Raw genomic sequence first — 51,771 nt, forward strand, 5'->3', positions numbered from 1 at the left:
CGACCCCCGATCCGCCAAAGCCCCAACGCCGGCTTGACATCCATAGGGGCATCAGTCCCGCTCATACACCACCCGCGTGGACGTGACCCTGGCCGGCTAACTGGCTTGTCTCGTCAAGACAACCGAAAGTCTCGGCATTGGGTGTCGGCGACACGCATGTAGGGCGAGCGTCTGGTGGCGACCGAGTTCTGTAGGTCGTGAAGCCGCTCAAGCGCGGCTCCGTAGTACTCGGGCGGACTCGGGCGCGGGTCGCGGACGTGACCGCGGCATTCTCTTCGACCGCTTTACACGTGTACGGGCCACCCGGCTGCCGGGCGGCCCGTACGTTCTCACTGGTAGCGGGTCAGAACTTGCCGGCCTTGATGTCGGCGAGCCTCACCCGGGAGGTGTGGTAGTACGTCGCGTTCAGCGGCTTGCCCGGCTCCCTGTTGAACAGGGCGACGGGAGAGCCTGTCTTGGCGTTGATGACCAGCGACTCGACGAGCCCCGAGTGGTCCAAGTTGGGCCAACTGTCCGCCAGCGTGAGCGTGGGCTGGCCGGCGGTGGTGGTCTTCGTGACCTTGACGTGCGGCATCGACGCCAGGATTCGGAGCACGCCGGCCCGAACCTGGGGGTTCTCCGGTGCCGCGACGAGCGCGTCGAGAGAGTTCGTCCAGATGAAGTTCTCGGTCTGATCCTTCTTCTGCGCAGGGGTCAGCGGCTTCAAGGGCACATACTTCTTGCCCTTCGCCTTGGCGATGGCCTTGAGCTTCTCGTTCGCGGCCTGGGTCGGGTCCGGGTGGGGCTTGCCCGGGACGAGGTTGGCAACGGCCATCCGTGCGCGCGCGGTGCCGATATCGCCCTTCACGGCGTAGAGCGCCGCCGCGATGTCACGTTTGAACTGCCCCTCATCCTCATGATGGGGATCCTTGACCGCCTTCACCAGGGACTTCTTGCTCACCGCCCAGTAGTAGGTGCCGTCGTCGCTGAACAGGTCGACGCCGTTACCGCCCACCGCGTCACTGGTCGGTGACTGGTTACGGATTTCCAGCGTCGCGTCGCCCGACAGTTCGGCTCGCAGCGGCGTGATGTCCGCGGCCAGCTTGGCAAGGATCGGGTTCGCCGCTGCCGACGTCGCGCCCGCGGAAGGACCACCGTTCGCCGATGTCTTGTGGCTCGACGCCGATGTGGACGTGACGACCAGCGCCACCGCCGCGGCCGCGGCCAGTCCGACGGCGCCGAAGCCCGCCGTACGGCGCGCGCCCCGCCGAGTCCGCCTGCGAGATGCCGCCTTGATCTCCGTCACGCCTTCGACCTCCGTCGTCCCTTTGTTCTCCGATACCTCTTCCACGGCCATCGCCGCCTGCAGCACGGCCCTCGCCTTGTCAAAGGCGGCCGGCCGCACCGCCTCGGCGCCCTCCAGGCGCCTCAGCAGGTCCATCTCGTCAACCATCAGTTGGCCCCCTTCACCGCGTTCTGATCGGTCAACAGCGCGACCATTCCTGGCGCGTTTCGCAGCGCCATGCGTGCCTCGTGCAGGCGACGGCGCGCTGTTCCCGGCGGCATGCCGAGGACCCGCCCCGCGTCGGCGACGGTCAGGTCCTCCCAGGCGACCAGGGTCAAGATCTCCCGCTGCTGCGGCCCGAGCAGCGCCAGAGCGCGCCGCAGCACCGACTCGCCGTCGACACGGTTGTCCACGGCGGCCCACGGATCCCACCCGGACGCCACAACGCTCATGTCCGCCACCGGCTCCTCCGCCGGGCGGGATCGCCAGTACCGCCGGAGCGTGTTGTGCGCCACGCCGATCAGCCACGGGCCGGCGTCGGGGAACGCGCGGTCGTACTTCGCCCGGGACTTGAACGCCGCCACCCACACCTCACCGAGCAGGTCCTCGGCAGACTCCCGGCCGGCCCGTCGCGTGAGGTAGGCACCCACCGCTGCCTCGTGACGCCGGACGACCTCGACGAAGGCATCCTGATCGCCGTCGAGCGACCTGGCGATCAACTCCGCATCATCCGGATCAGATGTCATGACTCTCCTCGCAGCCGGATTGCCCCACATCCAGGGATTGCCAACCGATACGGCAAAACGTTCAGCGCTGGTCAGCGCCTTGGCTCTCGAAGCTGCCACCTTCCTGGAGCAGGGTGCGGATCGGCAGGTCCGAATGCTGCCGGGCCGAGGGCCGGTCGACCCGGCCGACCACCGTGGCCTGATCCAGAGGCTGCGCGTCGGCTCCATCCAGATCTCGCGGTCGACGACCTCGACCAGGCCGAGAAGTAACCTCAGCCACTGACCGACCTTGCGCCAAGCGTGGTGTCGGGCACGCGCGAGTGCATGGCGATTCATCCAGCGTTTCGCTCAGGAATGGGGAAGGTGGCCGCTCGGCGAGGACGATGGGTTCATGACGACCGCGATGGCCCGGCCGCGCACCTCCGGCCGCGTCAGCTGGACCGCCAGCGAGATGGCGACGCCGAAGAACGCCTGGGACGCGACGCCGGTGACGATGCGCGCCACCAGCATGACCGGGTACGCGGTCGCGACGGCGGCCAGCAGGTTGCCCGCGAGGAAGATCCCGAACAGCATCATGAGCGCCGCTCTCGGGCGCAGTCTGAGCATCGCGACGCTGAGGACGGGCCCGCCGGCGGCCATGGCCACGGCGAGGTGATGAGGTAGCCGATCTGCGGAATCGTGGCGTTCAGCCCGTGGGCGAGCTGCGGCATGAGCCCGGCGACGGCGAACTCACTGGTCACCATGGCGAAGATGCCGAGGGCCAGCACGTAGATGCACGGGGCATGGGCGGATCGACCTTCGGTCGAGTTCTGCACCGATCGATGCAAAACATGGGTACGCGAATGCGGGAATGCGGTCGGTCGCGGATCAGCGGGGGACGGGCAGCAGGGCGTCCAGCGCCGTCGCCGCGATCGCCGCCAGGACGGGGCGGTCGGCCCCGCCCTGGGCGGCCACCCGGATGCCGGCGATCACGGCGTTGAGGAATCGGGCCAGGTCGTCGGCGTCCCGCGCGGACGTGACGTCTCCGGTACGCCGCCCCACCGCGAGGACGTTCCGAAGCGCCGCCAGCCGCCGGGCCAGGTCGCGCTCCAGCAGTCGGTCGATCTCCGGGTCGCGCCCGGCGAGCTCCACCGTGGTGTTGACCGTCAGGCAGCCGGGGTGGCCGTCGCGCCGGTTCTCCGACTCGCCGTCGATGATCAGGTCGAACAGGGCGCGGATCCGCTCGGCCGCCGACCGCTCCTCGTCCTCCAGGATCTCGAGCTGAGGGCCGGTCATCGCCTCGATGTAACGGGTCAGCACGCGCTTGAACAGCTCACGCTTGCTGGTGAAGGCGTTGTAGACGCTGCTGCGGTCCAGGCCGACGGCCTCGCAGAGGTCCCGTGTCGAGGTGGCCTCATAGCCGTTCGCCCAGAAGGCGTGCATCGCCGCGTCGAGGACCCGGTCCTCGTCGAACGTCCTCGGTCGCGCCATGCCCGGGACGCTACCGGTTTTACACCGACCGATGCAATATCGGGCCGATCAGCGGTCGAGGCCGGCGGCGAACTCCTCCAGCCGCGAGGCGACCACGTCGGGCGCCTCGAGCGGCAGCAGGTGCCCGGCCTTCGGGACGACCTCGAGCCGGGAGTGGGGGATCACGGGCAGCAGGTGCTCGCGCAGGACGGACGGCGGTTCGACCCGGTCCTGCTCGCCCGCCAGCACGAGAACGGGCACGTCGATCCCTTCGACGGCCTCCGAGACGTCCGCCGCGATGCCCCTGAGCGGCCACTCCCGACGCGCGTCGGCGTCACTCGCGAGACTGTCGCGCACGACGGCGTCCCGGACGGCCGCGTCCAGCGGAGTGGCCGTCAGGACCTGGTCGAGCGCCTGCTCCACGCTCTCCGGCGAGTCGTACGCCTGGGCGAGAACCCGCTGATACTCGGGCGTCACCATGGCGGGCGGCCGCGGCGGCGCCGGCGCCACCAGCACGACCCCCGCCGCCCCGAAGGGGCGCCGCCCGGCGACGAGCTGGCTCACCTTCCCGCCCATCGAGTGCCCGACCAGGACGTACCGCTCCAGACCGAGGCCGGCCACGACCTCGAGGACGTCGTCGGCGAGCCGGTCGAGGTCGTACGGGCCGGGCAGCCGCCGTGACGAACCCCAGCCGCGCTGGTCGAACCGGACGACGTCGCGCCCGGCGGGCAGCCGCTCCACGACCGCGTCCCAGGTCCGCGCGGACCCGCCCCAGTAGTGCAGCAGGACCAGCGTCGGCCCGACTCCGTTCCGCCGCCGCACCTCGATCGCGCCACCGTTTGTGGTTTCCGTTCGCACCGTGATCTCCTCCGCCAACGTCCGACCGCCCGTACGGGACCGCCGGAACCAGGTGTTCACCCGTCGCTTCCTGCACAGATACGGGATCAACGCTAGGGTCGCGGTCGGCGGGGCACACGGTGGAAAGGTACGTCGTCATTGTGGAAAACGGTCAGCTCCCCGGAGTCCGGCAACTGCGTTACTCCCCGGCGCCCGGAGCGGGCTTCGGGGTCGAGGTGCTGAGCTTCGAAGGGCTGCGGCGCATGGACCCCGGCCGCCGGCGCGTCCGGCCGCAGCGCCCGGACTTCCACGTCCTCGCCCTCGTACGGTCGGGCACCGGACGGCACACGGCCGACTTCGTCGACCAAGACCTGCGCGAGCGCGGCGTCGTGTGGATCCGGCCCGGCGTCGTCCACCGCTGGACCGACGTGGACGACCTCGACGGCCCGCTGATCCTGTTCGAGCAGGGCTTCGTGCCCGCCGGCCCCGCCGCCCGGGCGGCCGCGGACGCCTTCGCGCCGGCCGGCCGGCGCCTCGACGAGCGCGCCTGGGAGCTGAGCGTACGAGCGGCGGACCACCTGGCCCAGGAGCACGCGGCGGCCGTCGCCGACCCGCGCCTGGCCTCGCCCGCCGTCCTCGCCCACCTGCTCGCGGCCCTCGTACTGCGGGTGCACCCCGCCGAGCCGCCCGCCCCGGCCGCGCCCGCGGACCAGACCGTCTTCCGCCGCTACCGCGCCGCCGTGGAGGAGCACTTCACCCGGTGGCACCACGTCGGCGACTACGCCCGCGCCCTCGGCCACGGCCCGCGCACCCTGACCCGGGCGACCCGGGCGACCGCCGGCGTGGGCGCCAAGCGGTTCCTCGACCAGCGGATCCTGCTGGAGGCCAAACGCCTCCTCGCCCACACCGACCTGCCCGTCGCCCGCTGCGCCGAACGCCTGGGCTTCGACGACGCCGCGAACTTCACCACGTTCTTCCAGCGCCAGGAGGGCCTGTCACCCGGCCGCTGGCGCACCGCCCACAGCGGCCGCTGACCTCCCCGCGCCCTCTCGGGCTCAGAGGACGCTGTCCACCGCCTGCACGTAGGCGTAGAAGGCCTTCGTACGGTGGGCGGGGTTCGCGATCCAGTCCAGGTCCAGCCGTCCGCCCGCGAAGAACGCCTTCCGCTGCGCCGTGCTGATCTCCAACTGCACGCCCTTCCCACGCTGATTCCGGTTGCAGATGTTCTTCGGGTCCTGGCCCTCGATCTTCGACGCCGGCACCGCCGTCTTGAACCCCTTGGCGTTCAGCGCCTTGATGATCTTCTTGACGAGCACGGTGTCCCGGCCGCCGACGTACGTCACCGGGCGGTCCCCCTTGGCCCCGTGCCAGGAGACGGTGTACTTCGAGGCCTTGACGAGCTTCAACGCCCGGGGCTCGTCGAAGTGGGTGGCGGTGAGGTGCAGTTTCTGGTTGCCGGACTTCTTGATCCCCATGAACGAGTAGTAGGCGTCGTGCCCATGGCTCGCGGCGTAGTCGGCCAGCTGTGACGTCGGCGACTCGATCAGGCCGCCGTGGATCGCGATCTGCGCCACGTTCGCGCCGCGCGGCGTCCTCTGCACACGTTTGTAGTCCAGGCCCTCCTTCTCGTGCCGCGCCAGGTCGGCGTAGTTCCGGTAGGTATCACCTGCCGTGACCTGGACGCCCCGCGCGACCGGAGCCGCCTGCGCGGTCTTCCGCCCCGCCGGTCCCGAGCCGCAGGCCGTCAGCGCCAGTAGTCCGGCGGTGCCCAGAACGAGTTGCTTCTTCACTGCCACCTCATCCAGTCAGGGGACGAGCCAGCCAAGCCTAGAAAATGATCTTGCGTCAACCGGTCAGGTCGCACCCGTCGCACGTTGCGTCCTGCGGAACCGATGTTTGCCAACCGATCGGCTCGCGCTCGGATTAGGGATGATCACGTTCGGTTACGTCTCTGTCTGATCTTGTGGCGGGGCGGCCTGGCGGGGGCGACGTGCGGATTATCCGGTCGATGGGTGTGGGCGCGGTCGCGATGCTGCTCGGCGGCGTCGTCGGCTGCGGCCATCCGACGAGAGAGGCTCCTCCGTCGGCGAACGGGAGGAACGCGGCGGAGGCGGGCGCTCCACCGCTGGGTCTGCCGGGCCCGGCCCCACAGGCCAAGGGGCTGACCGTCCTCGTGGTGGGCGACTCGTGGGCGCGCAACCTCGGCGTCGGCATGGCGGACGCGGGTAAGGCGCGCGGATACACCGTGGTCAACGCGGCTCAGGGCGGCTGCGGCATCATGCTGCCGACCGGGGAGGCGCCCGGCGGCCGGCTCACGGCGACGAGGCCGGCCTGCCGGACCTGGCCCGAACAGTGGCCCCGGCTGGTCGAGCGGTACCGGCCGCAGGCCGTCGTGCTGTACACCGCGTACTGGGACCAGACGCCCCAGGTGATCGACGGCGGTCGACCGCGTGACCTCGGCGACCCGGTGTTCCGGCAGCGGTACCAGGCGAACATGGACCGGGCCATCGGTCTGCTGCGCGCCCAGGGCGCCGCCGTCTACGTCGGCACCGCCGTGATCGGCAAGGGCACCGAAGGCCGTACGGCCCGAGAGATGAACCGGCAGGTGGAGACCGTCGTCCGGCGGAACGCCCGTCGCGATGTCCATCTGCTCGACGTACGGCGCCAACTGTGCGCGCACGACGACTGCCCGGCCCGCGTCCACGGCATGGACGTCTACGACGAGACCGGCCACCCGACCGCTCCGGCTCACGACCGGCTCGGCACCTGGATCCTCAGCACCCTGTGGACGGCCGCCGGCCACCGAACCGGATGACACGCGCTCACTCGAGGAGGAGAGAGCCAGTGATCGGCATCACGAGGCGGGCGACTCTGCGCGCGGCGGCGGTCGGCTGCTGCGCGGTCGGCCTGTTGCCGGGAGGCGGCACCGGCTGCCGGGCGGCGACGCGACCACCCGTACGGCCGGCGGCGAACCCGGTGGTCCCGCCGCTGGGCGACGCGGCGCTGCGTCCCGACGTCCGAGACCTGAGCGTTCTCGTGGTCGGGGACTCCTGGGGCCGTTCCCTCGGCATCGGAATGGAGAAGGTCGCCGACGCGGACCGGGACCGGCACAACGCCGTGACCCCGGCGGCCCGGGGCGGTTGTGGGATCATGCAGCCCGCCAAGGTCCTGGAGTCGGGACGGCTCTTCCCCAAACCGGCGTGCAACGACTGGCCGGAGTCCTGGCGGACCCTGGTCGCCCGGGTCCGCCCGAGGGCGGTGCTGCTGGAATCCGGGATCTACGACACCCACAACCCGCAGCAGCTTCCCGGGCAGGACCACCCGACGTCCATCACCGATCCGGTGTTCCGGACGCGGTTCGACGCACAGCTCGACCGCGCCGTCCGTGTACTCGGGGCGGGCGGGGCCCGCGTGTTCCTGACGACCGTCACCGACTACGCGAAGCCGTACTGGAACGAGACCAACGGGCGCTGGTCGAACGCGATGAACGCCGCGCTGCGAGCCGGCGCGAAACGAAACCCGGGCCTTCGACTGCTCGACCTGCACGGCCAGATGTGCGCCGACGACAAGGACTGCCCAGCGGTGATCTCCGGCATCCCCGTCTACGACGAGACCGGTCACCCCGCCCCGGTCGCGCGCGACCGGCTGGCCGCGTGGATCCTCAACTCGATCCACGCCGATCTGCACGCCCATGCGTCCTGACCACCCGCGCCGCCGGAACCCGGTGCCGGACCTGGTCCCGTCACGACCGGCCCGCCTCTCGGGGGCGCCCGGTGCCGGCGTCCCCCGGTCCCGAGGCCGCCTGACCACAAAACCGGAACCCATCGCCGACGGCCGGAGACGCGTCGCCCGCGTGTCGCACATCCCCGCGGTGGACGGACTGCGCGCGCTCGCGGTGCTCGCCGTGATCGCCTACCACTTCGGTCTCCCGCTGCACGGCGGCTTCCTGGGCGTCGACCTGTTCTTCGTCATCTCGGGCTATGTGATCACCCGGCTCCTGCTCGCGGAACGCGCTCGGACCGGGACGACCCGGCTGGCGGTGTTCTGGGGTCGCCGGGCCCGTCGCCTGTTCCCGGCCGTGCTGGCGGTGCTGGTGGCGGTCCAGGTCTGGATGCATCTGGGCGCCGGAACGCCGATGCGCCACACCGTCAACTCCCAGACCCTCGCCGCGCTGGTGTACGGCTCCAACTGGTACTCGATCTTCGCCGAGGTCGGCTACTGGGGCATGCCCGTCGACCGGGCACCGCTCAACCACTTGTGGTCGCTGGCGGTCGAGGAGCAGTACTACCTGGTGTGGCCGCTGGTCTTCGTCGTGCTGATGGGTACGGTCGGCTCGCGCCGGGTGCTGGCCTGCGCCGCCCTGCTGTGCGCCGGATGCGCGTACACGGCGATGCACCTGCTGTTCCTGCCCGGCGCGCCGGATCGCGCCTATCTCGGCACCGACTGCCGTGCCGGTGGACTGGCGCTGGGCGCGCTGCTCGCCGTGCTCTCCACTTCACCGGCGGTCGTCGACCGCAGGCTGCCCGCGCGTGTCACCGCTCCGGCAGGCGTCCTCGCCGGCGTCTGCCTCGCCTGCCTATGGTCGACCGCGAACCTGAACGACCGCGGCCTGTACACCTGGCAGTTGGCCGTCGCCGGGGCCGCGGCGGCCACGCTCATCGGCTCGCTCGTCCTCACGCCGGAGGGGCTCCCCGCGCGGGTCATGGGCTCACGGCCGCTGGTCGCCATCGGCAAGGTGAGCTATTCGCTCTACCTCTGGCACTGGCCGATCTGGGTGTTCCTCGCCGCCGAACGCCCGCAGTGGCCCGCCGCGGAGCGGGTCATCGTGGCCGCGATCGCCACGGCCGTCGTCGCGACCGCCTCGTACCACATGGTGGAGAACCCGCTGCGGCACAGCCGCAGGCCGATGAGAGTGCTGGCACCCGCATTCCTGGCCGTGGCGACGATGGTCGCCTGCGCGGCGATTCTCCTCCAGCCGTCGGCCCCTGTCGAACAGCGCGACGATATCCAGGTCAGCGGACCGTAGAGACTGGCCACTGTGGACGTGTGCCAACCAATTCACGAAGGAGTGTGACCATGCGTATCTCGAAGACAAAGGGCGTCGGTGTGGCGCTCGTGGCAATGACGATCATTGGCCTGACCTGTGTGACCAGCGCTCCGGCGGAGGCCGGCGTGCTGCGGCGGGCGGGCGGCATCTGCCAGTCCGTCGCGGGCATCAACGCGTATGCCCAGCAGAATGGATTCACGCCGCGCTATGTCGCTGAAATGTGCAACAGGAACGCGGGTACGCACTGGAACGTGACGGACTTCTCCGGCTAGTCGCTGAAATCCGCCGGAGCTCGGTGATTCTTCCGGATACGGCGTGTTCGCCCGGGGGGAGGGGCGGACGCAATTCTCGGCCGGTTCCCCGGGCCGCCTTCGGCGCGTGCAGTCGTTCGGCGCCCGGGGCCGGCTCGCCGCGCCGCCCGTCGTAGGCTGGCCCGACGACGCCACCGGCGGGCAGGCGGCGGCCGCCCGGTGACGGCCGCGCCGCCCGTACGCAGCGGCGCCGATGTCGTTGCCCCGCGCCACGCCCGTACGGGAGGTCACCTCGTTGAGCGTCCCGCCCGACACGCTCGTGCCCTGGCCGCACGTCGCCGACCTGATGGGCGGCTGGCCGGACTCCCTGACCGTCGGCGTCTACGACGGTACGGGCCCGGCCCCGGCGGACCTGTCCGAAGTCCGGCTCTACGTGCTGCCGTACGCGAAGGGACCCGAGACCGTCCGGCTCGCGGGCCGGATGCCGAAGCTGGAGGTCGTGCAGAGCCTCAGCGCCGGCGTCGACGCGCTGCTCCCGCACGTCCCGCCGGGCGTCACGGTGTGCAACGGCCGGGGCCTGCACGACGCGAGCGTCGCCGAGCACGTGGTCGGCCTGATCCTGGCCGCGCAGCGGGAGCTGCCCCGATGGGTCCGCGACCAGGCCGAGGACCGCTGGCGGCCGCACTTCACCCGTTCGCTCGCCGGCTCGCGGGTGCTCCTGCTCGGGTACGGCTCGATCGGCGCCGCCGTCGAGGCCCGCCTGCTGCCCTTCGAGACGACGGTACGGCGCGTGGCGAGCCGTCCCCGCCCGACCGAGTCGGTGCACGGCGTCGACGAACTACCGGACCTGCTCCCGGACACCGACATCCTCGTGTCCACCCTGCCGCTCACCGCCGAGACCACCGGCCTCCTCGACGCCCGCCTGCTCGCCGCGCTCCCCGACGACGCCCTCGTCGTGAACGTCGGCCGCGGCGGCACCATCGACACGGCCGCCCTGCTGGCCGAGACCGGCTCGGGCCGGCTGCGCGCCGCCCTCGACGTCATGGACCCCGAACCGCCACCGCCCGGCCACCCTCTCTGGTCGACGCCGAACGTCCTGATCACCCCGCACGTGGGCGGCGGCTCCGCGACGTTCTACCCGCGCGCCGAACGCCTGATCGCCGAGCAACTGCGCAGGTTCGCCGCCGGGGAACCGCTGCTCAACCAGGTCACCCGCCCGGCCTGACCGGCGGCACCACCCCGCGGCCCGTACGAGCCCGGCGGCGCGGGCGGCGGCGACGCCGGAAGGCCGATCCGCACGCCGGGGGCCGGCCGGACGTCGCCGAGGTGGCGAAGTCGAACGAACCCGGGGTGTTGCCAGGTACACCTCCGGATACGCCGGTTGGGACCAATGTGCGACCATCCGCCGTCCAGCAGAGTTGATCACGTCACCGACAGACACACCCTGAACCTGGAGACGTAATGGCTCGCGCTGGAACTGTGGCCCGACGTGCGACGGCCGGTCTGCTCGCGGCGGCGGTCGTCACGACCGTCGGCGCACCGCTCGCGTACGCGGCCGACCGCCAGACCCCCACGAAGGCCACGAGCGGTACGGCCGATGGGCGGCAGCCGAAGGGGCTGCGGACGGCCGTCGACCGCCTCGTCGCCGACGGGCAGCCCGGCGTCATCGTGATGACGCGCCGGGGGAACAAGGTCGCGCACCTCGGCGCGGGTGTCGCGGATCAGGAGACCGGCACCCCGATGGACCCCCGTTTGCAGATCAGGATCGCCAGCATCAGCAAGACGTTCACCGCGACCGTGCTGCTGCAGCTGGTGGCCGAGCACAGGCTCTCCCTGGACGACACCGTGGACCACTGGCTGCCCGGCGTCGTGCGGGCGGGCGGCAACGACGGCCGCCACATCACGGTACGGAACCTGCTGCAGCACACCAGCGGCCTGAACGAGTACGCCCTGGACCCGCGAATCCAGACGCAGCCCGAGCGCGTGTGGAAGCCGCAGGAACTGGTCGACATCGCGCTGGAGAAGAAGCCGCTGTTCGAGCCGGGCAAGGGCTGGAGCTACGCCAACACCAACTACATCCTCGCCGGGATGATCATTGAGAAGGTCACCGGGCATCGAGTGGAATCCGAGATCGGCCGGCGCATCATCCGGCCGCTCGGCCTGAAGCACACCTCGATGCCTCAAGGCACCGGCTTCTCCGGCCCGTACGTCCACGGCTACTACGGCTCGTACGGCGACGTCAGCACCTTGATCAGCCCGTCCAGCGGCTGGACCTCCGGCGGCATGATCTCCACCGTGGACGACGTCGCGAAGTTTCACCGGGCCCTGTTCACCGGCCGGCTGCTCCCGCGCGCCCAGCAGCGCGAGCTGACCACGACCCGCGCGGTCATCGACGACGGCACCCCGGAGAACTACGGCCTCGGCGTCTACCGCGTACGCCTCCGCTGCGGCAGCGCCTGGGGCCACGACGGCGGCTGGCCCGGCTACCGGACCTGGGCGTACACCAGCAAGGACGGCAAGCGGCAGGCGATCATCTCCTACAACCAGACGGACGAGAAACTCCAGGCCGACCCGAACTTCCGCGCCGACCTGAAGAAGGTCACCGAGGCCGCCTTCTGCGGCTGACCGGACCGTACGGCGGCTCGGCGGTCCGACCGCCGAGCCGCCGACCGGAATCACCGGTGGCGCGTCCGGCTTCAGAGGACGTCGGCGAGGCGGTCCACCTGGGCCGGGTCGAGCCCGTAGCAGTAGAGCATGACCTCGTCGGCGCCGAGGTCGGTGAAGGCGGCGATCGCGTCGCGGATCTCGCTGGGCGTGGTCAGCATCCCGGCGACCATCCGGTCGGCCATGCCGGTGAAGGTGTAGTACGCGTGCATGCGGGCGCGGGCGTCGTCGACCACGTCCTGCGGGCCGAGCGCGGCGTTGACCTGGGCGACGATGCGGGGCTCGCCGTCGCGGCCGTACTCCTTCCAGAACGTACGGACGGTGTCGAACAGCCCGCCCGCCCAGGAGGGCGGCGCGGCGGCGAGGAAGCCGTCGCCGCAGCGCGCGACGCGTTCCAGCGCGACCGGCTTGAACCCGCCGAACAGCACCTCGGGCCCACCGGGCCGGCCGGGCGCGGGACCGATCGGCCCGACCTCGTCACCGTACGGCTCGCCGGCCCAGATGCGGCGCATCACCGTCAGCTGCTCGTCGAGCCGGCGACCGCGGGAGCTGACGGGGACGCCCGCGACCTGGTGGTCGTCCTCGCGACCGCCGATGCCCAGGCCGAGGACGAGGCGGCCTCCGGTCATCCGGTCGAGGGTGGCGGCCTGCTTGGCGAGCAGGGCGGTGTCACGCAGCGGGGCCAGCAGCACCTCGGTCTGCACGCGGACGCGGGACGTCGCGCCTGCGAGAACGGCCAGCGCGATCAGCGGCTCGGGGTTGTCGAAGACGAGGCGGTCCAGCAGGCCGAGCGTGCTGAACGGCCCGGCGTCCGCGCGCCGCGCCCAGTCGAGCAGGGTGGCCGGGTCGCCGATGGGCAGGCCGATACCGACGTTCATGAGAGAGCACCTCCGAAGGGAAGGGTCGACGAATACATCTGCCGCCCCTTCGGCACCTGGTGAAGGTGGGACGCTCCCGCTCTGCGGCGTACTTCCGGGAGAGCGCCTCTTAGAAGTGATCTCACTGTAGGACGAGCGCCGTTGACCCGGCAAGCCGGATGATCAAGCTCGGTGCCAGCCCGTCACGGACGTTTCACCAGACCCTGGTCCAGCGCGACGATGTCCGGGACGAGCCCGTCACGGGCGTCTGAGCAGGCCCTGGTCCAGCGCGATCACCACCGCGCGGGTGCGGTCGGTGACGTCGAGCTTGGCGAAGATGCGCAGCAGGTGCGTCTTGACGGTCGCCTCGGCGATGACCAGCCGTTCGCCGATCTCGGCGTTGGACAGGCCGTCGGCCACCGCCTTCAGCACGTCGACCTCGCGGGGGGTCAGCGCCGGCTGGGCAGGTCGGCGCATCCGGGCGACGAGGCGCTGGGCGACCCGCGGGGCCAGGACGGTCTCCCCGCGGGCGGCGGACCGGACGGCGTCGATGAGCTGCTCGCGCGTGGTGTCCTTCAGCAGGTAGCCGACGGCGCCCGCCTCGACCGCCCGCTCGATGTCGGTGTCGGTGTCGTAGGTGGTGAGGATCAGCACCCGGGTCGTCCCGGGACCGGCGGCGATCCGGGAGGTGACGGCGACACCGTCGAGGACGGGCATCCGCAGGTCCAGCAGCGCCACGTCCGGGGCGTGCCGCTCGACCAGCTCGACCGCCTCCCGGCCGTCGGACGCCTCACCGACGACGGCGATGGAGGGCTCGGCGGCGAGCAGGGCGGCGACGCCCGCCCGCATGGCGGGGTGGTCATCGGCCAGGATGACCCGGAGTACCTCTTCGGACATGTCATTCCTCGGTGGGGAGTACGACGAGGACGCGGGTGCCGTCGCCGGGCGAACTGGTGATGGTGAGGTCGCCACCGAGTTCGGTCAGGCGGCGGCGCATCCCGGCGAGGCCGAACCCCCTAACGGTCCCGACCGTGAACCCCCGGCCGTCGTCGGTGATCTCCAGCTCGACGCCGTACGGCTGCCGGGTCAGGACGACGCCGACGGTGGAGGCGGCGGCGTGCTTACGGACGTTGTTCAGGGACTCCTGGGTGCACCGCAGCAGCGCTATCCGGGTGGCCGGATCGCAGGCGACGTCGTCCAGCTCGGCGTCGACGGTGACGCCGGTGTCCTCGGCGAAGCGGTCGAGGATGCGGCGCAGGGTCCGGGCGATCGAACCGCCCTCGCCCTCGCCCCCGGGGGCGGGAGACGGGCCGACCAGCGCGCGCGCCTCGGCGAGGTTGTCGCGGGCGGTCCGCTCGATCGACAGCAGCCGCCGCGCGGCGCCGTCCGGGTCGGCGGCGAGATCCGACCGGACGGCTTCGGCGAGCACGACGATGGAGGCGAAGCCCTGGGCGAGGGTGTCGTGGATCTCCCGGGCGAGCCGCTCGCGCTCGGCGTCGGCACCCTGCCGGCGGTACGCCTCGGCCAGTTCCGCCTGGGTGGTCGCCAGTTCCCCGGCGAGCCGGCGGGCGCGTTCGTCGGACCGGACCAGGGCGCGCCGGGCGGTCAGGCCGAAGGCGGTGCCGGCGACGCAGGCCACCACGGTCACGATGGCGTTCCCGCCGGCGGAGGCGCCGCTCAGCGCGCCCCCGGCGACGGCGGCCAGCGCGCCCGCACCGCTCAGCAGCACCGACCGCCGGGCGGTGCCGGAGGGCACCCAGAAGTACGGGAGCGACACGACGTAGAGGGAGGCGGCTCCGTCCCGCAGCATCGCCACCGCGAACAGGCCGACGACGAGCGCGTACGGGAACCAGGGACGGCGCCCGGGGACCCGCAGCGACACCGCGCACGCGAGGCCCAGGGCGATCGGTACCGCCGTCGACCAGATCCGTCTCCCCGCCGGATCGCCCAGCCCCGCCACGACCTCAGGCGCCGGGCCGAGCAGCGCCCACACCGGCGCGTACCGGCGAAGGAACCGGACCGGGTCGTCGGGGGTCGCCATGGTGATCAGCCTACGTTCCCCACGACCTGGCCCCGGGGGTCGGCGACCTCACCCCGTCCGCCGTCTCCGGAGCGGAGGGTACGGCGGCGGGACGGCCACCAGGCGGCGTCACCGAGCAGCAGCATCACCGCGGGCAGGATCACCAGCCGGATCACGAAGGCGTCCAGCAGCACCGCCACGGCCAGGCTGAACCCGATCTGCTTCATCTCGATCAGGTGCAGGGGGACGAAGGAGGCGAAGACCGTCACCATGACGACCGCGGCGCTGGTCACCACGCCGGCCGAGCCGCCGATGCCCCGCAGTACGGCGGTCCGGGCCGGGACGCCGCTCCGTACGGCCTCCTGGACCCGGCTGAGTGTGAACACCTGGTAGTCCATCGAGAGCCCGAACAGGATCACGAAGAGGAACAGCGGCACGCGTGAGCCGATCGACCCCATCGAGGTGAAGTCGAGCAGTCCCTCCGCCCAGGTGTGCTGGAAGACCGCGGTCAGGACGCCGAGCGAGGCGGCGGCCGACAGCAGGTTGAGCACGACGCCGACCAGCCCGAGGACGACCGAGCGGAACGCGAAGGCGGTGATGACGAAGGTGACCAGCAGCAGCGCCCCGAGGATCAGCGGCAGCCGCTGCTTCTGGTGCTCCGGGTAGTCGGCGTACCGGGCGACGTCCCCGGTGACCGCGGTCTCGGCGCCCGCGAGCCTCCCCACCGTCGCCGGGACGAGATCCGCCCGCAGATGCTTCAGCGACTTCTGCGCCCGTACCTCGCTCGGGTACGCCGGAACGGGCACCTCCAGAACGGAGATCCGGCGGTCCGCCGAGACGCGGGTCCTGGTCCGGCCGTCGAACAGCGGGTCGTTCTTCACCTTGGCGGCGAGCGCGTCCAGCGCGGCGGCCACCTGCGGCTGCCGGTCCGAGGCGGCCTGGACGACGACCTGGTTCACCGACTTCAGCTCGGGGAAGGCCGCGTTGACCCGGTCGAAGGACCGCATGGCGGGCAGCTCGCGGGAGTAGGTCTCCCGCCCGACGTCGGTCAGCTTCATGTACGTGAGCGGAGCCGCCATGGTGAGCATCGCGGCCACCGCGACGCCCAGCATGAGCACGGGCCGCCGCGCGACGGGGCGCAGCGCAGCCGAGGTGAGCCCGCCACCGCCCGCCGAGTTCTGGGTCTGCCGCGTCCTCCGCGCGGCGCGCCGGGACGCGCGGCCGCCGAGCAGGGCCAGCAGCGCGGGCAGGACGGTGACCGAGCTGACCACGGCCGCGATCGTGACCACGATGGCGCCGGTCGCCAGCGAGCCGAAGATGACGTCGCCCGCCAGGTACAGCGTGGCGCTGGACGCGGCGACCGCCAGCCCCGAGACCAGCACCGCCCGTCCCGAGGTCGCGGCGGCGATCTCCACGGCGGCGGCCGGCGTGAGCCGCCCACCGGACCGTGCCCGCTCCTCCCGGTGCCGCTTCAGGTAGAAGAGCGTGTAGTCCACCCCGACCGCCATGCCGATCAGCAGGATGACGTTGGTCCCGACCCCGGCGTCCGGGAAGGCGTGCGAGGCCAGCATCGAGAGCCCCACCCCGGCCATGATCGAGGAGACCGCCAGCAGCAGCGGCACCAGCGCCATCACCACCGACCGGAAGACCAGCAGCAGCACGATCAGCGTCACCGGCAGGGCGAACAGCTCCGTACGCGACAGGTCCTCGCCGCGCTGTCCCTGCACGTCCTTACTGATGGACGGGCTGCCGGACTCCTCGACCCGGAGATCCGGATGCGCCCGCTGGACCGCCGCGGTCTGGGCCAGCAGGGGATCGATGTGCTTCCGCCCGTCGAGCTCGGGTCCCTTCATCGTCACGTCGATCCGTACGGACCGCCCGTCCGCCGACCGTACGGGCGCCGCCACCGACTCCACCTCGGCGAGCCGCGTCATCCGCTCGCGCACATCCCGTACGGCCGCGTCGGCGGCGGCGCCCAGGCCCCGGCCGTCCTTCGTCGAGATCAGGACGCGCTCGAGCGGTCTCTGCTGCAGGCCGCCGCTCGCGGCCATCGCCTCGGCCCGCCCGGCCTCGCCCACCCGGTAGTCCTCGGAGGTGGCGGCGTGACCGCCCACCGCGATCCCGGCGCCCAGGCACACCACCACGAACAGGAACCACCCGGCGATCGCCAGCCAGGGGCGGCGCGCGCTCCACCGCGCCACACGTACAGAGGGATTGTTCATGCCGTTCATGCTGGTCGCGGGGCCATTGCCGCCGACAGCATCGACCGGTCGAACCTGCCGTCCACCGATCGGTGGACGGCGGGCGTCACCGCGCCCCGGGGACCCGCTCCACGCGCCCTGTGCCATGATCGGGACCCGCCGTACCGCCATGGAGAGGATCGCGACCTTGTCGGCATCCGCTGAGTCCCTGATCGCCGACATCCCCGCGTTCGCGCCGTACGCCCGCCCGGCGACCCTGCTGCGGCCGGCGGCGGGTTCTCCCGGCGCCGGTGACAGCTCCGTCGGCGGGCCGCTGCTGTGGCCGGCGGACGACCCGTGGCCGGTCTGCCCCGCGCCCCACCTCAAGGAGGTGCGCGAGAAGCTGACGGACGAGGAACGCGAGACCTGGCAGCGGATCGACCACGCCATGAAGGAACGGCACCGTCAGAATCCGGGCCGGGGCTACGAGGTCACGGCCGAGGAGGCCCGGATCCAAACGGAGATCATGGCGGGCGCGTCGGCGCTCGACATGACGAACTGGGAGAGAATCCGCTCGGTGCAGGACACCTCCGGTCCCGGCGTCCCGATGGTCCCCGTCATCCAGCTCTACGCCCGGGACGTACCGGGAGACCACTGGCCGGCCGGGATGGACGTCCTCCAGGTGCTGTGGTGCCCGAACGACCACAGCGACCTCCCGGGCCAGCGCTACTACTGGGGCCCCACCGTCGAACTGCGCTATCGATCGTCGTCCACCGTGGCGACGACGCTGACGCACCCTCCCCGGCCGGACCGCGCGGACAAGTCCTACCTCCCGCACCCTTGCACCATCGCCCCGCTGGAGATCGTCGACCTCCCGGAGCAGGACGAACTGCCCGAAGACCTCTTCGATGAGGGCGACCGCTGGGCGGAGGCGCGTGACCTCGAGTTCAACCGCGTCCTGGCCTGCCGCCCCGGCTGGAAGGTCGGCGGCTGGCCCAGCTGGCACCTGACCGACTTCACCCCCATCGACTGCTCCTGCGGCGCGCGCATGCGGTTGTTCCTGACCATGGACAGCGGCGACGACCCGGACATCGTCGTCGGCCGCTACGGCGAACTCCGCGTCTTCACCTGCCCGGTGGACGCCTCCCACCCGATCAGGCTGAACATCCAGTAACGGTCTTCCCGGAGCGCCTCTCGTACGAGAAAGGGATCCGCCACCATGCCGACTCTGATCTGCCGGACCTCCGCCGAGGTGTGGGTGGACGCGTCCACGGTCGACCTGGTCGGCGAGGACCTGGTGACGGAGTTCGAACCGGACTGGACCGCGACGGGCCTGGTCGACGCCGACCCCGACGGCGACGGCGCCTGCGTCATCTGCGGCCAGGAGATCGGCGACATCGCCGTCACCGCCGAACTCTGGGACGACGCCCCGCCCCCGGTCGCCAACGACTGGCAGGACGTCGCCGAGGTGTCGGTCGCCTGGCGATCCGCGTTCCTGGACTTCGGTACGACGGGCGGCGGCGACGACCCCGCCGAGCGGCTGGACCTGCCCGGCCCCGGCGACTACCGACTGCGCGTCCACGGCCGCAACCGCGACGACGGCGACCCCCGTACGGACGGCGACCCGGTGGAGGAGTACCTGATCCAGGTGTGGCCCGCCCCGCCCGGCGAGCCCGTCACCATCAAGTCGACCAGCGAGACCGCGGCCCTGTGGCGGGACCGGTGAGGCGCCGAAGCCCCCGTACGATCCGCGCGGAGGCCGCGGCCACGTAATCCCGTGGCGTGGGCGCCCGACGCGCGCCAGGATGAAACGCCATGGGGCAGCGCGCGAACTTCGTCCTGGTAGACGACACCGGCTGGCGGCTGTACTACGACCACTGGGCCGCCGGCCGGATCTGCTCCGTCCTGGTCGCCGGCCCCGAGGCGGCCACCCGCTTCATCACCGCGCAGCACCAGTCCGCGCAGGACGAATGGCTCGACGACATCTGGGCCGAAGGCGGTGCCCTGGTCGACCATCGCACCCGCCGGCTCCTCTTCTACGGCGACGAACTGATGCTGAACCTGCTGGCCAAGCGCGTCTTCGCGCGCCTGCTGTCGCGCACCTGGCCGGGCTGGGACGTCCGCTGGGCGTACGACGGCCTGGGCGACTTCGCCGCCCACGTCGGCCTCGACCGCGCCATCGTCCGAGCCGCCGGTGATCCGGAGATGCCGGACGACCTGCAGCCGAACCCGTCGAAGGACTGGCCGCCGCACCTGGTGACCGTACGGGACGAGGCGGGCCGGCTCCTCGTGTACCCGTTCGACTGGGCGGACGACCACAGCGCCTGGCAGGGCCCCGGCCTGCTGGACCGCCTCCCCGCAGACGGCCTCGCCCAGGTGACCCTGCCCGTCATCCCGGACGGCGGCCTGCACGTCGACGTCCGCTCCCGCACCGCCGGCGCGTGGTCGATCGAGCCCGTCCCCGGCCTGCTGCCCAAGCTGACCGACCTGTGGCCCGGCTGGCAGGTCGAGTTCTGGGCGGACCGGTACGAGGAACAGGCCCGCCGCTGCGGCGAAGCGGTCACCTTCCCGCCCCTCGACGACTCCGCCGCCCTCGACGAACTCCTCGCGGCCATCGCCAAGCGCCTCGGCAAGAACCCGGTGCCCGACATGCTCGCGCTGGCCCATCGCCTCGACCCTGCCACCGGCGAGGCCCCCGTCGTCGAGCTCCACCCGCTGTTCACCGCCCACACCCAGGTCGACCCGACCCCGACCGAATGGTCCGCCGTCCTCCGTGCGGCGGCCGACCTGCGGAACGACCTGTAGGGCCTACTCCCGGGGACGATTACGGCCGCCCCGAAAGTCCTCAGACCGCCCCAGTAGGCTCTCCGCACCGACGGGGGACGGGAGGGACTCGATGGGCCTGAGGGACCGCGTAGGCGATGCGCGGCGTACGGCGTCGGCGGCACTCGACACCGGAGCGCACGCGGTCCGCGCCACCGGACGCGGCGCGACCCGGGTCGGCGGCACCGCCGCCGCGGCGGCCAAGGACGGCAACGACTGGGTGATGGAACAGCTCAGGTCCGTCCCGCCACCGGTCCTTCCCCTGACGGAGGAGTGGCGCCTGTCGATCGGCGCGCTCATCACCCGGCACCCGAAGGCCCCCGCCCTGATCGGCAAGCTGCTGTCCCCGCTGGACAGCTTCGGCGCGATCGCGGTGGGCCCGAAGGAGATCGGCTTCGACGGCGACGAGGTCGAGTGGGAACGCGTCCTGGAGATCCGCACTCGCATGGTGGGCGAGCTCGCCGCCGGCGCCGTCTGGGACTTCGCGATCGACGACCTGCGCAACCGGCTCCCACCGGTCCCCGGCCGCAAGTGGGCCGTCACCAAGGTCCTCCAGATCGTCATGGCCATGTCCGTGGACCTGGAGGACCGGATCGAGGACGACCCCCAGGGCGAACTGCCGGACCGGGTGGCCTGCGAGATCGTCTACCGAGGCCGGATCCGCAAGGAGAAGACCGTCACCGCCGGCCTCTTCTCCAGCCTCGCCCTGTGCATGATGCCCCAGGTAGGCGAGGCCCTAGCGCAGAGCGCCGCCGAACGCGGCATCCCCGTCGTCCACGCCGAGCGCCACAAGACCCTGTCCGTCAACGAACGCGTAGCCACCCTGCGCAAACGCCGAGCCGCCCTAGCCGCCAGCGCCGGCGAACTCGAATCCGCCGCCGAGGAGAAGTAGCACGCTCCCAGAGTGACGTGATGGGGCTGGAGAGCCGCCAACGAAAACTCCACCGATCTGGGGCGCCTTCGCTGTGCGGCCTACGTCTGACCGAGCGCTTCGTTGGAGTGATTCCCTGTAGGACTGAGACGTTATCCGGACAGCAGCTTAGATATCCATGCCTGCGGCCCATAGCGGGCTACTGCAAAGCCGGAAAATCCTGCCTCAGCCATTCGCGAACGTCGTCGAAAGTGTTGTATCCATGTTGGCGAAGGACATCGGTGATGTCACGGCCGCACACAAGAGCAATCGGATGGCCGTCATCGCGCACCTCTTCTTGAACTTGCTGGGCGAAGTAGGAGGTCGTGACGAAGACTCCGAAGTTGCGGTGACGCAACCGTGAAATCAGCCGTGAGACCTCTCTCACGCCGACGGAGTTCGTCGCTGCATAGCACTTTGCTTCCAGGGCGAAGTCGATGGCGATGCGGTCAGCCGGCGGGCCGATGACGTATTTGCCCACCGCGTCGCGGCCGCCGTCTCTGCTAGGGCGTGTGACATCACACTCTCCGGTCGCCGGAGCTAGCAGTCGCCACAAAGCGACTGCGCAGGCTTCGAAGCCATGTTCGCGTCCGCGGAAGTGCTCGCGGATGACCTCCAAGATTCCTGCGCCCTGGGGGTCATCCGGCATCTGCCTGGCTCTAGACCTGATCGTTGTAGTGGCAGGCGCGAGCAGCGGAGTGTAGGTACGGTTGGAGACCCAGGCTTTCCAGGTTTCCGGGCATCCGCTAATGAGGGGGTCACCGCCGACCAAGACATGTGTGAGCCAGGACCGGGAAATCTTCTCCTCGTTCAGCACCGTGAAGCGTGCGCGGTAGTTCTGAAAGCGTCGGCCATCGGCGGCTCGCCAGACGGCGGCCAGCTCATCATCGGCGGTCAGAGCAGGGCCGCCAGGCGCGAGCATGCCTCGGAATCTCACATCGCGCCCCTGGCCGACCTTCTCGAACAGCAGGAACGGCGGGACCTTGGCGCGCCCTGCGGTGGACCCGTGTGCAGCGGTGAAGACATCACGTAGCAGGAGATTGCCACTACGGGGAGTGTCATGCAGCTCTCTACCTGGCGTGCGGTTATCTCCGAAGTAGGTGAAGGTACCGGTCTGCAAGTCCAAGTAGTCCGGCCAGTCCAGTTCACCGCCCGTTGTGTAGAGAACCGAGACGCGAACAGTACCTCTGGTCGGCGATCCACAGTGCCGGAAACCCCCCTGATTCCCGACACCGGGTATGAGCTTGGCGATCGGGCCATCGCCTGCATGCCCGCTGGATCCTCCGGCGTAGACGGAGTCAATGAAGAGATCAGCGGTGCTGATATCAGCGAAGGAAACCCTTCGTTCCGCTGGAGTGGCGGGAGACATGCCCGATTTCTACCACTAGGCGGTGACAATCCACCAGGTCGTCCGGAGCCCTGCGACCAGTACGGGGTTCCCGACCGGCCTGCAGCGTTGAACGCCTCCGGCTAGGTAGACCATGCGTTTATAGACACGCGCGATCACAACTTAGAGTGAAGCGCGTGCAGCGGCGAGCCGAGCGAAGAAATTGGGTTCTGTTTTGCTCAGGCCTATATTTCTCGCTATAAATGGTGAATCAAAAAAAACCCACTCTTGGGGCCTTGAGAGAGCCGACTACAAGTCCGCGATCGAGGAAGCGGTTGAACTCTTCGCATGAGGTTTCGGGAAGCAGTGCGCAGGAGTGGCAGGCGGCCAGGTTACACGAGTCAGGCCCTTGGCCTGTCTCACCAGTCTCCATGCAGATGGGATCCGTCGAGCACCATTCGGCGTTGGCTAGCGCAGCTTCCCAGACACGCTCGAGATTGCCCGGCCTTCCCATGCGGACCAGACCTCCCATGGTCCCCTCGGCGTCTCCGGCAGCTGTATAGATCAGCAATCCTGCCATCGGAGTCTCCGGGTCGGAATCGACGAAGAGCCGCTCCCGCAGGGAGGCAGTGCTGTAGCCGCATTCGAATATGAGCTGGTTGATGAGGAGGTGGGCGACCGTATGAATCAAGATCAGGCGAGGGGAGATGTCGCGCTCGGCCGAGCCGCGGACAGCGCGGACGTCTTCGTAGTGGCGTGCTAGCCGCTCGGCGCGTCCCCTGACGTCAGGCCTCCGCTCCCAATCCTGCAGGCGAGGTTCTTCGAGTTCAAGGTAGATGCCCTCGCCGTTAACGGTGTAGGCCGGGAGCCAATCGCGATTTGGTCCGAGCTGCTTCAGCCGTAGCCGCTTCTTGCCTTCGCGGAGCTTGAGGTCTGCAGACGTCACGCGGGTAAAGCCCCAGAGTGCCCGCGTCTCGCGCAGGAGTTCTACCAGTCGCACCCTTGCGAAGGTTCCAGACACCGCATCGCCGTAGGGATCGCTGGGCTCGGCGACGACGAGAGCCGGATGGCGTAGCCTCTCCCGGAGCGTTTCATACTCGGGGCGCCGCCAGTCCACTTGAGATAGATCGTCGAGGTCGTATTCCTGCTCTCCTATCGCCTTCCCTTGGTACTCAGCTAGCGCATCATTGACCTGTTCGTCGGTGTATTTATCCGCAATGCCAATGCCATCCATTTCACGGAAGTCCTGGACGGTGACCCTACCTCCGTTCCTGGCTTTGGCGAGACTCATGGCAGAGGAGAAGGCCTGTGATTTGACGATTTCAATCAGCTTCTCCGGCGTGGAGGCTGGACTCTGTGGTAGGTAGATGGAGCTCTCCACCAGCGGGAAGTAGACGTTGGAGGCACCGCGCAGGCTGGCTCGGATCGGCTGCCCACACGGTTCGGGATTCTTGCCGAGCCACGGACGCGATCCGCTGCAGGAGAAGTCGGAGCCGCGTTCGAGTGTGCTGCTCAGCACGGTGGTTTCGCCGCCGTCGCTGCGGATCGTATTCATAACATTCTCTAGTGTGCGACGCCTTCCGCAGCTGTCACAGGACACTTCTTGGCCTGCCAGGGATCCACCACCTCGCGAGCGCAGGCGGAGCACGCCAGCGCAGTCTGGCTGCACGGATCGGTGCACCCATTCGCGCCAGGGAAAGTCGTCCAGGTGCCCGCGCTCGCACACCGTGACGAAAGGGACCTGGGCCATAACCGGACCCTTGCCCTTGCCTGCGGCCTGGTGACTCGGGTCGGCGCAGCGTGCCTTGCCATCCAGCGTCAGCGGGCTCGCCTGCAGGCGCTTGCAGTAGGGACAGAAGTTCCAGGTCGGAAAGCGGAGGAATGGAATGGTGATCCCGATATTAGTCGTACGGTCGTTGGGCCCCCGGGATCCTCGAGTGGGGCGCACGTAGTGTGGGGGCAGCCGAAAATGGCTGACCCTGAGGCGTCGTTGCAGGCGCCATTCATCGACGCGGAATTCTCCGGGGTCGGCCTCCTCGCCTTCGTACCAGTGGTCTAGTCCAGCAGCGATCACGGACGTCCCGTCGAGGAGTACGGTCATAGCGCCTGTCCCGAAGGGAGAGATCAGCTGCGATCGGCGGATGTTCCCACTAGTCATTAGCTATCTCCCTGATAGTCATCGCTCCGGTTATAGGACCGCGTGATGGCGGCCTTGCATTCCGCATCGACGTTGCGCATTGACGCGGGTACTTCCCATGAGGTCCCGGTCTGCTGGCCTGGGGCAGGCTCGCCTGCGAAGCGCATCAGCCCGTTTCGCGGGTCACCCGCCCTAGCATCGGCCCTCCACTCGCTGGGTTCCCATTGCTCCCATTCGTCTAGCCGTTCGTTGACAGTGCGCTCGGCCGCCTTTCGTTCGTTGAAGTCGACCTTGTAAGCGCGATCCAGGAGGATCTTTGCAGCCTCGCTGGTCAGCTGCTCGGGGAAGGGCCAGGGAAGCAGGCCATCGCCACCGACCAGGCGAACGTACGAGATAAGTGCGGCATGCAGTGCTCGCTTCATCACTGGTAGCGCGAACGGCGTCACGCTAGTTGGTTCGACCTGTGAATAGAGCCGCTCATGGTAGGTACGGAAGCGCTCGTAGTGAGAACGATCGCGAGGTTTGGCCGCGCCGTACAGACTGATTACGAGCCCCGGCCGTTCGTCCCACCGTCGCCCGACGCGGCCCGACACCTGGATGTACTGGGCAGTCGTCTTGGGCTGGCCGACAATCGCCATGAGAGAGAGGCGGTCGATGTCCACTCCGACCTCGATGATGTTGGACGCCAGGCAGATATCCACGACGTTGCCCGCTCCGTAGACGACAGACAGTTCATCGATCGCCCTGGGAATCTCGTCGTTCCGCCGTCGACTGGTGAGTTCCATGATGCTGCGGGGGAAGCGGTTCCGCTCGAGCCCGTCGCGCCTACGGAGTCCTACAAGGTAGTCAGGGATGTCAGCCTGAAGGAGGGAGAGCGAGTTCCCGAGCTCGCGGAGGCTGTTGAAGAACCACAGGCTGGTCCACCAGGGATCTCGCTGCTCCTCGGCCAGAATTGCCGGGGCCTGGAGCATGGCCGCGGCCACCCTGACCTGAACGCTCTGCATGGAGCCCAGAGCGGGGGCGTGGACGCCAACGTACCTGCGGCCGGGGAGAAGCTGCCCGTCGTTGTCGCGGGCCCATACCGAAAAGAAGGAGTCGCTGGCCTCGAGCCCGGGTGGCGGGAAGAGCGCGACGTCGTTCCTCGCGTAGACGGCGGCCACCTGCTCCTGGTAGCGACGGATAGTCGCGGTCGATGAGACGATCTTCGGCTTGACGGGCTCTGGGGTTCGGTCGTCGGTGCAGAGAGTCTCGATCACGCTCTCGTATAGGCCCACCATCGAGCCGAGCGGGCCGGAGATGAGGTGGAACTCGTCCTGAATGATCAAACCAGGGGGAGAGACTTGTTGCTCTCCCGATTCGTCCAGCCCGAAAAGCGCGCGAGAGCACGGCTGCCAAGCCATGGTCGCGAATTTGTCCACCGTTCCTATGATCATCGATGGCGGTGCTTCGTAGATGTCGTCATCAACCACCAGCGTCGGGAGCGCCTTGTGGAAGGGGCATCGCTCGTCCGGGCAGTGCAGGGTGACCCGGTCGCGGAGCTTGCGATATCCGGGTACGACGCGGGGCACCCGTCGGCCTCTCCTGCCCTGGGATCCGCTCTGTTTCTGCCCGTCGGTAGGGCCCATCTTCGCCGCGCACCAGGGACATCTTAGGAGCAGAAAATCGTTGGGTGCCGTGTTCGGCTTGGTGACTAGCTGGTCCCACGACTTGACTGCTTGATCGCGCGTGTTTGGAGTGGTCGAGCCGCCGAGCCATACGCCAATGCTGTACGGTTTGCCGCCGAGATCTGTTCGCCCGGACCGGATGACCTCCATCGCGCAGATCAGCGATGCCGCGCGCGAGAACTGCTGGGCGGTCAGGAGTCGCAGTGTGTACCGCATGATGACTTCGGTCCCAGTATCCGAGGGGTCCCGCAGGCGGCGCAGGAACATCGCGAACGCGGCGACCGCGAGATATGCCTCGGTCTTGCCACCGCCGGTGGGAAAGAAGATGAGCTCCACGGTCTCCCGGTCATCGCTGCCAGGGACAGCCACCGATTCGACGACCGCGAGCAGAAACGCGATTTGAAACGGTCGCCAGTTACCGCGGCCTTCCGGCACCTCCCCCTTCGGCATCGCTCCGGCGACTTGGACGGAACCCGATGCATCTACAGTGGTCTCGCGGACCTTCACGGCAGACCGTGCCTGTTGGATGAGCATTGCCTCGTTCGCCAGCCGGAACGCGAGAGCGGCTTCCGAATCCTCGCGGATCAGTTTCCAGCCCCGCCGCATGCGCTCTAGCGCCCTGTCACAATCGCGGAGGTGGCGCTCGGCGGCCGCACGGTGTTCTTGGGGAAGTTCCAGCGAGTTCTTCCTACGGTCAGCGATCCAAGTTTCATACCCAGAAATCAGCCGCTCGATCTGGCTGCTAGCTTCGCCCTGCAATGCTGGTTCGGCGAGCGCTTGCATGCTGACCGAGAGGCGCTCACCGCCAGGGAGGACGATATCTGGTGTGACGCTCGGCGCCTCGAATGACGGCAGGCACACGGCTTTGATCCGCTGAACCGAATCTAGGGGCTCGCGCTCCCAGTCGGCGGCGCATCCGTGCCCGAGCGCGAACGTCTGGTGGCGCCGGTAGAGCAGCGCGATGGACTGCTCCTCCTCGCTGAGCTCCCGCCGCCCGTGGTTTTCCGGATAGGGTAGGAACGCAGCACCGTCTTCTGCCGTGATTTCGAAGCCTGCTTGAAAAAGAGATGCCTCGTCCTTACTCCCCGACGAACGGTTAGTAAGCGTAATAGTGATTAGGTGGTCGCCATTGACCACCCGGCTGAACGCGTTAATTTCGACTTCTAGCCCATCTCCGTTTTCGATCGCAGAGCGGGGATGGGGCCAGACCTGACGGCGTTCGTTTCCGGGGACAGCGAGGCGCTCTGCGGGGAAGACCGCTCGAATGGTGACTGGCGTGCGGACCCACCACTGTCGCTCGCTATCAGCGATCACAACCGGAAACGGCCGATAGCGACCGATCTCAGCGCTCACTACGACCTGCGAGTCGGCCGGGACGGAGCCACACACTGACAGACCGAGGGTGCTCGGAAGCCTGAGGTTTGCGAGGCGAAGGTCGAGGTCATCGTCCTGTTCGGCCTCGCCCTGGTTGACGATTTTTGCTTGCTTGTTCTCCACGTCGGTGTCATCAAGACCAGGGGTGGTGACGCCCGTAACGTCCAACCCGGGGGCTTCGACGCGCTCCTCGGCTTCGGTGCCCGCAGGAAACAGGATGCCGACTCCGAACCTGCGCGATGGCACGGTCTCGGTCAGGATTTCCTGACCGGTTGCGGCATCGTGCCAGACACCTCGCGCTTCCTCCCAGCTAGCGAACTGGACCGGTCTGGAGAGATCCAGTGGCCTGCCGGACCGTTCGGGAGCGGGACCAACCAGTTCCCGCGCGAGTTCCTCGTGCACCCTCTCCCGGGAATCGTGGAACGTCCGCTTCACAGCCGCTTCCCCCTTGTGACGTTTGCCCACATGCTGTTCAGCGCGTCGCGGTGCGTGAGTACGGCGAGCCGATCTGTGGCCCGGCTCAGCGCTATATACAGCAAAGATTCTGCCTGTTCTCCCTCTACCGCATCGATGTCCGTGACTATGACGGCCGGCGCGTCGAGCCCTTTGTAGGCGTGGATGGTCGCATAACCGACCTTCCTGCCGCGGGTCCCATATTCGGCTAGGTGATTCCGCAAAGCGGGATCTCGCGCCTTAGACGCCGCGCCGCCGGTCGTTGGTGCTAGTACTACGATCTCGTCATTTCCGAAATGCTCCTCGCGAAGTTTGTGCAGCACTTTCGCCAGGATTTGCTCCTGCTCTTGATGAGAGGTATACGCGGCGAAGGTGACATCGATACCGTCATCAGGGCGCCGGAACCCGCGGTAGACGTTTGCCAGGCCGGAGACTTCAGCGGCGGTACGCCCGATTCGCGGCGTGTTCCGGCAGTTCCTGAACAGTCCACGTTCGTAGAGGGATGGTGAGCGTCCCTTAAGTTCCGCGCGGCCGTCTGCCACACCGTAGATGGACTGCCGCTCGAAGTCGCCGAACATTAGCCAGCGCCCGCCGGCGAGGCCTCCTTTGAGCATCAGATCTAGCACGTCTAGATAGGCCGAATCGCAAAGGTCCTGGACCTCGTCGACGATCAGGACGTCGGCAGGCTCGCGCTGTTCGAATAGCGTTTCCAGCGCAAGGAGAGGGAGCTGCCGGCCCCACCAGGCTTCGCCTCCGTTTTCGGGGGGCTTTAGTCCAGTGAGGTCCATCATTATGCCGTGCAAGCTTCCCGTTACCTGGCCAGGGAAGCCATCCATCTCGCGTGCGAGCCACCGCCCCAGCAGGCGGTTATAGCAGACGAGCCGTACCTTGAGTCCTTGAAGGCTAGCGCGCTTGGCGGCTTCTAGAGCGAGAAACGTCTTCCCCGTTCCAGCCGCGCCTGTGAATAGCACCCGGCGCTGGGCGTCCATGACGTCGAGGGCTTCGTACTGCTCTTCCAAAAAATGCAGAAGGTCCTGCTCTCGAGCTTGCCGGTAGTCGGCCGCGCTGATCGCCACCTCGAACCGCGGTCTCAGCCGCGAGACCATTTCGCGGCACTGGTCGGCAGTTGGCCGCTGGGGCGCGGCATAGAGTGCCTTGCCCTTTGCGGCAAGGTGCTGGCGGGCGCTCGCGAGCACGGTGGACAGAACCTGCGATACCGGTCGGCGGAGGTCACGGCGATCGAGCAGCTGCCAGGGCTGCCACTCCAGCGAGTCGGGGTGCACTGAAGCGCTCGCGCCAGTGAACCAGACGGCTGAGGCGAAGGGGACGTGGCGAATGTCCAGGCGTGTGCTGGACAGAAATCTGCGGATGCTGTGCATCTGTTCGCTGGCCTGCCTGAACGGGCTGCGCTGGGTCGGTGCCTGAGTTCCCAGATACCACATCCCGTTCGTGTCCCTGCGCGCCGACCGGTGGGACTTGACCTCTACGCACAGCACCCCCAGTCCCGGAGCGATTACTACGAAGTCGGCCTCGCCCTCGACCTGGCGAACGTGGCGCGCGAGATTTAGCGAATGCAGTACCGTCCAGTCACTCGTACCAGGGTCATCACGGAGACGGTGGAAAAGGAGTTGCTCCCCGGGGGGAGCCTTCTGGACGGGAACAGGGGGGATCATTCGAGCCATGCTGCTCCTCGCGTGCGGAACGGGTGCCGAATCTGGTTCGAGGGAACCGGGGCAGCGTCCGGACTAATGGCGATCACACGAAATGCCACCATCGCTGCCAGGCCTGGGGTGTTTTCCAGCCTGAGCTCCTGCATCCCCTGGGACTCCAGCTCGGTGAAATCTTGGTCCTCTACGTGACCTTCCAAAGCCTGGGTGAGCTCGCGGCCTGCCCGGTTATGTGCTCGCCTCAGCGCCAGCCCGGCATCGATGTAAGGCTCGGCAGGGTGCAATTGTAGGACCTCAAGCAATGCACGAAAATCGCGGTCATCCCTCGGGCGGAGGCACTCCTCAGTTGCCCAATACTGCAAGTGCACAGACCGCGCTCCCGCGGCGCGGACCTTCCTTTCCAGTTCTGCGGCGCCCGGATCTGCCAACGCGAGACGCAGACTTTTCTTCCACCGCACCTGCAGAGCCCGAATCCTGGACTGTTGGCTGCCCAGGATCGAGTCCACGAGCGGTCGGAGCGCAGCACTCTCAGTACCGCCGAGCCGGAGGAGAAGTACCGCCCCAGGCTGAACAGCCTTGATAGGAAGGCTAACGACGCGCTCTCCGACGCGGGCTGTGGGGAGTAGGCCGCGAATGCGTTGTCCGTCGACGGGTAGCCAAACGGCGTACCCGCCGCCGAGCACCGCCAGCTTGCAGGCTTCCGAGGGAAGCCCTGCCTCTAGAAGGCGGGGAGCCGATGCGGCTACCAAGGACCAGTCGGGATGCGGGACAAGATCTTGGGCAGGGAGTTGGAGAGAGTCGGGATGCTGGTCGCCGCGGATCCGAGGTTCGCGTACGGTCACGCTGATGGATCGGGTGGCGAGCTCGCCGAACGCCCCGTAGAAGCGGTGGCTATCCCTGACCCATTGCGGGTGAACCAGCGTGATCTCCTCTGCGCGGGCCGTCGACAACATCTCCGGCGGGAACCAGTCTCCCGCCCCTAGAACAATCGCCAGGTCCCAGATTCCCGCGGATGCCATAAAGCCGCGGGCCTCTATCACCGGTGCATGCTGCCCTATCTCGGCGAGCCATTGCGAGACCGCGGAGACCGTCCTACGCCGTGCGGCGACGAGGCACGTATTGGTCCTGTCGCCCATGCTGAGGCATTCGAGGACGGCCGTAGCGTAAGCAAGGTTTTCGCCATCCCTGTACTCGCTCGCTGCGTTGGCAAGCTCCGTCAGCAGCCGCCGCTGGTGGTGCTCGACACTTCCGGCCAGATCTTCTGCCAGGTCCAACATCCTGGTGAGAGGGTCCGTGACGCTGGAGTGGCACGAGCTAAAAGGAACGGGTTCGGTTGCGCCGCGCCAGCGGACCGCCCTCGCCGATGCGACGGCGAGTTCCCAGGCCGGGGAGGAAGCGTCTTCCCCTAGTTCGTGCAAGAGGGCACGGAGGGCGCTGGAGAACCGCGTACTGCCGGCATCGCTGATCGCCCACCGCGATGCCGATGGCCGCTGCGAGACACGGTAGAAGGCGTCAGCCTCGAGAATCAGGCTCACCGGCGCTCCCGAAGGCCATGAGCTCACACCCACTGGATGGCTGCCAGCGAAGCTCATCCAACGTGATCGCCTTCATGTACGCACGCCTCTGCTCCAGTACACTAACCGCTGCTTCCAGCCCAGGTTCGCTTCTGTCAAGAATGGCGACGATCAGTCGGGCGTCGCATTCTTCCAGCCACCGGCTAATGGCGTATGCACCATCGAGTACTGCAGTGGTCGGCGGCTCAGGCCAGGAAGCCCATGCTGCATCGTCACTTCGAGCGGGCATCAGCACGCTGCGCCAGCCGACTAGCTGCGATCTTTCGCCGGTTCCCGTGATATCGAGCGGACGGACGATCGAGGCCAGCGAACCCATACTGCTTGCTGAACCGGGAGGGCCGATACGCGCAGCAAGGTCGGTGCGTAGCCGGGAAGGCGAGCCCACCACAACCAAGTCCCAGCTCCACGACGTGATGTAGTCCAGTGGGTGATGGGATCGGAGCATTCCAGAGAGGAAGGCTAGCTCTGCTGAACTCTTCTCTGCCAGGAGATAGCGACCCCCAGGCACTGGAGCCCAAGCTGGAGGCTCTCGCGCCTCCCTGACAACCGCTGCCTGGTAGGTTCCCGCGCTGGTATGGACCCTGTCGCCTTGAAGGGAATGGTACGTGCCGGATAGGACGCGGTCAGCTAGACGAAGCCAAGCTCTCGAGCCGGGCTTGAGTTCAGCAAGGGATCGCGAGGAGTCAGGGGGGCATCGGAGTTCGGGTACCGTGAGGAAACGCTGCCTGCAATAGCCGAAAGCGAAGGCGGCAGCGGCCATACAGCGCACCGGAGCGGAGAGCGCGAGAATAACCTGACTTCGGGGCTCGATCAAGAGTGTATCTAGCGCTGCCAAAGCCCCTAGTCGCACCCAGTTGACGAACCACGGCGGTGCCACATGCTGGGTGCCATCCACAGCCTCAGCTAGGAGGACGGGGGATGGCCTCTGGGGGTGTGGACGATCCGGCATGGTCACCTCCCTGGATGGGGAAAACGCCGTCCCGCCACGCAAAGGGGGATGCCAGAGAGCTCTTCGTAACAAGGTTAACTCCCCCGGGGGGTGAAAGGCGAAGATTGTCGTTGCTGGATGGCTCTCCCTTGTCGCGATGCCGACATCCCTCGCCAGCTGGCCTCGCCCGCAGGTCACTGGGCATGCAGACACGGTCGCTGCCTCGGGCAGGATGAGGCATACGTGGGGCAGCTTATCGTAAAGAGGGTATGACCCCTGCGAGGTAAATTCCTTAGACGTGGCGCTGCCCGTCGACCGTACATGGGGCTGCCCTTGAGATCACGCCATCGCGATTGCAGGGATCAGGCGTTGGCGCTCTTGCGTATTTTGCCCCAATAGTCCGTTTAGCCCGGTTAGTTCGAGATTGAGGACGGCATCTCCCCAGGGCATCGCCAGCAGACGGCTGCCGCGCCGCATCGGTGCGCGATCGCTCAGGGTGACCACCGACTGCGGCTCTGACTCTGGAGTGCATCACATGCTCGAGGGATGGCAGGCCGACCTGGTATCGGGCCGCGCGCCAGCGTGGACTGATCACGAATAGATACACAACCTTAACAAGGAGTAAGGTGGCGGTACCGGTGCCCATGACGAGAGAATCCCGCGCGTGGATACCCAAGCACGCGATACGAGCCGCGATACCTCAACTCTCCGCTCAGAAGCGATCGGGCTTTCGCCCAGGGCTGTGGTGGAGCGAGTCGATGAACTTCTTGAGGTAACCTTCCGTGCGGCTTCTCTAGGGAATGTGGACGATCCCGTGTCTGAGGCGATCTACATCCTGCTAAGCGCCCAGGCGCACGGGTCGGCCCTCCAGGGCGTGTTCCAGGAGCTGCGTGCCCGCTATCCGACCTGGGATGGTGTCGTGGATGCGGACAGGGCCGTACTGGAGCAACTCGTACGCCCTGTTGGTCTCCATGAACACCGCGCCGAGACTATCCAGGCTTTCCTGGGACGTGTACGGGAGAGAAACGCGCAGGAGGGACGCCCAGGTGTGATAAGCCTGGAGTATCTACGCGGGATGCCGGACGAAGAGGTTCTGGGCGAGCTTACGAGTATTTCGGGCCTAGGGTGGGATAGCGCTCGCCGCATCATGGCCTACTCGCTGCGGCGCGACGTGTTCACGGTCGACGCCAACGTCAGCCGCATCTTCCATAGGCTGGGGCTCGTCCCGAAAAGAGTGGGTAAGGTCGATCAAGCTCTCTACGAGGAGACCGTCCCCGTTGCTATGCGGCAGCGCCTCCATGCGAATCTCGTGCATCATGGAACTGTGATTTGTAAAGCCAATATGCCGACATGCGGAGACTGCCCACTGATCAGTTTCTGTCCCGAAGGGCAGGGCCGGCTCGAAGCTGATACCAGACCGGTCGCGGTCGAGCTGTTCGCCGGGGCCGGCGGGCTCGCGCTTGGATTCGAGCAGGCGGGATTTCGGGTCGCTGTGGCCGTAGAGATGGAGCGGAACGCCGCGCAGACCCACAGAGCGAACCATCCAGGCACGGTAGTGCTAGAGCGTGATGTGAACCAGATCACTGCTGGGCATGTACGAGCTGTTGCGCCATGGGTTGGCGACGTTTCAGCCGTGATCGGAGGTCCTCCTTGCCAAGGATACTCCGTTGCGGGAAAACGGGATCCCCATGACAAGAAGAATGTTTTGTTTGAGCAGCAAGTCAGGCTCGCCGCGGAACTCAAAGCGCGTTTCGTGGTAATCGAGAACGTTCTCGGAATGCGCAATATTAAGGGTATACGCTTCCATGAAGCCGTCGAGCGATCGCTGCGGGAGAGCGGTTATACCCCTAACCATCGCGTCGTAAAGGCCAGCAATTATGGGGTCCCCCAGTTGCGCTGGAGGCTGATTTTCATGGCTCAACTTCTTAGTGAATCGTCTGGTATAGAACCTGAGATGCCAGGAGGTGCCTTCTGCGGGGACCGTAGGGAGCGGTGCCAGTGCCGTCGACGATGGGTGCCGACGGTGATGGACGAGCTCAGCAAGCCCGGCCTTCCAGAGCTGGAATCCGGCACGGTCGCCGAGTTCGTGCTGCTTGAGGACGGGGGGGTGCTCCTCAATGGCTCTACGATGAAGCACAGTCAGAAGGTGATCGATAAAATCGCGGGCATCCAACCAGGCAAAGGTCCGATTTCGTACCGGCGGCTGCACAAGGACCTTGCAAGGACGATCGTTGCTGGCCATCGCGCGCTTCCGGTCCACCCCGTCCTGAACCGAACGATCAGCGTCCGCGAGGCGGCGCGGATCCAGGGGTTCCCGGACCATTACGTGTTTTGTGGAACCAGAGGGAAACAGCCCCTCCAGGTCGCAAACGCCGTGCCTCCTGCCCTTGGCAAGGCAGTCGCTGACGAGCTCATCAGGGTGATCGAGGGCCGGCCCAGTTCTAGCTTGGAGGAGTCCCGGCATGATCCCTGCGGGCCACCCGCCGTCCAACTCGTCATGACTCCTCGCAAGGCACGGGAGCAGCGTGTTCCGCGAGCTGCAGCGGGATAGCGTCCCCGGTCTTCTGCTGGCCGGTCCGTGAGTCCGCGCAAGAGAGCGGCTGAGCAGCGGTATCTTTTCTCATGTCCCGGCTGGCGAGTCGATAGCTGAACCGGCGGAATCGTGTCTGACGCACATAAGAGTGACCCGCGTGAGCAGGCATGGGCTAAGGGCTTGTACCCGCGCCCGCTTAATGAGGGACGGTCGCGTAACATGCGTGCCAACCGCCGCTCCGACACCAAGCCTGAGGTAGCGCTGCGTCACGCACTGCACACTCTCGGCTACCGATATCGCAAGGATTTCCGTCTCGACCTTGCCGACGGTGTCCGTGTCCGGCCGGACATCGTATTCACGGCACGGAAGGTGGCTGTCTTCGTAGACGGCTGCTTCTGGCATGTCTGCCCTGAGCACGGCAGGGAACCCAGTACGAACGAGTGGTACTGGACACCTAAGCTTCGCCGGAACGTGGAGCGGGACCGGCAGGCGAACGCCGCACTCGAGGCGGCAGGCTGGCGCGTGGTGCGCCTGTGGGAACATGAGTCTCTTTCTTCCGCTGTCGAAATCGTCGTCAATGCAGTTGGGCCAACTTCTCGACCAACATTTACGGGTAGCTAAGTTAATGCCTAGACGAGCGTGGGGTCTCGCGAGCGTGGGGTCTCGCTGTCGCCTCGCGGTTCGTAGGCGTGGATGTCTTTGGCAAGCTGGCCGGTCCGGTAGGAGTAGGGGCAGAGTTCGGTCGGAATATTTCAGGTTCTGCGCTACGCTTTTTGGCGCGTTCGCTCGCGAGCACGTAGTCTGGCGTAGAAGCGGGAGCTTCTGCCGCCAAGACGGTGAAGTGAGCGTAGTCCCGGAGTTTTTGGCCGGGGAATTATGATCTTTCGAAGCGGCGCGGTTTCTCTGGTTGTGGCGACGCCTGCACGCGGATGCGTGCTTGCGGAGCTGGTTGTGGCCGAGGTGACTTCCGGTCCGGGTCAACTCGCTTGTCAGTGCCTGCACCATGTACAGGCCCCGACCGCATTGTGGCATGTCGCCGAGCTCTGGAGCCTGTTCGTGCTTCGGGAGGGCGATGACGTGAACGTCCTCGTCGGCCGGTGCTCCCACCTGGACGGACCCGCGAGTACCGCATCGTCGAGGGCGGGTCGGCGAGCAAGAAGGCGACGAACTCGCGGCTATTAGCGTGTTCGGCCAAGCCGGGGAAACCCGGTTGTGATGGCCTGCTCGGCGTGATTTCAGCCGCCTTGAGCTGCTGGAAGGAAGGTAACTACCCCTTGTTCTCGACTACTCCAACCTCAACGCACTGGCCGTTGGAACTGGATCGGCTGCTCTTGCGCCAATCAATCCGGGACAAGTCATCCATCGCCTGCCCCTCCCCTCGCTGAGTACTCACTGGCCACGCGTGTTAGAAGCTGTCTGGTGGCATCCGGACTGATTGCGACAGCTCTGAGGTGTTCGTAGAGGCCAGTGTAGCGATGTACGTCTGCTTCCTCTTCGAGGAAAAGGTCACCGGCCATGCTGTCGATGTAGACAACAGACGGATCGCCGGGAAACTGAAGCACGACGAACGATCCTGGCATGCCAGGATGTGCGCCAGTGTCGAACGGAACGACCTGGAGGGTGACGTTCGGCCGTTCCGTGGCTGAGACCAGGTGCAAGAGCTGATCCCGCATGACGGTTGGGCCACCGACGGCGCGGTGGATCGCAGCTTCGTCGCAGATCGCCCAAAGGTGGAACGTACGGTCACGGTCGAGGATCGCTTGGCGTTCCATCCTGACCTGGACTCGCCGGTCGACCTCTTCTCGGCTGAGCGATGGCATGCCGCCGGGGATGACAGCGCGGGCATAGTCCTCGCTCTGGAGGAGGCCGGGGATGTAGAGGCTCTCGTAGTTCCAGACGCTCCGAGCTTCGTTTTCGAACTCGATGTAGGCGCTGTACTCCTCGGGTAGCTCGTCGGTGTACGCCTGCCACCATCCGGATTGCGACGAGTCCTTGAGGAGCTTGGTGAGGGCTCGCTGCTCCTCAGGCTCGACCTCGTACAGCGTGAGCATGGCAGCGAGTGTGCGGGCTTGCGGACGGACCTTCGCCTTCTCGATCCGGTAGAGCGTGGCCTTGTTGATCCCAGTGGCTTCTGCAACGTCCTCCCTGCTCAGGCCGCGAGCGGTACGTAGCCGGCCCAGGCTTCCGGCCAGGCGGCGCAGCCGGACAGTGGGGCGCGGATGAGCAGGCATGGGGGCCTCCCTGAGAACTATGCAACCTGAATCCTATGCAACAGGTTGCATTGATCTTCATTGCATTTTCACACTGAGCATACGACACTTTACCGAGCGTGGTGATCGCATGAGGCCAACCGTGGCGTTCTTCCCGACGCAGCAGGACCAAGCCGTCCCCCTGGCTGCCGCCCCAAACGCCGTGCCCCTCGCCCGTCGCCTGGTTGCCGAGGTGGCTCGGCACTGGCACCTCCCGACTGAGCTGATCCACGACACGGAAACGATCGTGTCGGAACTGGCCACGAACGCACTTAAGGCCACGGTGGGCTTCCATCAGGCCATGGGGATCACCGAGATCGGCCGTATCCGCCTACGTCTCAAGTGGACGAGTCCGAGCCTCTTCACCGAGGTCTGGGACATCAACCCAGTCCTCCCAACCAAGCGTCAGCCGAACGACCTCGATCTAGACGGTCGGGGCCTGGGAATCATCGAGATGCTCAGCGCACGCTGGGCGGCCGTGCACTGCGAGGATGGCGGCAAGATCGTATGGGCCGAACAACGTCTCTGCTCGTACTAGCGGAGTTATAGCGCTTCTACTGCGTTGGCTCGGCTCCGCGACGCCAATGTCGAGGAAGCGATCTCGTTGGCGAGCCAGTCTGCGGCGGCGGTTTCGCGTTCCTGGATTGTGAAGATGCCTTCGGCGGCGCGAACCTCATACGGAAGCCAGTCGATCGCCAGCCGCCGAGCGACCCAGTCCACCGCCGACCGGACCAGCGGAATCTGAGGGTCGTCGGTGTGGCCGTTGGGTGCGAAGTGCAGGTCCAGGCCCTGGCGGATGAGGTCGGGCAGCGGGACGCCGTGCTGGAGGCCGACCGAGAGCGTGACGGCGTAGATGTCCATGAGTCCGGCCTGGGTCTGGCCTTGCTTGCCCCACTGGATGAACACCTCACCGAGCGTGCCGTCGTGGCGGCTGTTGGCGGTCAGTGAGAATCGCTCCCCGCCGATGGTGACGGCGGTGGTGAGGCCGGCCCGGCTCCGCGGCATGTGCTGTTGGTGCTGCGGGCTCGGGGGGAGCGTCATATCCGCCTCCATGACCGGTTCCACAATTTGTGGGAGGTTCGCTGAGTCTGGCAACTGCATGTGCTGCGCGGGGAGCTTAGTGAGCCGGACCGTTACGACGCGGGATGGCTCGCCGACGTCTACCTGACGGACCCGGCGGCGGGAGCGTGATCGGGGTCGTACGCTCGCACGATGGGACATGACGATCTTCCGACGCTTGAGCTCGCGCTGCCCGGGCCGCTGCGGGACAGTGGGGTGGCGGCGATCCTGAATGGGCAGAAGACGGCGCTCACCGGGCTTCTTGAGATCTACGAGCACGCCGGGGAGGCGGTGCCGGAGGTCGGGCAGCGGCTCGCCGTGGTGGACTCCGACGGACGGCCGGCGGTTGTGATCGAGCTCGTCGAGGTGCGCGTCGTCCCCATCAAGGAGATCGACGACGACTACGCCCTGGCGGAAGGGCGCGGGTACGCCGACGCTGCGGAGTGGCGGGCGGCGCATGAGGAGTTCTTCCAGAGCGACGGAGTGAGCGAGTACCTGGGGCACACCCCCGTCATCGACGATGACACGCTCGTCGTCGCCGAGCGCTTCCGCGTGGTGGACGCCGGCGATCCCGGTCGGTCCTGACCGAGGAGGCGAGCCGGAAGCCGCTCGTCGCGAACCGCCGTGAGGCCGGGCGTCTCGGCTGGACGCTCGGCCATCATGGTGGCCCATGAGCCGATTGCCCACGCTGTCCGCCACGGAAGTAACCTCGGACCGACTCGTGCTGCGCAAAGCGCGCGACACCGACCGCGAAGGGCTCATCGAGATCTTCACCGATCCTGCGGTCCGGGCGTACCTCGGTGGTCCGATGGCCCGCAGCGAGATGGAGAAGTTCCTCGACGCGTTCGGCACGGCGAATACGACCTCTGAGCCCGGCAGCTTCGTCATCGCGGACAACCCGACGCACGGGCTCATCGGAATCCTGGGGCTCGGCCGTCGGTCCGCCGACCGGCCCGGGCACCTCACCGAGGACGGTGAGGAACTGGAACTGTCCTATGTCCTGCGGCGCAGCGCGTGGGGCGCCGGGCTCGCGTTCGAGGCCGCGACGGTGGCGTTGCGGGCCGCCGCCGACGAACTCCCCGACCAGCCGGTCCTGGTCGTGACCCAGGCGGCCAACGAGCGCGCGCTCAAGCTCGCCGCCCGCCTTGGCTTTCACCCTGTCGACACCTTCGAGCAGTTCGGCGCGGAGCAGACCCTCAGCACCGCCACGCTGCACACGTTCAAGTACGAAGGACCGGACGAACTTCGCGCCTGAGCGGGGATCGGCAGGGCCCTGCCGATCCCCGGGGCTGGTCAGCCGAGGGTGTCCAGGAAGTCTTTGACGGCGGTGGCGAAGCCGTCCGGGTCGGTGGTGTGGGCGAAGTGGTCGCCGTCGAGTTCGGCGAGGCGGGTGTTGGCGCGGCGGGCGACGATCTCCCGGCCTTCCTCGGAGGTGATGACCTGGCTGTTGCGGGCCAGCACGAACAGGGCGGGGCACTCGGTGGAGGTCCAGTCGGCCCAGTGGTCGCCGTGCGTTCCCTGCTCTGAGGTGATGGTGTCCTGCGGGTGGAACGGCAGACGCCAGCCGCCGTCGGCGGTGGGGCGCAGCTTGTCGCCGAGCATCGGGGCCAGCGGGCCGAGGGCGGCCAGGAGCGTCTGCCGGTCGGGGGCGGTGTAGGGCATCGACAGGACGAACGACAGTGCGCTGGGGCCGTCGTCGAGATCGCAGACCGGGCCCTCGACGTTGACGATGGCCGACACGCGCCCGGGGTGCCGGGCGGCGATCTGGTAGGCGGTGATGGCGCCGCCGGAGTGGCCGAGTGTCACGGCCTGCTCGATCCCGAGGTGGTCCAGGAGGGCGATCGCGTCGGCGACGTAGTCGTCGCGGGTGTAGGAGGCGGCCCGGTCGGAGTCGCCGTGCCCGCGCTGGTCGGGTGCGATGACCCGCCACTGCGGCGCCAGTGCCTCGGCCAGCTGTGCCCAGGTCTGTCCCTCGTAGAGGTGGCCGTGCAGGGCCAGCAGCGGCCGGCCCGGTCCGCCGAAGTCCAGGTAGGACAGTCGACGGCCGTCGATGTGGAGCTCGCCGCGGATTCCGGTGACGCTGGTGCCGTTCATGATCGAACCTCCGTCAGGTGTCTGTCTCGATGAACAGCACTCTGTCCGCGCCCGCTGACCATGGACGCACCAGCCGCTGACAGTTCGCCTTCCTCTTTGGTCAGCCGGAACCTCGAGTTGCCGGCGCGGGTGTGGGCGAGTCGGTAGGAGTCAGTGCCGGTCTCGATGGCGATCGCGGGTGGCCCGGCCGAAGACGTCGACCGGGCCTGCCACTCGCGCCACGGGTCAGCTGCAGGCGCGCGACTTTCCGGTGTCCGGTTCAGCAGCCACGGAGGTAGGCCGCGTTCGACCACCGGTTGAAGCGCAGCGACGCCCGAGCACGACCAACGGCGGAGAATGCACGGGTGACCCGACCCCGAATCCGCGTCGCCGCCTACGTGATCAGACATCGGCGGGTCCCCGAACTCCTGGTCTTCGACCACGTCGGCATGCCCCAAGCCGGCACCCAGGTTCCCGCCGGCGGCATCCACCCCGGCGAGGAACTACCGCAGGCCGTCCTGCGCGAGGTCGCCGAAGAGACCGGTCTGCGCACCGTCTCCGTGGTGCGGCGGATCACCGTGGAGGACAAACCCCATCCCGACACCCGCCGACCGCGCAGGACCACCTACTTCCATCTTCAGGCGCCTCCGACCACGGCCGACGCCTGGAACCACACCGTACGGGGCGACGGAGACGACCTGGGACTGACGTTCGCCTGCCGCTTCCTGCCGCTACCGCTGGAACGACCGCTGGCCGACGACCAGGACCTATGGCTGGGCCATATCGACCCACGCTGGACGACCCTGACCCGCACCCGCGCCTGACCACTACCGCGCCGGCACCGAAGTTCAGAAGGGTCGGGTTCGTCCAGAGATCATTTTGTTATCTGAGGCGCCCGAACGACCCTCACCGAGTCAGCGTCAGACTCGCCGACGGGAACGATCTTGAGCGCTTGAGGTGCTCACCGGGTTTCTCGATCGAGCAGGACGTTTCGGCGGTGTGGAGGATCGCGCGGTGACCAGTCGAGTTCTGTTGTCCGGCGACCCACAGCGCCTCGGCCCCTACGAGTTGATGGGACGTCTGGGGGCGGGCGGCCAGGGCGTCGTCTATCTGGCGAGACGGGCCGACGACTCCGGGGAGTCCCCGCAGCGCCTCGCGGTGAAGGTGCTCCGGCAGGACCTGGCGATCGACGACGCGGCACGCGCCCGTTTCGTGCAGGAGGTCGCGGCGGCGAAGGAGGTCGCTCGCTTCTGCACGGCGCAGGTGGTGGACGCCGACGTGACCGGCGACCGTCCGTACATCGTCAGTGAGTACGTCGACGGTCCGTCCCTGCAGCGGCTGATCTCGGAGAAGGGGCCGCGGGACGGCGCCGATCTGGAGCGACTGGCGATCGCGACCGCGACGGCGCTCGTCGCCATCCACGACGCCGGGATCGTGCACCGCGATTTCAAACCGCACAACGTCCTGATCGGCCCGGACGGGGCACGGGTGATCGATTTCGGCATCGCGCGCGCGTTGAACACCGGCGCCACGGTGCCCGGCCGGATCGTCGGCACCCCGCCGTACATGGCGCCCGAGCAACTGGGCGGCGGTCTCATCACGACCGCCACCGACGTCTTCGCCTGGGCATCGACCATCCAGCAGGTGCTGCTGCGTCTTCTCCGGCGCAGCGAGGCGGTCGCCAGACCGGCCGGCGACGAGCCGGTCACCACGGTCATGCTGGCCGCGGGCACCGCGCTCGCCGACCCCACGAGAAGCGCTCCGCTACCGAGCGGCCTGACCGGGGCGTTCGGTGCCGCCGGTTCCCACCGGAGCGCGGCGCACGTCCCGTCCGGGAACACCACGGCACCGGCGCCCGGTGACCCCGGCCCTGACACCTTGCCACCGTCCCGGCAGGCGCCGCCCGGGGAGATGCCCGCGTCCGGCGAGACGCACAGTACGGCGAGGCCGGGCCGTCGGAGGCGGCGCGTGGTCATCCTGTGTTCTGTGGCGGTCGCCGTCGTGGCCGTCGCGGCGACGACGGCGGTTCGCGGCCTCGTCCATCGAGGACCTGAGGCCACCCAGGCCAAGGCGGTCAGTGAGCTGCTGGGCTCGCAGCTGGCGGCGGGGAACCCGCTGGACGGGAAGCTCACGACGACCTGTGATGACGTCGCCGGCTCGGTCTCGGCGTTCGAGCGGCTCGCGAGGGACCGTGGGCGGGAGTCGGCTCGGGCGGGGACCCTGCGGGTCGACCGGTTGCCGCATGGCGCAGAGCTGCGGCAGGCCATCGGCGACGCGTACCGGTTCTCGCTCGAAGCCGACCAGGCCTACCTCGCGAACGCCCAGCACGTCGCGGCGCTGAACTGCGGCACGCAGAACGCGCCGAACTCCGATGACCTGCAGCGGGCGCTCGGCGCCAACGACCAGGCCGGCCCCGCCAAACGGCGCGTCGTCGCGCTGTGGACCCCGATCGCGCGGAAGGAACATCTGCCGATCTACAGGTGGAACGAGCTCTGACGTTCAGCCATGGGCGGCTTCCCGGACGGGTGGCCGGGCCGTGCGGGGACGCATGACGAGTGCGGCGAAGGAGAAGCGGCCCCCTGCCGGGATGGAGGCGGGTGGATCAGCCGTGTCCCTTGCCGTGGTGAGGGCCTGGGCGGTCACCGCGGCGTCGGCGCGGGTGATCGGGCCGGCGGGCCAGGCGGCGACTACGGTGGCCGCGGCGACGAACGCGGCCGCGAACAGGAATGACCACGGTGCGCCGCCAAGCCGGTCGACGATCAGGCCGGCGATCGTACCGCCGGCCGCGTTGGCCGCGACCGGAACGGGCACCAGCCAGGTGCCGGCCTCGTTGCGCATGCCGACCGGCACGATGCGGCCGGCGAGGCGATCAGTACCAGGACCGCGACCAGGAGCGGGCCGGCCACGAACACCAGCTCGAACAGCGAGGTCTCCACGGCCAGTGCGGCGTTGCGCAGGTGATGCCGGCCGGTACCGGCCTCGGTGAGGCCGATCCACGCGCTGCGGATCGCCGCGGTCAGCGGCGGATAGGTCGCTCCGGCGAACATCGCCGCCGCCCAGATCAGCGGCATCTCGCCGGCACCGGCCGCGAGCAGGAGCACGACCAGCCCGATCGGGTGGGCGACGGCGCACACGAGCAGAACGGGGGTGGATTCGCGCCTGTCGGCGAGCCGCCCGACGATCGGGCCGGCGAGGGCGCCCGAGAGCGCGTAGGTGCCGGAGGCGATGCCTGCGGAGGTGTAACGCCCGGTGGCCTGTTCGACCAGAAGCAACAGGGCGAGGGGCGTCACGCCCATACCCAGGCGAGCGAGCACACCGGCCATCAGCAGCAGCGGCGCTCCCGGCGTCCGCCATACCGCCACGTAGTGCCGCAAGGTGGATCCTTCCGCGCGCTGCCGACGCCACCTACCCGTGATCATGAACCGCCGCCCCAGCGGCGTTGTTCCAAGAGTGACCGCGCGGGATTTCGGTGTATTCGAAGGCGTAGGCGGTCCCACCTGGGTAGGGAGATCAGGAACTAGGATCGGCCCGCAGTCGATCGTGGAGGCCCGATGCCGTTGCTCGTGCGCCTGCGGCCCAACGGGCCGTACGTGCTGTTCACGCTGGCCGCCGTCGTGGCGGTGGTGTTCGGGGTGACCCGGGCCGGCCTGCTGGGAGCGGTGATCGCCGCAGGCGGTGCCGTGTTGCTGGTGCTGTTCGGTGGTCCGATCATCGTCAGCACGGTGTGCCGGGTGCCGGTGGTGGCGGTCGACGAGAGCGGGATCCGGCTCCCGCTGATGGGCGTGCGGTTGAGCTGGGATGAGGTGGCGACGGTCAGGCGCAGCGCCGCGCTGCGCGGCAAGACGTCCACCCCGGTGTTGCTGATCATTCCCGCCAGACCGGAGGTCGTCGTCGTCCGGGTGCGGCCGTGGTTGCTGCGCGAGGCGCGCGGCAACCTGACGCGGTACGGCACCCCGATCGTCCTGTCCGACCAGTCCCTCGACCACTCGCTCGACGACATCGCCGCCGCCGTACGTCGTCGGCGACCGGCGACGGGTGAGGTGTGACCGGCGATCTCGCGTGCACAGGGTGCCATCGTGACTGCTCGGATGGCGCATGCCGGGCAGATCGGAGAGGCCGGCCAGTTGCCCCTGCTGTCGCTGCTCGGACCGTTACTGACGAAGGCAGGTCCGGTTGGACACGACCGGACTCATCTAAAACGTAGAGAAAGAGGGCGAACACATGGCCGAGAACGACTGGACGATCACCACCGGGGTCGGCTCCGGCAAGGAGCGGGTCGAGAATGTGCCCGCCGATCAGGTGACGGTCACCCCGAAGGGCGGCCTGGACATCCAGCGGCCGGATCCCGGGAACCCGGGACGAACGACGGTCGAACATCACGCACGCGGTACGTACTTCGGCATGCGGAAGCGCTACTGATCACTGCGATGCCGAAGCGCTACTGATCATGGGCGGCCCTCGCGCAGAGGGCCGCCTTCATCGTCAGCCTGATCTTCGTGCAGCGCCCCGATCTCGCCGAGGTCCAGACCACACGTCGGAATCCGATCCGGAGGAGGGCGCACGTCGGGAACGGCGGAGAAGGGCGTGAAACCGGGCGGCCGGTTCGTTCGTCGGATCAACGTTGGTGATCTCGACGGAAGGCGTGTGATGGACGCGGCGCGTGCGGCGGAGCTGCTGGCCCGGTTGTTCGGGGAGGGGCACGGCCTGGCCCGCCGGCTGGACGGTGGCGTCGTCGAGCTTCCGGAGTCCGGGCTGCGGATCGCGGTGGACACCCCGGACCTGCAGCCCAACGGGGTGGTCGTACGGGTGCCGATCGGCGTGAACCATCCGACGTGGGGCGAGGTGTTCGCCTGGGACCAGGCCGTCGGCATCGGCGGGCAGGACCGGGATCCGGTGGTCGCCGCCGCGTACGACTGGCTGCACAACGTCTTCCCGGTCTTCGCCGCGTACGCGATGCCCGGTCACGAGCTCGCCGCGAACGTCCACACCGAGACGCGTTTCGACGGGCGGACGGCGGCCCGGATCCACTACGGGCCGATCGCGATCCGCGACTTCGGCGGGCTGAGCGAGGCGACACGAAAAGCGGCGATGGAAAGGCCGCCGACCATGGTCGTCGCCGAGCGGCTGCTCACCGGGTACGCCCTGCCGGACCGGCCGCTGTGGTGGTACACCTTCGCGGCGCGCATGCCGGCCGGCCCGGTCGAGGAGGTGACCCTCGTCAACGGCGACGCCGGGGACTCCCTCAAGGGGATCTCCGACCACCTGCCGTGGGAGGGCCACGGGTCGGTCAAGTCGTGGGCGCTGATCGCGCCGGACAACGACGTCGTGATCGAGCAGGTGCCGATCGGCTGACGCCGATCGGCCCGTTCGGAGGGCGGGGCGCGCCTTCGCCCCGGCGCTATCGGCGTCGGGCGGCTCGGTGGGCGAGTTCTGAGACGGCCAGCCCGGCGGCGACGAAGGCGGCGGCGAGCCAGGCCACGGACGCGGCGTCGGCGAACCGGAGCCACAGGCCGCCGATGGCGCCCGCCAGGGAGACCGCGAGATAGATCGCCGAGGCGTTCAACGACACGACGAGCGCGGCGGCGGACGGCGCCACCGCGATGAGCTGGTGCTGCTGCGGCACCATCACGCCCCAGGCGGTGAAGCCGTAGACGATGACGACCGCGATGGCGCCGGCCAGGGTGGTTCCGAGGAACGGGAGCAGGGCCAGGTCGGCGGCCAGGGTCACCGCGACGCCGGTGATCACACGGCGTGCGCCGAAACGGTCGGCCCAGGCGCCGGTGATGAGGTTGCCGGCCGTTCCGGCGCAGCCGGAGGCGAACAGCAGCAGCGCCAGGGTGCGGCCGCTGTCGCCGGTCGCGGTGTGGAAGACCACACTGATGTAGTTCTGCAGCAGGTAGATGCCGAGGAACATCGTCACGGTGGTCAGCAGCAGGAGGGTCACGCGGCGGTCGGCGAGCGGGGCCAGGCGCTGCCGCAGGCTCACGGCGGGCGGCGCGGGAACGGCGGGCAGGAGCACGGCGACGCAGACCGCCGCGACGGCCGCGAGCGCGGCGGCGAACCACATCGTGCCCCGCCACGACATGACCGTCCCCAGCAGCGTCCCGATCGGCACGCCGAGCGCGGTGGAGGCGACCAGCCCGACCGTCACGTACGACAGGGCGCGGGCCCGGTGCGCCGGAGCCACGAGCGCCGCGGCGGTGGCGCCCGCGGTGGGGGTGAACATCGCCGCTCCCGCGGCCGCGAGAACGCGGGTGGCCAGCGCCCATCCGTAGTCCGGCACCAGTGCGGTGGCCGCGTTCCCGACGGTCAGCAGCGCGAGGGCGAGGAGCAGGACGCGGCGCCGGGGCCAGGTTCCGGTCGCGGTGGCGGCCAGGGGTGACAGGACGGCGTAGGCGATGGCGAAGACGGTCACGAGCTGCCCGGCCGCGTCCACGCCGACGTGCAGGTCGCGTCCGATCTCGGGCAGTACGCCCGCGACCACGAACGCGTCGGTCCCCACGGCGAAGGTGCCGGCGGACAGGACCAGTGTTCGCGCGGGCACGCCGTCCGGGCGGCTGTCCGCCGCGGTCTGGGACGTCACCGTCATGCGTGCTCCTCCAAATGGTACCGATCGGTTCCGTTTTCGAGACGGTACCGATCGGTTCCGTTTTGCGTCAAGGTCGAGTAGCGTGAGCGCATGCCGACACGAGCCCGGGACCGCCTCCTGCAGGCCGCGGAAGAGCTCTTCTACGCCGAGGGGATCCGCGCGGTCGGCGTCGAGCGGCTGCTGACGGTCTCCGGCGTCGGGCGTGCGTCCTTCTACCGGCACTTCTCGGGGAAGGACGACCTGGTCGCCGCCGTGCTCAGCGAACGGGACCGTGTCTGGCGGTGCGGGCTCGAGGAGGCGGTCGCGGCGCGCGGCGGCCACCCGCTGCACGTGTTCGACGTGATGGCCGAACGGTACGAGTCGGGCGACTTCCACGGCTGCTCGTTCATCAACGCCATGGCCGAGACGGCGGGCACCGATGAGGAGATCCGGCTCTTGGCCGTCGAGCACAAGCGCGCGGTGGCCGACCACTTCGCCCGGCTGCTCGCCGGCGCCGGCCACGGCGAACGAGCGGAGGAGCTGGCGCAGCAGTTCGTCCTGCTGCTGGACGGCTCGATCGTCACCGCGCTCCGCGAACGGTCAGCGGAGCCCGCGCACCGCGCCAAGGCCATCGCCGCGGCGGTCCTCGCGGCGGACGAAGAACGAGCGCGCTGATCCGGGTACGCCCGAGCGCGCCCTCACGCCCGGTGGCCGGCGGAGCGTACGGACACGTCCCCCGTCAGGTCCTGGGTGCCGATGACGGAGAGCAGTTCGAGCTGGGCGGCGCCCTCGGTGCCGGGCGGGGCGGTGAACCACAGCAGGCGCTGGCGGCCGTCCTCGCTGAGCAGGCTGTGGCAGTCGAGCTCGATGACCCCGAGCGTCGGGTGGACGATGCGCTTGTGGTCGGTCCGGCGCACGGCGACGTCGTGGGTGTCCCACAGCGCGGCGAACTCCTCGCTGCGGTGCCGGAGCGAGGCCACCATCTTCGCCACCTCGGGGTCGCGGCCGCGGCGGGCGGCGACGGCCTGGAGGTCGGCGACGAACTTCCGGGAGTGGTACGGGTGGTCGTCGGGCGGATAGACGCCGCGGGTGGCGGGGTCGGTGAACCAGCGGTAGACGAAGCTCGCCGCCGGGCCCCGTACCTTCGGGTGCCGGCCGACGAGTGCGGCGGCCAGTTCGTTCTGGACGAGGGTCTCGTGCAGGTCGGTGATGACCTGGGCGGGAGTCGTGGTGAGCCGGTCCAGCAGGCCGAGGAGCGCGGGCTGGGCGTGCGCGGTCGGGCCGTGCGCCGCCGGGATGCGGCGGTCGGCGAGGTGGAACAGGTGGTCGCGTTCGTCGTCGTTCAGGCGGAGCGCGCGGGCGAGGGCGGCCAGGGTCTGGGCCGAGGGCTGGGCGTTGCTCCCGCGTTCGATCTCGGTGTAGTAGTCCGCCGACAGGCCGGCGAGCTGCGCGACCTCCTCGCGCCGCAGGCCGGGCACCCGGCGCCGAGGCCCGGTGGGCAGACCGACGTCGGAGGGCCGGACTCGGGCGCGCCGGGACTTCAGGAACGCGGCGAGTTCGGGGAGGTTCACGCCCTCCATTCTGACCCGTGCCCCGAAACCGGAACCAGGGGTCGTCGACCCCTGGGTGAGCGCAGCCCTGGTTGACGACCGCGCGCCGCCTCATCGTGGTGGAGACGCCGGAGCACGGCGTCCCCTCTTCCACGCACTGAGGAGTCCACATGTCGTACTCACCTGACGGTGCCGCGCCCGGGACGGACGCCGGTCGTACGCGGGTGGCCGTCGTCACCGGTGGCTCGCGGGGCATCGGCCGCGAGGCGGTCGTACGGTTGGCGGCCGACGGGTTCGCCGTCGTGGTCGGGTACGCGGGCAACCGTGACCTGGCCGAGGCCGCGGTCAAGGAGGTCGTCGCGGCCGGGGGCCGGGCGGTCGCCGTCCAGGCCGACGTCGCCGACGAAGAGGCCGTCGCCGCGATGTTCGGGACCGCCGAGTCCGAGTACGGCGGCGTCGACGTCGTCGTCAACGCCGCCGGGCGCATGGACCTGTCGCCGATCGCCGACCTGGACCTGGCCGTACTCGACGCGCTGCACCGTACGAACATCCGCGGGACCTTCGTCGTCGCCCGGCAGGCCGCGCGTACGGTGCGCCCCGGCGGGGCGGTCATCATGTTCTCCACGTCCCAGGTCGGGCTGGCCTTCCCCACGTACGGGGCGTACGTCGCGAGCAAGGGCGCCGTCGAGGCCCTCACACTGGTCCTCGCCCGCGAGCTGGGCGACCGGAACATCACCGTGAACACGGTCGCCCCCGGCGCCACGGCCACCGACATGTTCCTCGACGGCAAGGACGAGAAGACCATCGCCCGCCTGGCCGCCCAGGCCCCCCTGAAACGGATCGGCACCCCCGCCGAGGTCGCCGAACTCGTCGCCTTCCTCGCCTCCCCGGCCGGCCACTGGGTCAACGGCCAGGTCGTACGGGCCAACGGCGGCATCATCTGACCGGCCGCGCCCCATCTCCGCGTCCGGCCCGCCGCCGGCAGCCGGATCACCCACCGCAGGAAAGGAAACAGTCATGCCGTTCGCGAACTTCAAGGTGCCCGCCGGCACCCTCGACGAGCAGCAGAAGAAGCAGCTCGTCACCCGCGCCACCGACCTGTACGCCGAGATCTACGGCGAACGCGCCCGGGCCAACACCATGGTCCTGGTCGAGGAGGTCGCCGACGGCGGCTGGGGCATCGGCGGCCACGTGCTGACGCTGGCGCAACTCCAGCAGACGCCGGAAGACTGAGCGCGGGACCGGCCACGGCCCGTCCGCGCGGAGCCTCCCGCGCGTCCGGGCCGGGCGGTACGGTCCCAGGTGATCTCAGCCTCGGGGAGGGTGCCGGATGTGCGTGTCGACGGCGGCGTCACGGTTCTCCGGCACGATCCTGTACGGCGGTCAGGCCCGGCATCCCGAGCACGGCCGGGTTCACGTGCTGGGCTATCAGAACACCGCGGTCAACCTGGCGAGCGGACCGAACGCGATGCTCCTGCACGTGCCCGCCACCGGCATGACGCCGGCGAACTTCGTCGACACCGGCCACTGCCCGCGCGTCCTGCGGGACATGGTCGACGCCCTCGCGCCACCGACCCGCGGTCGGGTGTCGATACCGGAGGGCTGCGTGGCGGCGGCCGGCGGACCACCGCCCGTCCAGGTCTTCGACCACGACATCTACACCGTGGTGCTGGCCACCGACCCCACTCTGATCCCGCAGGCGCTGGAGCAAGTGCCCGAGCACCGCCGGATCCGGCCCAACCCGCCGCTGTTCGACTTCTACGCCGCTCGCCACCCCGGCCACGCGATCATCGTGTGCTGCTTCGACAACACCGAGGCGAGATCGGCCAATCCCCTGCTCATGTGGTACCGGCCGCACAGCCTCCGCCAGTTCGTCCTCCCGGCGCTGGACTGCCACACCGGAGGCGTCCCCGACCTGAGCGCACACGTCCCCACCGACCACTGGGTCATCCTCGGACGCGAGAACCCACCGGCCTCCTGGGGCGTCCCGGTCACCTACACCGCCGACGACGGCCGTACGGGACACGGACGATTCCCCGACCGGCACGGGCCGGCCGCGCCGTACCTCCCGTCCCGGGTGATCGGCGCACGCTTCGGCAGCGCCATGCCGAACGGGGACTTCACCATCCCGTACACCGACGTCATGCGCGGTGACCTCGGCGCTCTCCGCCGCACCGCGGCCGCGGCCGCGTGACCGCTCGTCGCCGAGCGCCCGGCGGTTACGGCAGGAGCTTCACGCGGATCGCGGCGCCGTGCTGGGGGCGTGTGCCCGAGGGGACCAGGCGGCCGTCGTCCTGCCAGGTGTACGTGACGGCGGCGGGCGGCAGGGAGGCGCAGCACTCGGGGTCCTGCGGCGCGTAGTGCAGGTAGGTGATCCGGAAGTGGCCGGGACCGCCGGTGAGGCCCCGTACGGCGTCGGTCTCGGTGACGGCGTCCCAGCCGAGGAAGCGCGTGCCGTGCCAGAAGAAGACGAGCTGGCCCTTGCCGTCCGCCGTCGGGTACCGCTGACCGACCACCGCGGTGAGGGTGCCGCCGTGCCGGTCCGACGTGGTCACCGGCTTGCGGTCGCGTACGAAGTGCGTGGACGGGTCCGCCGCCTCGACGGTACGGGTCAGGACGCGCTCGATGGCGGCACGGTCCGGGACACCGACGGCGGGAGCGGTGGTGGCGCCCGTCGACGTGGGCGAATGAGTGCCGGCCTCCGGGGGCGGCGACGAGGACGCGGGACTCGATGCGGCGGCGGCCGGCGTGGTCGGGGCCGAGGACGTCGACGGCTGCGCGGCGGGCTTGTCCGTTCGGCAGCCGGCCGCGGTGACGACGGCCAGGAGGACGACCGCCGTCGCCCGGGATCGTACGAGGGAGGCGTTCTTGTCGATCACGGCAACGTCCTTCTCCGACATCCGATCGTCCTGCTGCGGCAATCGAGATCGTAATTCGTGCGGATGGGATCGGCAGGAGCCGCCGCTGACCGTTCGGAATGGCGGATCTTGAAGTCGTTTCGGTGTCCGAGATCTCGCCTCTGGACCAGTGGGGTAGCCAGAAGCAAGTCTGACCTGCGGGTTCTTGCGGTCCGGTGGCGTGATTTGACCTTGCTAGCGCGGCCACGTAGAGTCCTCGTTGCCTGCGGAGGAGACGCCGAAAGGCAGTCGGCCCCCAGGAAGACACCCCACGAAAGCTCGTGACAGAGGCATCTCTGGCACGGGGTAGAGTAGGGCGTCGACCCGGTCGAGTACGTGACGCCGAAAGGCGGCGCGGTCGCCGGGAGCCTCCCAGCAGATGATTACCGAAGTCCTCGATTTCGGTGGTTAAATGTTGGGCGGCGCCGAGAAGTGATCCCGAGTCGGTCAATTCGACAAAGGAAAACAAATCGGTAAGCTAGAGACAACAGCCCCGAACGGGAAACTGGAAACAGAATCCCGACGGTGTGTGTCCGTTTCTTGAGAACTCAACAGTGTGCTAAAAGCCAGTGCCTTTATGGTCCTCGCTGATCGTGGTCGACTTCGGTTGGTCATGGTTGGTTTGGATTTCTTTGGCAAGAATAACTCTTGCCGGGATTGTTTTTCTCTTCAAGGTTTGGCGACTGTCTTC

At 68.5% G+C, this 51,771-nt stretch carries 50 protein-coding genes; 26 read left to right on the forward strand and 24 right to left on the reverse strand.

Translation table 11 applies throughout. From position 1 onward, the window contains the following. Positions 1-343: 343 nt before the first annotated feature. Positions 344-1,420, reverse strand: coding sequence for a hypothetical protein (locus ABD978_RS36380; RefSeq protein ID WP_345364840.1), 1,077 nt, complete (start codon positions 1,418-1,420; stop codon positions 344-346). A gap of 11 nt (positions 1,421-1,431) precedes the next feature. Continuing rightward, positions 1,432-2,010 carry an RNA polymerase sigma factor gene (locus ABD978_RS36385; protein ID WP_345364842.1) on the reverse strand — a complete coding sequence of 193 codons (579 nt, stop codon included), beginning with the start codon at positions 2,008-2,010 and terminating at the stop codon, positions 1,432-1,434. Between ABD978_RS36385 and ABD978_RS36390 the strand changes: the two genes are divergently transcribed. Further along, positions 2,009-2,272, forward strand: a complete 264-nt coding sequence (locus ABD978_RS36390; RefSeq protein ID WP_345364844.1) for a hypothetical protein — start codon at positions 2,009-2,011, stop codon at positions 2,270-2,272. The genes ABD978_RS36385 and ABD978_RS36390 overlap by 2 nt on opposite strands. 65 nt (positions 2,273-2,337) lie before the next feature. Here the strand turns inward: ABD978_RS36390 and ABD978_RS36395 are convergent, their stop codons facing one another. The 3 genes from ABD978_RS36395 to ABD978_RS36405 all read right to left on the reverse strand — a co-directional run bounded on the left by ABD978_RS36395 (position 2,338) and on the right by ABD978_RS36405 (position 4,296). After that, positions 2,338-2,634 (reverse strand): MFS transporter, encoded by a 297-nt coding sequence (locus tag ABD978_RS36395; RefSeq protein ID WP_345364846.1) that lies wholly within the window; start codon positions 2,632-2,634, stop codon positions 2,338-2,340. 222 nt (positions 2,635-2,856) lie between these two features. Continuing rightward, positions 2,857-3,459 (reverse strand): TetR/AcrR family transcriptional regulator, encoded by a 603-nt coding sequence (locus ABD978_RS36400; RefSeq protein ID WP_345364847.1) that lies wholly within the window; start codon positions 3,457-3,459, stop codon positions 2,857-2,859. 48 nt (positions 3,460-3,507) lie between these two features. Continuing rightward, on the reverse strand, positions 3,508-4,296 hold the full coding sequence (locus tag ABD978_RS36405) for an alpha/beta fold hydrolase (protein ID WP_345364850.1): 789 nt from the start codon (positions 4,294-4,296) through the stop codon (positions 3,508-3,510). Between the two features lie 140 nt (positions 4,297-4,436). On the opposite strand from ABD978_RS36405, the gene ABD978_RS36410 reads away from it, so the two are divergent. Beyond that, entirely contained in the window at positions 4,437-5,309 is an 873-nt protein-coding gene (locus tag ABD978_RS36410; protein ID WP_345364852.1) for a helix-turn-helix transcriptional regulator, read from the forward strand. A 21-nt stretch (positions 5,310-5,330) separates the two neighbouring features. On the opposite strand, the gene ABD978_RS36415 is transcribed toward ABD978_RS36410, so the two are convergent. Further along, a complete protein-coding gene (locus ABD978_RS36415) occupies positions 5,331-6,065 on the reverse strand; it encodes a poly-gamma-glutamate hydrolase family protein (RefSeq protein WP_345364854.1) in 735 nt (244 codons plus the stop codon). Between the two features lie 218 nt (positions 6,066-6,283). Between ABD978_RS36415 and ABD978_RS36420 the strand changes: the two genes are divergently transcribed. The 6 genes from ABD978_RS36420 to ABD978_RS36445 all read left to right on the forward strand — a co-directional run bounded on the left by ABD978_RS36420 (position 6,284) and on the right by ABD978_RS36445 (position 12,198). Next, positions 6,284-7,090, forward strand: coding sequence for a DUF459 domain-containing protein (locus ABD978_RS36420; RefSeq protein WP_345364856.1), 807 nt, complete (start codon positions 6,284-6,286; stop codon positions 7,088-7,090). 29 nt (positions 7,091-7,119) lie between these two features. Further along, the gene (locus ABD978_RS36425) at positions 7,120-7,977 is read left to right on the forward strand and encodes a DUF459 domain-containing protein (RefSeq protein WP_345364858.1); all 858 of its coding nucleotides are present in this window, start codon (positions 7,120-7,122) and stop codon (positions 7,975-7,977) included. A 151-nt stretch (positions 7,978-8,128) separates the two neighbouring features. Continuing rightward, on the forward strand, positions 8,129-9,301 hold the full coding sequence (locus tag ABD978_RS36430; RefSeq protein WP_345364860.1) for an acyltransferase family protein: 1,173 nt from the start codon (positions 8,129-8,131) through the stop codon (positions 9,299-9,301). 50 nt (positions 9,302-9,351) lie between these two features. After that, positions 9,352-9,594, forward strand: coding sequence for a hypothetical protein (locus tag ABD978_RS36435; protein ID WP_345364862.1), 243 nt, complete (start codon positions 9,352-9,354; stop codon positions 9,592-9,594). Between the two features lie 325 nt (positions 9,595-9,919). Continuing rightward, the gene (locus tag ABD978_RS36440; RefSeq protein WP_345364936.1) at positions 9,920-10,798 is read left to right on the forward strand and encodes a 2-hydroxyacid dehydrogenase; all 879 of its coding nucleotides are present in this window, start codon (positions 9,920-9,922) and stop codon (positions 10,796-10,798) included. Between the two features lie 254 nt (positions 10,799-11,052). Continuing rightward, positions 11,053-12,198 carry a serine hydrolase domain-containing protein gene (locus ABD978_RS36445; protein WP_345364864.1) on the forward strand — a complete coding sequence of 382 codons (1,146 nt, stop codon included), beginning with the start codon at positions 11,053-11,055 and terminating at the stop codon, positions 12,196-12,198. 71 nt (positions 12,199-12,269) lie between these two features. Here the strand turns inward: ABD978_RS36445 and ABD978_RS36450 are convergent, their stop codons facing one another. From ABD978_RS36450 to ABD978_RS36465, 4 genes are all read right to left on the reverse strand, one after another. Then, a complete protein-coding gene (locus tag ABD978_RS36450; RefSeq protein WP_345364866.1) occupies positions 12,270-13,115 on the reverse strand; it encodes an LLM class flavin-dependent oxidoreductase in 846 nt (281 codons plus the stop codon). Positions 13,116-13,352: 237 nt separating this feature from the next. Then, positions 13,353-13,991: a response regulator gene (locus ABD978_RS36455; RefSeq protein WP_345364868.1), complete on the reverse strand. Its 639-nt coding sequence runs from the start codon at positions 13,989-13,991 to the stop codon at positions 13,353-13,355. 1 nt (position 13,992) lies between these two features. Further along, the gene (locus ABD978_RS36460; RefSeq protein WP_345364870.1) at positions 13,993-15,135 is read right to left on the reverse strand and encodes a sensor histidine kinase; all 1,143 of its coding nucleotides are present in this window, start codon (positions 15,133-15,135) and stop codon (positions 13,993-13,995) included. Positions 15,136-15,140: 5 nt separating this feature from the next. Beyond that, positions 15,141-17,336: an MMPL family transporter gene (locus ABD978_RS36465; RefSeq protein ID WP_345364872.1), complete on the reverse strand. Its 2,196-nt coding sequence runs from the start codon at positions 17,334-17,336 to the stop codon at positions 15,141-15,143. A 166-nt stretch (positions 17,337-17,502) separates the two neighbouring features. Between ABD978_RS36465 and ABD978_RS36470 the strand changes: the two genes are divergently transcribed. The 4 genes from ABD978_RS36470 to ABD978_RS36485 all read left to right on the forward strand — a co-directional run bounded on the left by ABD978_RS36470 (position 17,503) and on the right by ABD978_RS36485 (position 21,009). After that, positions 17,503-18,468 (forward strand): hypothetical protein, encoded by a 966-nt coding sequence (locus tag ABD978_RS36470; protein WP_345364874.1) that lies wholly within the window; start codon positions 17,503-17,505, stop codon positions 18,466-18,468. Between the two features lie 45 nt (positions 18,469-18,513). Next, the gene (locus tag ABD978_RS36475) at positions 18,514-19,020 is read left to right on the forward strand and encodes a hypothetical protein (RefSeq protein ID WP_345364876.1); all 507 of its coding nucleotides are present in this window, start codon (positions 18,514-18,516) and stop codon (positions 19,018-19,020) included. A gap of 89 nt (positions 19,021-19,109) precedes the next feature. Beyond that, on the forward strand, positions 19,110-20,099 hold the full coding sequence (locus ABD978_RS36480; protein ID WP_345364878.1) for a hypothetical protein: 990 nt from the start codon (positions 19,110-19,112) through the stop codon (positions 20,097-20,099). 91 nt (positions 20,100-20,190) lie between these two features. Beyond that, on the forward strand, positions 20,191-21,009 hold the full coding sequence (locus ABD978_RS36485) for a hypothetical protein (RefSeq protein WP_345364880.1): 819 nt from the start codon (positions 20,191-20,193) through the stop codon (positions 21,007-21,009). Positions 21,010-21,187: 178 nt separating this feature from the next. Here ABD978_RS36485 and ABD978_RS36490 read toward each other — a convergent pair whose 3' ends face one another. The 5 genes from ABD978_RS36490 to ABD978_RS36510 form a co-directional block, all read right to left on the reverse strand. Continuing rightward, positions 21,188-22,396, reverse strand: coding sequence for a restriction endonuclease (locus ABD978_RS36490; RefSeq protein ID WP_345364882.1), 1,209 nt, complete (start codon positions 22,394-22,396; stop codon positions 21,188-21,190). Between the two features lie 229 nt (positions 22,397-22,625). Further along, entirely contained in the window at positions 22,626-24,512 is a 1,887-nt protein-coding gene (gene drmB, locus ABD978_RS36495; protein ID WP_345364884.1) for a DrmB family protein, read from the reverse strand. Further along, positions 24,512-27,964 carry a helicase-related protein gene (locus ABD978_RS36500; protein ID WP_345364886.1) on the reverse strand — a complete coding sequence of 1,151 codons (3,453 nt, stop codon included), beginning with the start codon at positions 27,962-27,964 and terminating at the stop codon, positions 24,512-24,514. The genes drmB and ABD978_RS36500 overlap by 1 nt, the downstream gene beginning before the upstream one ends. After that, positions 27,961-29,664 carry a nuclease-related domain-containing DEAD/DEAH box helicase gene (locus ABD978_RS36505; RefSeq protein WP_345364888.1) on the reverse strand — a complete coding sequence of 568 codons (1,704 nt, stop codon included), beginning with the start codon at positions 29,662-29,664 and terminating at the stop codon, positions 27,961-27,963. The genes ABD978_RS36500 and ABD978_RS36505 overlap by 4 nt, the downstream gene beginning before the upstream one ends. After that, positions 29,652-30,926 carry a hypothetical protein gene (locus ABD978_RS36510; RefSeq protein WP_345364890.1) on the reverse strand — a complete coding sequence of 425 codons (1,275 nt, stop codon included), beginning with the start codon at positions 30,924-30,926 and terminating at the stop codon, positions 29,652-29,654. Before ABD978_RS36510 ends, ABD978_RS36505 begins: the two co-directional genes overlap by 13 nt. A 1,889-nt stretch (positions 30,927-32,815) precedes the next feature. Here ABD978_RS36510 and dcm point away from each other — a divergent pair. After that, entirely contained in the window at positions 32,816-34,702 is a 1,887-nt protein-coding gene (gene dcm / locus ABD978_RS36515; RefSeq protein WP_345364892.1) for a DNA (cytosine-5-)-methyltransferase, read from the forward strand. Positions 34,703-34,813: 111 nt separating this feature from the next. After that, complete coding sequence (locus ABD978_RS36520; protein ID WP_345364894.1) at positions 34,814-35,305, forward strand: very short patch repair endonuclease; 492 nt, start codon at positions 34,814-34,816, stop codon at positions 35,303-35,305. A 646-nt stretch (positions 35,306-35,951) separates the two neighbouring features. On the opposite strand, the gene ABD978_RS44095 is transcribed toward ABD978_RS36520, so the two are convergent. After that, entirely contained in the window at positions 35,952-36,047 is a 96-nt protein-coding gene (locus ABD978_RS44095) for a DUF397 domain-containing protein (RefSeq protein WP_425550807.1), read from the reverse strand. Next, a complete protein-coding gene (locus ABD978_RS36525) occupies positions 36,040-36,915 on the reverse strand; it encodes a helix-turn-helix domain-containing protein (protein ID WP_345364896.1) in 876 nt (291 codons plus the stop codon). The genes ABD978_RS44095 and ABD978_RS36525 overlap by 8 nt, the downstream gene beginning before the upstream one ends. Positions 36,916-37,036: 121 nt before the next feature. Between ABD978_RS36525 and ABD978_RS36530 the strand changes: the two genes are divergently transcribed. Next, the gene (locus ABD978_RS36530; protein ID WP_345364898.1) at positions 37,037-37,471 is read left to right on the forward strand and encodes an ATP-binding protein; all 435 of its coding nucleotides are present in this window, start codon (positions 37,037-37,039) and stop codon (positions 37,469-37,471) included. A gap of 5 nt (positions 37,472-37,476) precedes the next feature. On the opposite strand, the gene ABD978_RS36535 is transcribed toward ABD978_RS36530, so the two are convergent. Then, complete coding sequence (locus ABD978_RS36535; RefSeq protein ID WP_345364900.1) at positions 37,477-37,974, reverse strand: TSCPD domain-containing protein; 498 nt, start codon at positions 37,972-37,974, stop codon at positions 37,477-37,479. 171 nt (positions 37,975-38,145) lie between these two features. Between ABD978_RS36535 and ABD978_RS36540 the strand changes: the two genes are divergently transcribed. Both ABD978_RS36540 and ABD978_RS36545 read left to right on the forward strand, forming a co-directional pair. Then, the gene (locus ABD978_RS36540) at positions 38,146-38,577 is read left to right on the forward strand and encodes an ASCH domain-containing protein (protein ID WP_345364902.1); all 432 of its coding nucleotides are present in this window, start codon (positions 38,146-38,148) and stop codon (positions 38,575-38,577) included. Between the two features lie 85 nt (positions 38,578-38,662). Then, positions 38,663-39,247 (forward strand): GNAT family N-acetyltransferase, encoded by a 585-nt coding sequence (locus ABD978_RS36545; protein WP_345364904.1) that lies wholly within the window; start codon positions 38,663-38,665, stop codon positions 39,245-39,247. 38 nt (positions 39,248-39,285) lie between these two features. On the opposite strand, the gene ABD978_RS36550 is transcribed toward ABD978_RS36545, so the two are convergent. After that, entirely contained in the window at positions 39,286-40,086 is an 801-nt protein-coding gene (locus ABD978_RS36550; RefSeq protein WP_345364906.1) for an alpha/beta fold hydrolase, read from the reverse strand. Between the two features lie 344 nt (positions 40,087-40,430). Between ABD978_RS36550 and ABD978_RS36555 the strand changes: the two genes are divergently transcribed. Both ABD978_RS36555 and ABD978_RS36560 read left to right on the forward strand, forming a co-directional pair. After that, on the forward strand, positions 40,431-40,889 hold the full coding sequence (locus ABD978_RS36555; RefSeq protein WP_345364908.1) for an NUDIX hydrolase: 459 nt from the start codon (positions 40,431-40,433) through the stop codon (positions 40,887-40,889). Positions 40,890-41,079: 190 nt separating this feature from the next. Continuing rightward, a complete protein-coding gene (locus ABD978_RS36560) occupies positions 41,080-42,561 on the forward strand; it encodes a serine/threonine-protein kinase (protein ID WP_345364910.1) in 1,482 nt (493 codons plus the stop codon). A gap of 3 nt (positions 42,562-42,564) precedes the next feature. Here the strand turns inward: ABD978_RS36560 and ABD978_RS36565 are convergent, their stop codons facing one another. Together ABD978_RS36565 and ABD978_RS36570 are read right to left on the reverse strand one after the other, a co-directional pair. Beyond that, positions 42,565-42,903 carry a hypothetical protein gene (locus tag ABD978_RS36565; RefSeq protein WP_345364912.1) on the reverse strand — a complete coding sequence of 113 codons (339 nt, stop codon included), beginning with the start codon at positions 42,901-42,903 and terminating at the stop codon, positions 42,565-42,567. Next, positions 42,825-43,439 (reverse strand): hypothetical protein, encoded by a 615-nt coding sequence (locus tag ABD978_RS36570; RefSeq protein WP_345364914.1) that lies wholly within the window; start codon positions 43,437-43,439, stop codon positions 42,825-42,827. The genes ABD978_RS36565 and ABD978_RS36570 overlap by 79 nt, the downstream gene beginning before the upstream one ends. 177 nt (positions 43,440-43,616) lie before the next feature. Here ABD978_RS36570 and ABD978_RS36575 point away from each other — a divergent pair, with 177 nt between their 5' ends. The 3 genes from ABD978_RS36575 (at position 43,617) to ABD978_RS36585 (ending at position 45,417) form a co-directional block, all read left to right on the forward strand. Next, positions 43,617-44,111: a hypothetical protein gene (locus ABD978_RS36575; protein ID WP_345364916.1), complete on the forward strand. Its 495-nt coding sequence runs from the start codon at positions 43,617-43,619 to the stop codon at positions 44,109-44,111. A gap of 175 nt (positions 44,112-44,286) precedes the next feature. Then, the gene (locus ABD978_RS36580) at positions 44,287-44,484 is read left to right on the forward strand and encodes a hypothetical protein (protein ID WP_345364918.1); all 198 of its coding nucleotides are present in this window, start codon (positions 44,287-44,289) and stop codon (positions 44,482-44,484) included. 228 nt (positions 44,485-44,712) lie between these two features. Beyond that, on the forward strand, positions 44,713-45,417 hold the full coding sequence (locus ABD978_RS36585) for a hypothetical protein (protein WP_345364920.1): 705 nt from the start codon (positions 44,713-44,715) through the stop codon (positions 45,415-45,417). 46 nt (positions 45,418-45,463) lie between these two features. Here the strand turns inward: ABD978_RS36585 and ABD978_RS36590 are convergent, their stop codons facing one another. After that, positions 45,464-46,654 carry an MFS transporter gene (locus ABD978_RS36590; RefSeq protein WP_345364922.1) on the reverse strand — a complete coding sequence of 397 codons (1,191 nt, stop codon included), beginning with the start codon at positions 46,652-46,654 and terminating at the stop codon, positions 45,464-45,466. 90 nt (positions 46,655-46,744) lie between these two features. On the opposite strand from ABD978_RS36590, the gene ABD978_RS36595 reads away from it, so the two are divergent. Then, entirely contained in the window at positions 46,745-47,308 is a 564-nt protein-coding gene (locus ABD978_RS36595; protein WP_345364924.1) for a TetR/AcrR family transcriptional regulator, read from the forward strand. Between the two features lie 23 nt (positions 47,309-47,331). Here the strand turns inward: ABD978_RS36595 and ABD978_RS36600 are convergent, their stop codons facing one another. Further along, a complete protein-coding gene (locus ABD978_RS36600) occupies positions 47,332-48,204 on the reverse strand; it encodes an MmyB family transcriptional regulator (protein WP_345364926.1) in 873 nt (290 codons plus the stop codon). A gap of 149 nt (positions 48,205-48,353) precedes the next feature. Here ABD978_RS36600 and ABD978_RS36605 point away from each other — a divergent pair, with 149 nt between their 5' ends. The 3 genes from ABD978_RS36605 (at position 48,354) to ABD978_RS36615 (ending at position 50,377) form a co-directional block, all read left to right on the forward strand. Then, a complete protein-coding gene (locus ABD978_RS36605; protein WP_345364928.1) occupies positions 48,354-49,127 on the forward strand; it encodes an SDR family oxidoreductase in 774 nt (257 codons plus the stop codon). 73 nt (positions 49,128-49,200) lie between these two features. Next, positions 49,201-49,416 (forward strand): 4-oxalocrotonate tautomerase family protein, encoded by a 216-nt coding sequence (locus ABD978_RS36610; protein ID WP_345364930.1) that lies wholly within the window; start codon positions 49,201-49,203, stop codon positions 49,414-49,416. A 97-nt stretch (positions 49,417-49,513) separates the two neighbouring features. Further along, complete coding sequence (locus ABD978_RS36615) at positions 49,514-50,377, forward strand: hypothetical protein (protein WP_345364932.1); 864 nt, start codon at positions 49,514-49,516, stop codon at positions 50,375-50,377. A gap of 25 nt (positions 50,378-50,402) precedes the next feature. On the opposite strand, the gene ABD978_RS36620 is transcribed toward ABD978_RS36615, so the two are convergent. Further along, entirely contained in the window at positions 50,403-51,062 is a 660-nt protein-coding gene (locus tag ABD978_RS36620; protein WP_345364934.1) for an LppP/LprE family lipoprotein, read from the reverse strand. Between the last annotated feature and the right edge of the window lie 709 nt (positions 51,063-51,771).

Origin of the sequence: Actinoallomurus liliacearum (assembly GCF_039542035.1) — a bacterium.
GTDB lineage: Bacteria > Actinomycetota > Actinomycetes > Streptosporangiales > Streptosporangiaceae > Actinoallomurus > Actinoallomurus liliacearum.

Excerpts from the sequence above, each read along its gene's own strand:
- ABD978_RS36435 (WP_345364862.1), top strand. The coding sequence starts at position 9,352 with ATGCGTATCTCGAAGACAAAGGGCGTCGGTGTGGCGCTCGTGGCAATG.
- ABD978_RS36580 (WP_345364918.1), top strand. The coding sequence starts at position 44,287 with ATGGCCGAGAACGACTGGACGATCACCACCGGGGTCGGCTCCGGCAAG.
- ABD978_RS36595 (WP_345364924.1), top strand. The coding sequence starts at position 46,745 with ATGCCGACACGAGCCCGGGACCGCCTCCTGCAGGCCGCGGAAGAGCTC.
- ABD978_RS36460 (WP_345364870.1), bottom strand. The coding sequence starts at position 15,135 with ATGGCGACCCCCGACGACCCGGTCCGGTTCCTTCGCCGGTACGCGCCG.
- ABD978_RS36450 (WP_345364866.1), bottom strand. The coding sequence starts at position 13,115 with ATGAACGTCGGTATCGGCCTGCCCATCGGCGACCCGGCCACCCTGCTC.
- ABD978_RS36420 (WP_345364856.1), top strand. The coding sequence starts at position 6,284 with ATGGGTGTGGGCGCGGTCGCGATGCTGCTCGGCGGCGTCGTCGGCTGC.
- ABD978_RS36440 (WP_345364936.1), top strand. The coding sequence starts at position 9,920 with ATGGGCGGCTGGCCGGACTCCCTGACCGTCGGCGTCTACGACGGTACG.
- ABD978_RS36550 (WP_345364906.1), bottom strand. The coding sequence starts at position 40,086 with ATGAACGGCACCAGCGTCACCGGAATCCGCGGCGAGCTCCACATCGAC.
- ABD978_RS36475 (WP_345364876.1), top strand. The coding sequence starts at position 18,514 with ATGCCGACTCTGATCTGCCGGACCTCCGCCGAGGTGTGGGTGGACGCG.
- ABD978_RS36380 (WP_345364840.1), bottom strand. The coding sequence starts at position 1,420 with ATGGACCTGCTGAGGCGCCTGGAGGGCGCCGAGGCGGTGCGGCCGGCC.
- ABD978_RS36385 (WP_345364842.1), bottom strand. The coding sequence starts at position 2,010 with ATGACATCTGATCCGGATGATGCGGAGTTGATCGCCAGGTCGCTCGAC.
- ABD978_RS36480 (WP_345364878.1), top strand. The coding sequence starts at position 19,110 with ATGGGGCAGCGCGCGAACTTCGTCCTGGTAGACGACACCGGCTGGCGG.
- drmB (WP_345364884.1), bottom strand. The coding sequence starts at position 24,512 with ATGACTAGTGGGAACATCCGCCGATCGCAGCTGATCTCTCCCTTCGGG.
- ABD978_RS36510 (WP_345364890.1), bottom strand. The coding sequence starts at position 30,926 with ATGTTGGACCTGGCAGAAGATCTGGCCGGAAGTGTCGAGCACCACCAG.
- ABD978_RS36575 (WP_345364916.1), top strand. The coding sequence starts at position 43,617 with ATGCCGTTGCTCGTGCGCCTGCGGCCCAACGGGCCGTACGTGCTGTTC.
- ABD978_RS36390 (WP_345364844.1), top strand. The coding sequence starts at position 2,009 with ATGACTCTCCTCGCAGCCGGATTGCCCCACATCCAGGGATTGCCAACC.
- ABD978_RS36535 (WP_345364900.1), bottom strand. The coding sequence starts at position 37,974 with ATGACGCTCCCCCCGAGCCCGCAGCACCAACAGCACATGCCGCGGAGC.
- ABD978_RS36565 (WP_345364912.1), bottom strand. The coding sequence starts at position 42,903 with ATGCGCAACGAGGCCGGCACCTGGCTGGTGCCCGTTCCGGTCGCGGCC.
- ABD978_RS36590 (WP_345364922.1), bottom strand. The coding sequence starts at position 46,654 with ATGACGGTGACGTCCCAGACCGCGGCGGACAGCCGCCCGGACGGCGTG.
- ABD978_RS36485 (WP_345364880.1), top strand. The coding sequence starts at position 20,191 with ATGGGCCTGAGGGACCGCGTAGGCGATGCGCGGCGTACGGCGTCGGCG.
- ABD978_RS36525 (WP_345364896.1), bottom strand. The coding sequence starts at position 36,915 with ATGCCTGCTCATCCGCGCCCCACTGTCCGGCTGCGCCGCCTGGCCGGA.
- ABD978_RS36505 (WP_345364888.1), bottom strand. The coding sequence starts at position 29,664 with ATGGCTCGAATGATCCCCCCTGTTCCCGTCCAGAAGGCTCCCCCCGGG.
- ABD978_RS36585 (WP_345364920.1), top strand. The coding sequence starts at position 44,713 with ATGGACGCGGCGCGTGCGGCGGAGCTGCTGGCCCGGTTGTTCGGGGAG.
- ABD978_RS36615 (WP_345364932.1), top strand. The coding sequence starts at position 49,514 with ATGTGCGTGTCGACGGCGGCGTCACGGTTCTCCGGCACGATCCTGTAC.
- ABD978_RS36400 (WP_345364847.1), bottom strand. The coding sequence starts at position 3,459 with ATGGCGCGACCGAGGACGTTCGACGAGGACCGGGTCCTCGACGCGGCG.
- ABD978_RS44095 (WP_425550807.1), bottom strand. The coding sequence starts at position 36,047 with ATGGATGACTTGTCCCGGATTGATTGGCGCAAGAGCAGCCGATCCAGT.
- ABD978_RS36545 (WP_345364904.1), top strand. The coding sequence starts at position 38,663 with ATGAGCCGATTGCCCACGCTGTCCGCCACGGAAGTAACCTCGGACCGA.
- ABD978_RS36465 (WP_345364872.1), bottom strand. The coding sequence starts at position 17,336 with ATGAACAATCCCTCTGTACGTGTGGCGCGGTGGAGCGCGCGCCGCCCC.
- ABD978_RS36605 (WP_345364928.1), top strand. The coding sequence starts at position 48,354 with ATGTCGTACTCACCTGACGGTGCCGCGCCCGGGACGGACGCCGGTCGT.
- ABD978_RS36455 (WP_345364868.1), bottom strand. The coding sequence starts at position 13,991 with ATGTCCGAAGAGGTACTCCGGGTCATCCTGGCCGATGACCACCCCGCC.
- ABD978_RS36540 (WP_345364902.1), top strand. The coding sequence starts at position 38,146 with ATGGGACATGACGATCTTCCGACGCTTGAGCTCGCGCTGCCCGGGCCG.
- ABD978_RS36490 (WP_345364882.1), bottom strand. The coding sequence starts at position 22,396 with ATGTCTCCCGCCACTCCAGCGGAACGAAGGGTTTCCTTCGCTGATATC.
- ABD978_RS36610 (WP_345364930.1), top strand. The coding sequence starts at position 49,201 with ATGCCGTTCGCGAACTTCAAGGTGCCCGCCGGCACCCTCGACGAGCAG.